The organism is Enterobacter soli, assembly GCF_964208575.1.
Classification (GTDB): Bacteria; Pseudomonadota; Gammaproteobacteria; order Enterobacterales; family Enterobacteriaceae; genus Enterobacter; species Enterobacter soli_A.
In genome coordinates, this window is the sequence record NZ_CAXOFU010000001.1 from 115,344 (window position 1) to 170,889 (window position 55,546).

Below are 55,546 nucleotides of genomic sequence, written 5' to 3' on the forward strand. Positions count from 1 at the left end.
GGTCTGTCCGGTGTTCCGGCTGCGGGTGACGAAGTGACCGTTGTTCGTGACGAGAAGAAAGCGCGTGAAGTTGCACTGTATCGTCAGGGCAAATTCCGTGAAGTTAAACTGGCTCGTCAGCAGAAATCTAAACTCGAGAACATGTTCGCCAACATGACCGAAGGCGAAGTTCACGAAGTGAACATCGTACTGAAAGCCGACGTTCAGGGTTCTGTCGAAGCGATTTCCGATTCCTTGCTGAAACTGTCTACCGACGAAGTGAAAGTGAAGATCATCGGTTCTGGCGTAGGTGGTATCACCGAAACCGACGCGACTCTGGCTGCTGCGTCCAACGCAATCCTGGTTGGCTTCAACGTTCGTGCTGACGCGTCTGCGCGTAAAGTTATCGATGCTGAAAGCCTGGATCTGCGTTACTACTCCGTCATCTATAACCTGATCGACGAAGTGAAAGCGGCAATGAGCGGTATGCTGTCTCCTGAGCTGAAACAGCAGATTATCGGTCTGGCTGAAGTACGTGACGTGTTCAAATCACCGAAATTCGGTGCGATCGCGGGCTGTATGGTTACCGAAGGGATCATCAAGCGTCACAACCCAATCCGCGTTCTGCGCGACAACGTGGTTATCTACGAAGGCGAGCTGGAATCCCTGCGCCGCTTCAAAGATGACGTTAACGAAGTCCGTAACGGTATGGAATGTGGTATCGGCGTGAAGAACTACAACGACGTTCGCGTTGGCGATATGATCGAAGTGTTCGAGATCATCGAAATTCAGCGTACCATCGCGTAATCTTCGTCGACTGAAGATTGGCTGACGTAGGCCGGGTAAGCGAAGCGCCACCCGGCAATAATTTCAAAAAGGGGCTTTAGCCCCTTTTTTGTCTGGAGAATTTATTATGGCGAAAGAATTTGGTCGCCCTCAGCGCGTAGCGCAGGAAATGCAGAAAGAGATCGCCCTCATTCTGCAACGCGAAATTAAAGACCCACGTGTGGGCATGATGACTACCGTATCTGGCGTGGAGATGTCCCGCGATCTGGCCTATGCCAAAGTGTTCGTGACCTTCCTGAACGACCAGGACGAAGACGCGGTGAAAAACGGCATTAAAGCACTGCAGGAAGCCTCTGGTTTTATCCGCTCACTGCTGGGCAAAGCTATGCGTCTGCGCATCGTGCCGGAACTGACCTTCTTCTACGACAACTCGCTGGTCGAAGGGATGCGCATGTCCAACCTGGTGACCAGCGTGGTGAAACATGACGATGAGCGTCGTGTTAACCCTGCGGACGACAGCAAGGAGGACTAATGAGTCGTCCTCGTCGTCGCGGCCGCGATGTGCATGGTGTTTTGCTGCTGGATAAACCGCAAGGGGCATCCAGCAACGACGTATTACAGAAGGTTAAGCGTATTTTTAACGCGAACCGCGCGGGCCACACTGGCGCGCTGGATCCGCTGGCAACCGGTATGCTGCCGGTCTGTCTGGGAGAAGCGACCAAGTTTTCCCAGTATCTGCTGGATTCTGATAAGCGCTATCGCGTCATCGCTAAGCTGGGTCAGCGAACTGACACCTCTGATGCCGATGGCCAGGTCGTTGAAGAACGTCCGGTAACGTTTAGCGCAGAGCAGCTTGACGCCGCGCTGGAAAGCTTCCGCGGCGACACGATGCAGATCCCGTCGATGTATTCAGCGCTGAAATATCAGGGCAAGAAACTCTACGAATATGCACGTCAGGGCATCGACGTCCCGCGCGAAGCACGCCCGATTACGGTGTATGAACTTCTCTTTATTCGCCACGAAGGTGACGAGCTGGAGCTGGAAGTGCACTGTTCGAAAGGCACCTATATTCGTACCATAATCGACGACCTGGGCGAAAAGCTGGGCTGCGGCGCGCACGTGATTTACCTGCGCCGTCTGGCCGTCAGTAAATATCCGGTTGAGCGTATGGTGACGCTTGAACATCTTCATCAGCTGGTTGAGCAAGCCGAAGAGCAGGGGATTTCTCCTGCGGATCTGCTCGATCCCCTGCTGATGCCGATGGACAGCCCGGCTGCGGATTTTCCAATCGTTAATCTGCCGTTAACCTCTTCCGTCTATTTTAAAAACGGAAACCCGGTCCGCACGACGGACGCGCCGCAAAGTGGGCTCGTTCGTGTGACCGAAGGCGATGACGGCAAATTCATCGGTATGGGCGAAATGGACGGTGAGGGCCGCGTTGCGCCGCGCCGTCTGGTGGTTGAATATCCTGCTTAACGGCTGCCTTGCGGTAAGCAAGGTAGACGAGTAGAATATCGCCGCTTAACGTCCTGCAAATTGTTTAACATTTTACAGGGCGTACATTGGATTGCTGAATTAGAGATCGGCATCCTTACATTCTTATTGTTTTGGAGTTTGAAAATGTCTCTAAGCGTTGAAGCTAAAGCTAAAATCGTTTCTGAGTTTGGTCGTGGTACTAACGACAGCGGTTCTACCGAAGTTCAGGTTGCACTGCTGACTGCACAGATTAACCACCTGCAGGGTCACTTTGCAGAGCACAAAAAAGATCACCACAGCCGTCGTGGTCTGCTGCGCATGGTTTCTCAGCGTCGTAAACTGCTCGACTACCTGAAACGTAAAGATGTTGCACGCTACACCTCGCTGATCGAGCGTCTGGGTCTGCGTCGCTAAGTCTTGCGAGTTTCAGAAAAGGGGGCCTGATGGCCCCTTTTTTCAACCAAACGGCAGCAATTCACTGGAAACTATTGTATTGTTGCTATAAATGATCTTCATTGCAGAGGTTCGCGCGGCTAATGAGAGGCTTCACCCAGGGGGGTGTCGGTTGTCATTAGTCGCGAGGATGCGAAGAAGATCGGGTTAAATCGTCAGCACACCGGTGGTGTGCTGTCATACATTAAGAAAGGACAGAATTTTGCTGAATCCGATCGTTCGTAAATTCCAGTATGGTCAACACACCGTCACGCTGGAAACCGGCATGATGGCGCGTCAGGCTACTGCTGCCGTTATGGTAAGCATGGATGACACCGCGGTATTCGTTACCGTTGTTGGCCAGAAAAAAGCAAAACCAGGTCAGGACTTCTTCCCTCTGACCGTAAACTACCAGGAGCGTACCTACGCTGCCGGTAAAATCCCTGGTGGTTTCTTCCGTCGTGAAGGCCGCCCAAGCGAAGGCGAGACCCTGATTGCGCGTCTGATTGACCGCCCGGTTCGTCCGCTGTTCCCTGAAGGCTTCGTTAACGAAGTTCAGGTTATCGCGACCGTTGTTTCCGTTAACCCACAGGTTAACCCGGACATCGTTGCGATGATCGGCGCATCTGCTGCGCTGTCCTTGTCTGGTATTCCATTCAATGGCCCAATTGGTGCCGCACGCGTGGGTTACATCAACGACCAGTACGTTCTGAACCCAACTCAGGAAGAGCTGAAAGAAAGCAAGCTGGACCTGGTGGTTGCAGGTACTGAAGCTGCGGTTCTGATGGTTGAATCCGAAGCTGAACTGCTGAGCGAAGATCAGATGCTGGGCGCTGTGGTATTCGGCCACGACCAGCAGCAGATTGTTATCCAGAACATCAACGATCTGGTTAAAGAAGCCGGCAAACCACGCTGGGACTGGCAGCCTGAAGCCGTGAACGACGCGCTGAATGCACGCGTTGCTGCACTGGCTGAATCTCGTCTGAGCGATGCTTACCGTATCACTGACAAACAGGAGCGTTATGCTCAGGTTGACGTGATCAAGTCTGAAACTATCGCGGCGCTGGTTGCAGAAGACGAAACCCTGGACGCTAACGAACTGGGTGAAATCCTGCACGCAATCGAGAAAAACGTTGTTCGTAGCCGCGTACTGGCTGGCGAACCGCGCATCGACGGTCGTGAAAAAGACATGATCCGCGGTCTGGACGTGCGCACTGGCGTTCTGCCACGTACCCACGGTTCTGCACTGTTTACCCGTGGCGAAACTCAGGCGCTGGTGACGGCAACTCTGGGTACTGCCCGTGATGCACAGATCATCGACGAGCTGATGGGCGAGCGCACTGACAGCTTCCTGTTCCACTATAACTTCCCTCCGTACTCCGTAGGTGAAACCGGTATGGTTGGCTCGCCTAAGCGTCGTGAAATTGGTCACGGTCGTCTGGCGAAGCGCGGCGTGCTGGCAGTTATGCCGGAAGCTGATAAGTTCCCGTACACCGTTCGTGTGGTTTCTGAAATCACCGAATCCAACGGTTCTTCTTCCATGGCTTCCGTGTGTGGCGCATCTCTGGCGCTGATGGATGCAGGCGTGCCAATCAAAGCCGCCGTTGCGGGTATCGCAATGGGTCTGGTGAAAGAAGGCGACAACTTTGTTGTTCTGTCTGACATTCTGGGCGACGAAGACCACCTGGGCGATATGGACTTCAAAGTAGCGGGTTCCCGCGACGGTATCTCTGCACTGCAGATGGATATCAAAATTGAAGGTATCACCAAAGAGATCATGCAGGTTGCTCTGAACCAGGCTAAAGGTGCTCGTCTGCACATCCTGGGCGTGATGGAACAGGCGATTAACGCGCCACGTGGCGACATTTCTCAGTTCGCTCCACGTATCCACACCATCAAGATCAATCCAGATAAGATCAAAGATGTTATCGGTAAGGGCGGTTCCGTTATCCGTGCACTGACCGAAGAGACTGGCACCACCATCGAAATCGAAGATGATGGTACCGTTAAGATTGCTGCAACCGATGGCGAGAAAGCGAAATTCGCTATCCGTCGTATCGAAGAAATCACCGCAGAAATCGAAGTGGGCCGTATCTACGCAGGTAAAGTGACCCGTATCGTTGACTTTGGCGCGTTCGTTGCCATCGGTGGCGGTAAAGAAGGTCTGGTACACATCTCTCAGATCGCTGACAAGCGCGTTGAGAAAGTGACCGATTACCTGCAAATGGGTCAGGAAGTTCCGGTTAAAGTTCTGGAAGTTGACCGCCAGGGCCGTATCCGTCTGAGCATCAAAGAAGCAACCGAGCAGTCTCAGCCAGCTGCCGCGCCGGAAGCTCCGGCCGCAGAACAGCAGGGCGAGTAAGTTGCCATTTGCCCTCCGCCTTGGCGGAGGGCCTATTATCAGGCAGGACGCCTTGTTAAGCCGCCGGGGGACAGGACGTTCATCCAATAGTTGTCTTCGGGAGTGGGAAATGAAGCCTTTTTTGCGCTGGTGTTTCGTTGCGACAGCTTTAACGCTGGCAGGATGCAGCAACTCTGCCTGGCGTAAGAGCGAAGTCCTCGCAGTGCCATTGCAACCGACTTTGCAGCAGGAAGTGATTCTGGCACGCATGGAACAAATTCTTGCCAGTCGGGCTTTAACCGATGACGAACGCGCACAGCTTTTATATGAGCGCGGAGTGTTGTATGATAGTCTCGGTCTGAGGGCATTAGCGCGAAATGATTTCTCACAAGCGCTGGCTATCCGACCTGATATGCCTGAAGTATTCAATTACTTAGGCATTTATTTAACGCAGGCAGGCAATTTTGATGCTGCCTATGAAGCGTTTGATTCTGTACTTGAGCTTGATCCAACTTACAACTACGCGCACTTGAATCGCGGTATCGCATTGTATTACGGCGGTCGTGACAAGTTAGCGCAAGATGATCTGCTGGCGTTTTATCAAGACGATCCTAATGATCCTTTCCGTAGCCTGTGGCTTTACATCGTTGAGCAGAAGCTCGATGCGAAGCAGGCAAAAGAGGCGTTAAAGCAACGCTTCGACAAGTCGGACAAGGAGCAATGGGGATGGAATATTGTCGAGTTCTACCTGGGTAACATTAGCGAAGCAACGCTGATGGACAGACTCAAGGCAGACGCAACGGATAACACCTCGCTCGCTGAGCATCTCAGTGAAACCAACTTCTATTTAGGTAAGTACTACCTAAGTCTGGGGGATAAGGACAGCGCTACGGCACTGTTCAAATTAGCGGTTGCTAACAACGTACACAATTTCGTTGAGCACCGTTATGCATTGTTGGAATTATCGCTCTTGGGCCAGGAGCAAGACGACCTGGCAGAATCGGACCAGCAATAGCTGACGACATAAACATCAGCCCGTAATCTTTTGATTGCCATCACCTTAACTGGTGAGGGCGTTGTTGTTCGTCAATACACCTACTTTGAGCCGGTTCACACTTTTCAATGAAAATTGCTAATCATTTTCACGATGAGCTAAGTAGACTGGCCGCCATTAATATCGAGGCACTTGTACTACATGGCTGAATTCGAAACCACTTTTGCAGATCTGGGCCTGAAGGCTCCTATCCTTGAAGCCCTTAACGATCTGGGTTACGAAAAACCATCTCCGATCCAGGCAGAGTGTATCCCACATCTGCTCTCTGGTCGTGACGTGCTGGGCATGGCCCAGACTGGTAGCGGTAAAACTGCGGCGTTCTCGCTGCCGCTGCTGAACAACATCGATCCGGACCTGCGTGCACCGCAGATCCTCGTCCTGGCTCCAACCCGTGAACTGGCTGTTCAGGTTGCTGAAGCAATGACGGAATTCTCTAAACATATGCGCGGCGTAAACGTGGTAGCCCTGTACGGCGGCCAGCGTTATGACGTGCAGTTACGCGCCCTGCGCCAGGGCCCACAGATTGTTGTCGGTACGCCGGGCCGTCTGCTGGATCACCTGAAGCGCGGTACTCTGGATCTCTCTAAGCTGAGCGGTCTGGTACTGGATGAAGCAGATGAAATGCTGCGTATGGGCTTCATCGAAGACGTCGAAACCATTATGGCGCAGATCCCGGAAGGTCATCAGACCGCTCTGTTCTCTGCAACCATGCCAGAAGCTATCCGTCGCATTACCCGTCGCTTCATGAAAGAGCCGCAGGAAGTGCGCATTCAGTCCAGCGTAACGACTCGCCCGGACATCAGCCAGAGCTACTGGTCTGTTTACGGTATGCGTAAAAACGAAGCGCTGGTGCGTTTCCTGGAAGCAGAAGATTTTGATGCGGCGATTATCTTCGTTCGTACCAAAAACGCGACCCTGGAAGTGGCAGAAGCCCTGGAGCGTAGCGGCTACAACAGCGCAGCGCTGAACGGCGACATGAACCAGGCGCTGCGTGAGCAGACGCTGGAACGTCTGAAAGACGGTCGTCTGGATATCCTGATTGCAACCGACGTGGCAGCACGTGGTCTGGACGTTGAGCGCATCAGCCTGGTTGTGAACTACGACATCCCTATGGATTCCGAGTCTTACGTTCACCGTATCGGTCGTACCGGTCGTGCGGGTCGTGCTGGCCGTGCGCTGCTGTTCGTTGAGAACCGCGAGCGTCGTCTGCTGCGTAACATTGAACGCACCATGAAGCTGACCATTCCAGAAGCCGATCTGCCAAACGCAGAGCTGCTGGGCAAACGCCGTCTGGAAAAATTCGCCGCGAAAGTACAGCAGCAGCTGGAAAGCAGCGATCTGGATCAGTACCGTGCGCTGCTGTCGCAGATCCAGCCTGTCGCTGAAGGCGAAGAGCTGGATATGGAAACCCTGGCTGCCGCACTGCTGAAAATGGCTCAGGGCGAACGTTCTCTGATCGTTCCACCAGATGCGCCAATGCGTCCTAAGCGTGAATTCCGTGACCGTGATGACCGCTTCGAACGTCGCGATCGTAACGACCGTGGCCCGCGTGGCGACCGTCCAGAGCGTGGTGGTGAAGACCGTCCACGTCGTGAGCGTCGTGACGCTGGCGAAATGGAACTGTACCGCATTGAAGTGGGCCGTGATGACGGCGTTGAAGTTCGTCACATCGTTGGCGCGATCGCTAACGAAGGCGACATCAGCAGCCGCTACATCGGTAACATCAAGCTGTTCGGTTCTCACTCTACTATCGAGCTGCCAAAAGGTATGCCGGGCGAAGTACTGCAGCACTTTACTCGTACCCGCATCCTGAACAAGCCGATGAACATGCAGCTGCTGGGTGATGCACAGCCGCGCGAGCGCAGCGAACGTCGCGGTGGCGATCGTCCAGCGGGCGAACGTCGTAGCTTCGGTGGCGGCGAGCGTCGTGAAGGCGGTCGTGGTCCTCGTCGTGAAGGCGGCGCACCGGGTGCAGGTCGCTTCAGCGGTGAACGTCGTGAAAGCCGTGGCCCACGTCGCGAAGAAGGCGCAAGCCGTCGTCGTTTCGGTGACGCGTAACCCATACGCTTACTGACGTAAAGTAAAATATACAGCCCCGATACTCGCTATCGGGGCTTTTTTTATTCCTTTTGTACTCTTGTACTGGTACAGTGCTGCACACTATAGTGCGGTACAAAATTTTTGACTGGAGACATGGCTGTATGGCGACACTTACCACCACACAAACGTCACCCTCGCTGCTCGGCGGCGTGGTGATCATCGGCGGAACCATTATTGGCGCGGGGATGTTCTCTCTGCCGGTGGTCATGTCCGGTGCGTGGTTCTTCTGGTCGCTGGCGGCGCTGGTCTTCACCTGGTTCTGTATGCTGCACTCCGGGCTGATGATCCTTGAAGCTAACCTGAACTACCGCATCGGCTCGAGCTTCGACACCATCACCAAAGACCTGCTCGGAAAGGGCTGGAACCTGGTGAACGGGCTGTCCATCGCCTTTGTGCTCTACATCCTGACCTACGCGTACATTTCCGCGAGCGGTTCGATTCTGCACCACACCTTCTCGGAGATGTCCCTGAACGTGCCCGCGCGACTGGCGGGGCTGTGCTTCGCCCTTGGCGTGGCGTTTATCGTCTGGATGAGTACCAAAGCGGTGAGCCGCATGACGGCGATTGTGCTGGGCGCGAAGGTCATTACCTTCTTCCTGACCTTCGGCAGCCTGCTCGGGCACGTCACGCCCGCCACGCTGTTTAACGTCGCCGAAGTGAATACGTCCTACACGCCGTACCTGCTGATGACGCTGCCGTTCTGTCTGGCGTCGTTTGGCTATCACGGCAACGTGCCGAGCCTGATGAAGTACTACGGCAAAGATCCGCGCACCATCGTTAAATGCCTGGTTTACGGCACGCTGCTGGCGCTGGGGCTGTATGTGATTTGGCTGCTGGGGACGATGGGCAACATCCCGCGTCCGGAATTTATCGGCATTGCGCAGAAGGGCGGCAACATTGACGTGCTGGTGCAGGCGCTGAGCGGCGTACTGAACAGCCGCAGCCTGGATCTGCTGCTGGTGGTGTTCTCTAACTTTGCCGTGGCGAGCTCTTTCCTCGGCGTGACCCTTGGCCTGTTCGATTATCTGGCGGATCTGTTTGGCTTTGATGACTCTGCGATGGGACGTTTCAAAACCGCGCTGCTGACCTTCCTGCCACCGATTGTGGGCGGTTTGCTGTGGCCGAACGGTTTCCTGTACGCCATCGGCTATGCGGGGCTGGCGGCAACCATCTGGGCTGCGATTGTTCCGGCGCTGCTGGCGCGTAAATCACGTAAACGCTTCGGCAGCCCGAAATTCCGCGTCTGGGGCGGAAAGCCGATGATTGCGCTGATTCTGGTATTCGGCGTGGGTAACGCGTTGGTCCACGTGCTGTCGAGCTTTAATCTGCTGCCTGTTTATCAGTAGAACGTGCGGTCTGATACCCTCACCCCGACCCTCTCCCACAGGGAGAGGGAGAAAAGAATGTAGGCCCGGTCAGCGAAGCGCCACCGGGCAAAAAGGCTACCCCACCAGCTCCTCTTTCACCTGCATCGCCAAATCAAACGAATGCAGGCGCGCCTGATGGTCGAAAATCTGGCCGTTAACCATGATCTCGTCCGCCTGAGTTTCGCGCAGTATTGCGTCCAGACCGTGACGCACCTTCGCTTTATCCCCCACCAGCGACATGCTCAGCGCCTGCTGCACGCCGTACTGCTCGGAGGCCGACCACAGCTGGTGCATGTTCTCCACCGGCGGCGGAAGCTGGCCCGTTTCGCCGCGGCGCAGCTTGACGAAGGCCTGCTGCATTGAGGTAAACAGGAATTCCGCGTCGCGGTTGCTGTCGGCGGCAATGATGTTGATACACACCATCGCGTAGGGTTTTTCCAGACGCTCGGACGGTTTGAAGTGGGTGCGATAAAGATGCAGCGCCTGATGCAGCATGTCCGGGGCGAAGTGCGAGGCAAACGCGAACGGCAGGCCGAGCTGCGCCGCCAGCTGGGCGCTGTAGAGGCTGGAGCCGAGCAGCCACACCGGGATCTTCTCGCCGTAGCCCGGCACCGGGCGAACGTGCGGGTTCGGATCGCGGGCGTCAAACCAGTCCACCAGCTCCGCCACGTCGCGCGGGAAGTTATCGATATCGCCGCTCATGTGGCGACGCAGGGCGCGCATGGTTGGCTGGTCGCTGCCCGGGGCGCGGCCCAGGCCTAAATCGATACGGCCAGGATAAAGGGTGTTCAGCGTGCCGAACTGCTCGGCGATCACCAGCGGGGCGTGATTTGGCAGCATGACGCCGCCGGAACCGAGGCGCAGCGTGGTGGTATTCGCGGCCAGATAGCCAATCAGCACCGACGTGGCGGCGCTGGCGATGCCCACCATGTTGTGATGCTCAGCCAGCCAGTAGCGCTGATAGCCGCGCGTTTCGGCAAGACGAGCGAGATCGAGTGAGTGGGAAAAGGCTTCTCGTGCCGAGGAGCCCTGCGGGATCGGCGCCAGATCCAGCACCGAAAACGGAATGGTTTTATCAGACATAACAGCTCACTTTGTCGACGGTGAATCTTTAATACTGCATTAAAAATTAATAACCGGTGTTAACAAAGTGAGCCTTTTTTACGCCTGCAGCTCCAGCCCGGCCAGCCGCTTCCAGTAGCCGTTACAGTCGCTGTTTGCCGTTAACGGCAGCGGTGACGCGCCGTTTTCATTGGCGCGGAAGGCATCCAGCATCGCGAAGACCCCGGTATCCAGCGGCGACAGGCGCACCATATCCACCAGACCGTGCATGGACGCCAGCTCGTTGCCGAGGTTGTAAACGTAGCCGCTCATGGTCTGAATGCCGTTGAGGACGAACACCTGCTGGTTTTCCTGAGACAGCATGCTGCGGCCGTTAGGGTATTTAATGCAGCAGGTCTCGCAGTCGTCTTTTGGACGATCTTCCGAGCGCGCGGTAAAGCAGCGTGCGGAGTAAGCCAGCGGCAGATGCCCGTAGCTCAGCACCTCCACTTCAAACTGATTGCGAATGCCCAGCTCGTCGCACTGGTTGAGCAGGTTTGCCAGCCAGTCGCGGGAAAGCTCAACCGGCATACACCAGCGCGTCATGCCCTGCTTCAGCAGCAGGCGGAGGGTGACGGCGTTGTAGCAGTTCAGCGCATGTCCGGCGACGAACGGCAGCTTGCGCTCTGCGCACAGGTTCACCACGCCGAGGTCGCTCGCTTCCAGCAGAAAATCGCCGTTGTCCACGTAGCGCTTCAGCTCGTTGAGCTCTGATGACGCCTGTACCAGCGCGAGGGTCGAGAGCACCACCTGCTTGCCGCTGCCGGCCAAGCTTTTCGCCATGTCCAGCCAGTCGCCCGCTTTGGTTGCCCGGCGTTTGCTGCACACCGCTTCGCCGAGATAAATCACATCGGCGCTGCTGGCGGCTGCCTGCTGATAAAAATCTTCCAGCGTCTCTTTTGGCCAGTAGTACAGCACCGGCCCTAATGAATATTTCATGGTCTTCTCACTGCCATTTACGGTGATACGCGCCAAGCGTGGTTTGCGTGCCTTCGGACATCGCACCCAGCGCGTCCATCCAGGCCGGCTGCGGCGCATAGTTTTGCGGGTCTGCCATGCAGCGGTCGATGGCCTGACGCCAGACTTTCGCGACCTGGCTGACGTAAGCCGGGCTGCGCTGGCGGCCTTCGATTTTCACGGACGCGATGTTGGCGGCCAGCAGCTCGGGCAGCAGCTCCAGGGTGTTGAGGCTGGTCGGCTCCTCCAGAGCGTGGTAGCGCTCGCCGTCCACCAGGTAGCGGCCTTTGCACAGGGTTGGGTAACCCGCGTTTTCGCCGTCCTGATAGCGGTCGATCAGCACCTCGTTCAGGCGCGACTCCAGCCCCTGCGGCGTCTGCTGCCAGCGCACAAAGCGGGCAGGGGAGCAGGCGCCCACGGTGTTAGGGGATTCTCCGGTCAGATAGGACGAGAGATAGCAGCGCCCTTCCGCCATGATGCACAGGCTGCCGAAGGCAAAAACTTCCAGCGGAACTGGCGTGACGCGGGCGAGTTGCTTAACCTGATGAATAGACAGCACGCGCGGCAGCACCACGCGGGCGACGTCAAAGTGACGATGGTAAAAGCGCACGGCTTCTTCATTGGTGGCCGATGCCTGAACAGAGACGTGACGCTCAATATGCGGATAGCGTTCTGCGGCATACTCAAGCATCGCCAGGTCGGCCAGGATCAGCGCATCGGCACCCAGCTGGGCCGCCATGTCTACCGCGCGCTGCCAGCGGGCGTAGCCGTCAGGATGGGCGAAGGTATTGATGGCAATATGCAGCTTGCGGCGGTGCTGGTGGACGAAGTTAACCGCTTCCTGAAGCTTTTTCTCCGTAAAGTTAAGGCCAGCAAAATGGCGGGCGTTGGTATCATCTTTAAGCCCGATGTAGACCGCATCGGCACCGTTTTCGATGGCCGCCTTAAGCGCCGGAAGGTTACCGGCAGGGCAGAGCAGCTCCATAATTTATCCTGATCATGTCGATCGCAGCGATCGCAAAATTGTTAACGAGCTGGGATTTTAATTAACCCATACGCGACAATTTTTGATTTAAGGCAGCTAATGGCGTATTGATGGCACCAATAATGGCCGACGCCGGAGGCCGGTTTGTTGATTTACGCCGCTATGTTCCTCTCCGGATATGGCAAAATAACAGGACTTTAGATATCAGGGAGTAAAGCTCGTGCTGGATAAACTGCGTTCACGACTCGTACAATTTGGCCCATCAATGTTGAGCGTGCCGGTCAAACTGACGCCCTTCGCACTCAAGCGCCAGGTGCTGGAGCAAGTGCTGAGCTGGCAATTCCGCCAGGCGTTACAGGAAGGTGAGCTGGAGTTTCTGGAAGGCCGCTGGCTGAGCATCGAAGTCCGTGATATCGGGCTGCGCTGGTTTACCTCGGTAGAGAACGACCAGCTGATCGTTCGCGATTCCGCCGAGGCGGACGTGAGCTTTAGCGCCGATGCCAGCGATCTGCTGATGATCGCCGCACGCAAGCAAGATCCTGATACGCTCTTCTTCCAGCGCCGTCTGGTTATCGAAGGGGATACGGAGCTTGGCCTGTACGTGAAAAATTTGATGGATGCCATTGAGCTGGAGCAGATGCCAAAAGCACTGCGCGTGATCCTGCTGCAACTGGCTGATTTTGTAGAGGCCGGGCTGAAAGCTCCGCCGGACGGTAAACACACTTCAGTAGGTGAGCCATGCTGATTCGAGTTGAAATTGGGATTGATGCACCGGGTATCGATGCGTTGTTACGCCGCTCTTTTGCGAGTGATGCAGAAGCCCAGCTGGTCCACGATCTCCGTGAAGACGGCCTGATTACGCTGGGGCTGGTTGCCACCGATGATGAAGGCCAGGTTGTCGGCTACGTGGCATTCAGCCCGGTGCTGGTGCAGGGCGAAGATCTTCAGTGGGTGGGAATGGCGCCGCTGGCGGTGGACGAAAGCTACCGTGGGCAGGGGCTTGCGCGCCAGCTGGTCTATGAAGGACTGGATTCACTCAATGAGTTCGGCTATGCGGCCGTGGTGACGCTGGGCGATCCGGCGTTTTACGGTCGTCTGGGCTTTGAGCAGGCGGCGCATCACGATCTGCGCTGCCGCTGGCCGGGCACCGAGTCGGCATTCCAGCTGCACCGCCTGGCAGACGATGCCCTTAACGGCGTGACGGGTCTGGTTGAGTACCACGATCATTTCAATCGCTTTTAAGCAGGCTTTCGCGTAGCGCCTCGAACGAGCCATCCCCGGCGACGAGGCGCTCTTTCTGGCGCTTCGTCAGCTGCTTGATGCGGTACTCCAGACGGAGCGCCAGCGAGCGATCCCCCACCGGTGCCGAAAAGGCCAGCCGCAGCTCCCCTTTCCCGCGCAGGGCTTTTGCCCCTTTCCCCGTCTGATGTTCGACAAAACGCCGCGCCACATCGGTGGTGATCCCGGTGTAGAGGGTGTTATCAGCGGTGCGAACAAGATAAAGAAACCAGGACACGGTAAGCAGATTCAGTATGTTAAGGTGAACGCACCTTAGCACGAGAGAGAAGAAAAATGGAAACTCTGACCGCCATTAACCGCTGGCTGGCAAAGCAGCACGTTGTCACCTGGTGCGTGTATGACGAAGGTGAAATGTGGTGCGCGAATGCGTTCTATTATTACGATCCTGAGCGGGTGGCGTTCTACGTTTTAAGCGAAGACAAAACGCGCCATGCGCAGATGACCGGCCAGCAGGCGAAAGTGGCGGGCACGGTTAACGGCCAGCCGAAAACGGTGGCGTTGATTCGGGGCGTGCAGTTTAAGGGCGAGATCCGCCGTCTGGAAGGGGAAGAGAGCGACGAACAGCGTCAACGCTACGTTCGCCGCTTTCCGGTTGCCCTTGCGCTAAAAGCCCCGGTGTGGGAAATCCGCCTCGATGAGCTGAAATTTACCGACAACACCCTGGGCTTTGGCAAGAAGCTGCACTGGTTACGTCCCGAGCAGGCGTAGCGCTTCGCGGTTGAACGCCGGGAGATCGTCAGGCGTGCGGCTGGTGATCAGCTGATCTTTATCGTTCACCACCTCCTGATCGAAGAACTCGGCGCCGGCGTTTTTAAGATCGATAACGATCGGCTTCACGGCGGTGAGCTTACGCCCGCGCACCACTTCTGCGCTGATCAGCAGCTGCGGCCCGTGACAGATGGCGAACACCGGTTTGCCGGTGCCGACAAAGTCGCGGGTAAAGGTGACGAAGCGCTCATCCCCGCGCAGGGAATCCGGTGAATGGCCGCCGGGTAACAGCAGTGCATCGAAGTCGGACGGGCTGACGTTATCGATAGACTCATCGATGGTTACGCTGGCCTCGCCCTTGTGACCCTTCACGGTTTTACCCGCCTGCTTCTCAATGGTGATGACCTCATGTCCCGCTTTACGGAATGCCTCGGCAGGGGAGGTGAATTCTGAATCCTCAAATTCATCGGTAATCAAAACTGCGATTTTCTTGCCCATGCTTCCTCCGTTAATTGGCCTCAGACAGATTTTTCTCCGCTTGTGGTAAATACTTACCTGTAACAGACTTCTAAGTGTGGTTGACCACGCCGGGTTCGCAAACGGACAATTCTGTAAAGGGGGAAAAATGAGTCAGGTATTGATTACGGGCGCCACCGGGCTGGTGGGCGGGCATTTGCTGCGCCTGCTCATTCAGGAGCGCAAGGTGAACTACATCGCCGCCCCCACGCGTCGCCCGCTGGCCGACGTTCCCGGCGTTTTCAATCCTCACGATCCGCAGCTGACCGATGCGCTGGCGCAGGTGCAGGATCCCATTGATATCGCCTTTTGCTGTCTCGGCACCACCCGGCGAGAAGCGGGCAGTAAAGAGGCGTTTGTTCACGCCGACTACACGCTGGTGGTGGACACGGCCCTGACGGCTAAAAAGCTCGGCGCGAAGCATCTGGTGGTGGTCAGCGCGATGGGCGCCAATGCCCGCTCGCCTTTCTTCTACAACCAGGTGAAAGGCAAAATGGAGGATGCGCTGATTGCGCAGCGGTGGGAGTATCTGACGATTGTGCGCCCCTCGATGCTGCTGGGGGATCGCGACAAGCGGCGCTTTAACGAATCGATATTCGCCCCGCTGTTCAGCCTGCTGCCGGGCAACTGGAAGTCCATCGAGGCGCGGGACGTGGCGCGGGCCATGCTGAAAGAGGCGCTGGCCCCGTCGAAAGAGGGGGTTAACGTTATTCCCTCAGCGAAACTGCGTGAAATCGCCAGAGGTGAGGCGTAAACTCCTCCGGCTTATTTACTTACACTCCCCGGGGAATGGTATGACTGGTCAGTCTTCATCTCAGGCGGCTTCACCTGTCCAATGGTGGAAACCCGCGCTCTTCTTTCTTGTTGTTATCGTTGGTCTTTGGTTCGTGAAATGGCAGCCGTATTACGGCAAAGCCTTTACCGCCGCCGAAACCCACAGCATCGGTAAATCCATTCTTGCTAACGCTGATTCCAGCCCGATTCAGGCGGCGTGGGACTATGCGATGGTCTATTTCCTTGCGGTCTGGAAAGCGGCGGTGCTCGGCGTGCTGCTGGGCTCGCTGATTCAGGTGCTTATCCCGCGCCACTGGCTGGTGAAAACCCTGGGCCAGCCGCGTTTTCAGGGCACGCTGCTGGGGACGATTTTCTCTCTGCCGGGCATGATGTGCTCCTGCTGCGCCGCGCCCGTGGCGGCGGGGATGCGTCGTCAGCGCGTTTCGATGGGCGGCGCGCTGGCGTTCTGGATGGGCAACCCGCTGCTGAACCCGGCGACGCTGGTGTTTATGGGCTTTGTGCTCGGCTGGCATTTCGCGTTGATCCGCCTGGTGGCGGGGGTATTGACGGTGCTGGTGGTGGCTACGCTGGTGCAAAATCTGGTGAAGGAGAAGCCGGCTGAGCAAACCGCCGTTGAGCTGGATCTCACCGAGCCGCAGGGCAGCTTCTTTGCCCGCTGGGGGAGAGCGCTGTGGCAGCTTTTCTGGAGCACTATCCCGGTCTATATTCTGGCGGTTCTGGTGCTGGGTGCCGCCCGCGTGTGGCTGTTCCCTCACGCGGATGGCGCGATCGATAATTCCCTGATGTGGGTGATTGCGATGGCGATTGCCGGCTGCCTGTTTGTGATCCCGACTGCGGCAGAGATCCCGATTGTGCAGACCATGATGCTGGCGGGGATGGGTACGGCCCCGGCGCTGGCGCTGCTCATCACGCTGCCTGCGATCAGCCTGCCGTCGCTCATCATGTTGCGTAAGTCATTCCCGGCGAAGGCCCTGTGGCTGACGGCGGGTCTGGTGGCGCTGTGTGGGGTGATTACGGGAAGCATTGCGCTGATATAAAAAAAGCCCGGTCGCGCTGGCGCGTACCGGGCCTGTTATCAGACGTTGAGTTACTTGATGTAGGTAAACGCGGTGGTGACGTGCTTCACTCCGCTCACCCGGCTGGCGATATCCGCCGCCGCTTTCCCTTCGCGTTCAGTTACCAGACCCAGCAGGAACACTTCGCCGTTCTCGGTGGTCACTTTCACGTTAGAGGATTTCACCTGGTCTGTACCCAGCAGCTGGGAGCGAACCTTGGTGGTGATCCAGGTATCGGACGAGGCGGTTCCCAGACCAATCGGCTGGCCCTGACGCACTTCGTTGAACACTTCGGTGGTGCCTTCAACGCCCATCGCTATCTGTTTCGCGCGGGAGGCGAGATCCATATTCGGTGCCTGGCCTGCCAGCAGCACTTTGCCCTGATAAGCCGTTACGTTGATGCGGGCTTCTTTCTTGATTTGTTCGTCTTTCGACAGGGCGCTATTTACGCGCAGTTCCAGCGTTCCGTCATCAACCTGGGTGCCCACGGAGCGTGGATCGGTTGCTGCTTTTGTACCGACGGCCGCGGTGCCGACAACGGCCGCAGCAATACATCCCTGAAGAAGCAGTGCAGACATCAGGACTGCGAGGGTCGATAAAGCCTTCATTAATACTCCTTAATCATCCTGGTGAGGGAAAAGCGTGTTATCGATCAGATCGCATAAGCAATTCACCGTAAGCATGTGCATTTCCTGAATGCGCGCGCTGCGGTGAGAAGGAATGCGGATTTCCACATCCTGCGGCCCCAGCAGACCCGCCAGCTCGCCGCCGTCATAGCCCGTTAATGCCACAATTGTCATGTCGCGGGTGACCGCCGCTTCCACGGCTTTGACGATGTCGCGGCTGTTACCGCGCGTGGAGATAGCCAACAGCACATCTCCCGCGTGGCCCAGGGCACGCACTTGCTTTGCGTAAATTTCGTCATGCAGACGATCGTTAGCAATCGCTGTTAAGACCACATTATCGGTATTAAGTGCAATGGCAGGTAAACTCGGTCGCTCTGTTTCAAAACGATTGATCATGCTGGCAGCAAAATGCTGTGCGTTGGCGGCAGAGGTGCCATTACCACAACAGAGGATTTTGTTGCCGTTGAGCAGGGACTGCACCAGCGTCATTGCTGCGCGAGAAATCGCGTCCGGGAGGGCTTCCGCCGCTGCAATCTGGGTTTGAATGCTTTCTGTGAAGCAAACTTTAATTCTTTCGAGCACGTTATCCCTTTAAATCGTATTCAGGTGTCTTCGCCAAACGCGTTTTTTAACCAGTCGATGTCGTTTCCGGTGAAGGCTACCACATCGAACCGGCAATCCACAGTATCAAAGCTCCCATTATGGCGGGCAAGCCACAAGTGGGCCGTCTGTAATAATTTATGTTGTTTGGCGGGCGTCACGCTGGCGGCAGCCCCGCCAAACTGCGCTGACTGCCGAAAGCGTACTTCGACAAACACGGTCACTGGACCGTCTTTCATGATGAGATCGATTTCGCCGCCGCGTCCGCGAACGTTGGCGGCGATAAAGCGCAGTCCTTTGCCTTCAAGCCAGCGGCGCGCTTTGGCTTCCCACGCGTCGCCGGTTTGTTTGCGGCTTAACTGGCCGGGACGATCTGCCCCTGCTGGTATTTGAGCCATGATAACTTCCTGTTAATCACGCAGTCCTGAGTGGCGCTCAGATCGCCGGTATTGCCGTTGAGTTCAAAGCCTGGCACCTGACGCATCTGGGTAAAGTGGTTCGCCAGCGCCCACGCGTCCGCACCCATTGCGTACAGACGCGCCAGAGAGTAGTCGTTACGCACCGCACCAAGCGCCTGCTGCATCAGCGACGGGTTGCTGCCCGCGAGCATCGGGATTTCGCTGTACTGCAGGCCTTCCATTTCCAGACGGAAATCCGGGCCAGCGGTGCCCTGCGCGCTGCGGGAGCTGGCGTACAGCGTTGCGCCGCTCTGGCTGCCGTTACGCATGGCAATCATCGGCTTGATGAAGGCAATTTCCTGCGGAGTCGCCAGGATATAGGCTGCGTCCACTTTGCCGCCGCCGCTGATTTGCGCGTCAGTTGGCGGGGCCGGAATGGTTAAGCCGCCGATGGTGACGGCCTGCTGCTGCGGCAGGCTGGCTGCAACCGGGCTGCCGGTGAGGGAGATCCCCGCGCCGCCGTTCACACCCGCGCGAAGCTCAGAGGCGGAGCCGAATTTCTGCTGCAGAACCACGCCGCCGCCAAGCTGCTGCCACTCCTGGGCAAACGCCGTTGCCACGCGGTCGCCCAGCGAGCTGCGAGGAATAAGCAGCAGCGGCGCCTGTTTACCCTGCTCGTGAATATGACGCGCCGCGTCGCGGGCTTCGTCTTCAGGAGAGAGGGCGAAGTAGCAGATATTGGCACGATTCTGAACCTGCTCCGGCTGGTTAAGCGCCAGCACGTTCAGGGTGGTGTTGCTCTTCATTAGCTCTTCGACGTTGTTTTTCAACAGCGGGCCAACCACGAGGCTGGCACCGTCCTGCTGCACCTGCGCCAGCACCTGGTCGAGGGGCTGAGCGCTGGTGTCGTAGATTTTTAGCTCGGCGCCCGGGTTCGCTCTGGTGGTGGCGACCGCCTGCGGCTGTGCAGCGGGCTGCTGGGCAGGCTGAGCGGCCTGCGGCTGCGCGGTTGTCGCCGCGTCAGCCTGCGGTGCGGCCTGGGTTTGCGCTGGCGCGTCATTGGACTGAGCGGGCACTACAGGAACTGGCGGAGGCGTTGTTGGTGCGGTGACAGGGTTTTGCATCGTTCCCTGGGCAGGCGCCTGGGCGGTGGTCAGATCGCTGGTTTCCGCAGCGGACGGACTCACCACATCGTTGACGTTCGCCGCCTGTGCGGACTGGGCCGGTACGGCGTTGCCGACAACCGGCGTTGTGCCGTTCTTCGCGGCTTCAAACCCTTGTTGAATGGCGCGACCAAACACCGCCGCCTGGCCGTTTAACGGCAGAAGCAGGGCGATTTTGCTGGTGGAGGCCGGCTTGAAGTTCTGCACGTTGACCAGCTGCGTGGGCAGCAGTTTTGCACCCGGATTTTGCGGGTAGCGGGTCTGCCAGTCGGTGATACCGGCTTTCAGCATTTTTGGATCGCTGCGGTTGGTGAACCACATCTGCTGCAGATCCAGCCAGCCCTGCAGGACGTTTTCGTCGGCGTTGATCACCAGCGCCTGCGCCTGTTCCTGGGTCATGGAGGCGAGCGCCTGCCAGGTGGCATCGATATTTTTCTGTTTGTCGGCACCGCTGAGCAGCGGCTCCTGGGCAATCAGGGCGCGCAGCAGCTGGAGGGACGGACGGCCCTGTTCAGCCGTAATGCCGGTCTGCCAGAAGCGCGCCTGCTGGTTTTTATCCAGCGCGCTCACGTCGATCTCGCCGAGGATCTTTTTCGCGGCGGCATAATCTTTCTGCGCCACTTTCAGCTCAGCCGACAGCAGCACCTGCTCGCGACGCTGGGCATCGCTAAGTTCTTGTGGCAGCTGGTTGAACAGTTCGGCGGCCTGCTGGGTTTTCCCTTCTTTCAGCAGTGCACGAATGGCGAGTAATTGCCAGTTGGTCTTGGTATCATTTGAGCTCTGCGACATTTGTTGCAGATAAAAGCCAGAATCAGCCTGGGCTGAGCCCTGCATATGGGCAACGCTTTGATCCGGTGCCTGGGTGCCACAGCCTGCAAAGATCAGGGCTGCCAGCAGCAGAGGCACGCTGCGCGCGGCTTTTGTTCGAAGTAACGTTAACGGTACCATACTGTATCCAGTGAATTTTTTTACGCAATGCTCAATATTAAATCGGCAATACGGACTAAACAATGAAACAACACGAAACGGCGGATAATTCTCAAGGCCAGCTTTATATTGTACCTACTCCTATCGGGAATTTGTCTGATATTACCCAACGTGCGCTCACCGTATTGCAAGCTGTTGATTTAATTGCAGCGGAAGATACCCGTCACACCGGTTTACTGCTCCAGCACTTTGCGATTAACGCCCGCATGTTTGCCCTGCACGATCACAATGAGCAACAAAAAGCCGACACCCTGGTGGCGAAGCTGAAAGAGGGGCAGAACATCGCGCTGGTGTCCGATGCGGGCACGCCGCTGATTAACGATCCGGGCTACCACCTGGTGCGGACCTGTCGCGAAGCGGGGATCCGCGTGGTGCCGCTGCCGGGCCCTTGCGCGGCCATCGCGGCGCTAAGCGCTGCAGGCCTGCCGTCCGACCGTTTCTGCTATGAAGGCTTTCTGCCTGCAAAATCAAAAGGGCGTCGCGACGTGCTGAAAGCGTTAGAAGCCGAACCGCGCACGCTGATTTTCTATGAGTCCACCCACCGCCTGCTGGAAAGCCTGGAAGACATGGTCACCGTCTGGGGTGAATCCCGTTACGTGGTGCTGGCGCGCGAGCTGACCAAAACCTGGGAAACCATTCACGGCGCGCCGGTCGGCGAACTGCTGGCCTGGGTCAAAGAAGATGAAAACCGCCGTAAAGGCGAGATGGTACTCATTGTCGAAGGCCACAAAGCGGAAGACGACGCGCTGCCTGCGGATGCCCTGCGCACGCTGGCCCTGCTGCAGGCCGAGCTGCCGCTGAAGAAAGCCGCCGCGCTCGCAGCGGAGATCCACGGCGTGAAGAAGAATGCGCTGTATAAGTATGCGTTGGAGCAGCAGGGGGAGTAAAACCATGAGCCGCTACCAGCCTCCGTTTTCAATTACATCTTCGATTCTCAATCAGGTTGTTGAGATCGGCGAACTGCTGGGGCACTGGGCGGCGCATTCGGGCAGAACTTCTCCACTGCTGCGTAAAGAAAACCGTATCCGCACTATCCAGGCTTCTCTGGCCATTGAGCATAATTCGCTGACGACCGGGCAGGTCACGGCGATTATGGAAGGCAAGCGGGTGCTTGCACCTGAAAAGGATATTCAGGAGGTGCGTAACGCTATCCTTGCGTATGAGATGCTTCCTGACTGGAAGGCCTGGCGCCAGAAGGATTTATTGAGTGCGCATCGTCTGTTGATGACGGGGCTGGTGAATAACCCCGGTAAGCTAAGAACCGGGGATGTCGGGATTTATCGCGGAAGCCGGTTAGTACATATGGCTCCGCCCGCCTCTCAGATTCCACGCCTTATTGACGATCTCCTTGGCTGGCTAAAACAGACGGATCTTCATCCACTCATTGCCAGCTCCGTATTTCATTACGAATTTGAGTTTATCCATCCTTTTACTGACGGTAACGGACGCATGGGACGGCTATGGCAAACGCTCATCCTGAGCCACTGGCGCGCTGAGCTGGCCTGGCTACCCGTAGAAACGCTGATCCATTTCCAGCAGGAACGTTATTACCAGATTTTAGGTGAATGCGATCGGGTAAGTGACTGCACCGCTTTCGTTGAATTTATGCTCCATAACATGGCTGAAGCCTTGCGCGAAGGAATTGCTGTACCGACAGTAGTGTCGGAAGAAATGTCGGAAGAAATGTCGGAAAAAGAGGGCGCTATTCTTGAGCTTCTCACCGTTCAGCCTCAAATGACGGCAGCAATGTTGGCATCCATGCTGGGCGTGACGCCGCGCACCGTAGAACGCTATCTTCGCGCGCTTCAAACGAAAGGGAAACTCAGGCGCGAAGGCGCTAAAAAAGGCGGAAACTGGCAGGTCATGCGCTGACCTGCCCAGACGCTTAAACCGTCACGACCTCGGTGCCGGTTTTGCTCAGCAGCTCTTTATCCTGCTTTCCAATCCCCTCGTCCGTAATCACGCAGTCTATCTTCTCCATCGGCAGGACCTGGTTGAAGCCCCGGCGGTTGAACTTGCTCGCATCCAGTACCGCCACCACTTTGTGGGCGGCGGCTGCCATCACGCCGCTGATGGAGTAGCCTTCGTTGAAGGTGGTGATGCCGTTGGTGGCGTCGATGCCGTCGGCGCCGACGAACATCAGGTCGGCGCTGATCCCTGCAAGCGAACGTTCGGCAATGGTGCCGTGCATGGAGTGCGTTTTATGGCGTACCGTGCCGCCGCACACCACCAGCGTGATGTCTTTGTTTTCAGAGAGCGCAAAGGCGGCGGGCAGGCTGTTGGTGATCACCGTGATGTTGGACTTTTTCGCCAGCGCCTCTGCAATCAGCATGGTGGTGCTGCCGCTGTCGAGGATGACGGTCATCCCTTCTTCAATCATGGCGGCGGCGGCCTGGGCGATACGCTTTTTCGGGTCGCTTGCCAGCTGGTAGCGGTCTTCCAGCACCACTTCCTGATTATCGCTCTCCGCCAGATTACTCCCCGGCCTTGCGGCGCCGCCGTGAAAACGCGTGACCAGCCCCTTTTCTTCCAGCAGGCGCAGGTCGGTGCGGATCGTCACTTCCGAGATACCAAACAGATTCGAAAGGTCCAGCACCATCACGCTGCCCTGCGCGTTGACGAGATCAACGATTTTATTCCTTCGCTCAAATGAGTTCATTTTGATTTGCCTGATAATTAACTGTCCCTATTCTAATCGAAGGTATGCGAAAGATGTACGTTAATGTTCGAAAGTAAATGTGAGCCAGCTCAGGTTGCTGGCTCGAAGGCTCAGGGGAGGCGCAGCAGTATTTTGCCCTGCATCGGCGAGCCGTTCAGCGCCTGCACGGCTTCGGCGAAGCTTTCGCTGTTGCCGACGTGGGCGATAAGCGGCTTAAGCGCCAGTTTTTTCTCGCTCAGCAGGCGCGCAGCAGTCGCCCACTCGTCGCCCGGCCAGGGGGCGGAATAGTTCATCCAGCTGCCGAAAAGGGTCAGCTCTTTGCGCAGGATCTTGCTGAAGGTCGCGGAGGATAAATTCAGGTCGTGATGCAGCGTTCCCACCAGTGCCACCCGCGCGCGCGGCCCGGCGATATCGATGGCAAGCGACACGGTTTGCGGGGCGCCTGCGGTTTCCAGCACCAGCTGGTCAAAACGGTTTTCGCTGAGCCGGGCGGCGATCTCGTCCGCGCTCAGGTCTTTACTGTTAAACGCCTGGCTTGCCCCCAGGCTTTTCGCCAGCGCGAGCTTGTCGTCGTTGATATCAACGGCGGTCACGCTTCTGGCACCCAGCGCCAGCGCGCACTGCATTGCCAGCAGGCCGATGGTGCCCGCGCCGACAATAATCACGTTCTTCCCTTCGCAGCCGCCCGCCAGCTTAAAAGCGTGCAGCCCCACGGTGATGGGTTCGATAAAGGCGCCGTCTTCAATGGCCATCTCCGCGGGCAGGCGGAACAGGTTGGCGCGGTTAACGACGACGTATTCCGCGTTGCCGCCGTCGCTGCGCGAGCCGACAAACTGGTACTGCTTACAGAGCGAGTAAAAGCCTTTTTCACATTCCGGGCAGGAGAAGCAGGGCAGCAGCGGGACGCAGGCAACCGCGTCGCCAGCGTGAAGATCCGTTACGCCCTCGCCGCACGCCTCAACGTACCCGCTGAACTCATGGCCCAGCGTGATGGGATAGTAGTGCGCCCCGTGGGCGAAAATGCGCGGGATATCCGAACCGCATAGCCCGGAGCAGACAACGCGTACCAGCACGTCTCCGGCGGCCTGAAGATGAGGAACAGGGCGTTCTTCAACGCGCACGCTGCCCTCAGCGTGAATTACCACTGATTTCATGATTCACTCCAGAAAGAAGAAGGGGAGCAGCGCTCCCCGGGAATTAAGATGCCGTCTGGCTTTGCGGCTGAGCCGCGATTTTTTCCGCTGCGGAGAACGCGCGGGCGCGGCGCCAGGTGAGCAGCACGCCGGTGGCGTAAATCGCGCCAATCACGATGAATCCCACCACGTTTTGCCAGGTAAAGAGCTGAATCAACAGCCACGTGACCGGCGAACCGCCCTGGTCCATCGAGGCCACCAGTCCACCCGCCTTCAGCGCCCCGGCGTTCTGGGCAAGCTGGGTGTGCAGGCCGATGGTCTGGGTGGCGATCCACAGGGTGATCCCCATGATGATCACCCCGGAGATGAGCGTGCGGAACAGGTTGCCCTGATGCACCGCCACCGCCATCGCCACGAAGAAGCCGATGGTGGCCAGGTCGCCGAACGGCAGCACCTGGTTGCCCGGCACCAGCACCGCGATGAGAATGGTCAGCGGGATGAAGATCAGGCTTGCCGAGACCACCGAGGTGTGGCCGAGCAGCAGCGCCGGATCCAGACCGATCAGAAACTCTTGTCCGCCAAACTTCGCCTGCAGGCGTTTGCGGGCGTGCTTCGCAATCGGCGTCAGGCCGTCCATGATCGGTTTGATGACCCGCGGCATCAGCAGCATGACGGCGGCGGTTTTGACCGCCAGCTGGAGGACGCTTTTCGCGTCATAGCCCGCCAGCATCCCGATAACCAGCCCCATCACAAAGCCCACGGTGACCGGCTCGCCGAACGGCCCGAAGCGCTTTTGCACGTCATCCGCGCTGAAGTGAATGCGCTTCAGCCCCGGAATTTTTTCGATAAGGGTATCCACCAGCACCGCAATCGGGCCGAGGTAGGCCGACGAGCCGTGCGGAATGGCGATCCCCTCAAGCCCGAAGAAGTCCCGCGTATCTTTGGCAAACCAGTCGCCCAGCTTGTAGACAAAGGCCGCGTGAACCACCACGCCCAGAATGCCTAGCCAGTAAGAGCCGGTCGCCAGGTGCAGCATGGCCCCGGTGAAGGTCATGTGCCAGATGTTCCAGATATCCACGTTGACCACGCGCGTCATTCGGGTGACGAGCATCACCACGTTCACGCCAATCGCCACCGGGATCGCCACCAGCGCGATCTGCGACGCCCAGGTCATCGGCGATGAGCCCGGCCAGCCGACGTCCACCACGTGCAGGTTAATCTGGAACTGTTCCGCCATCGCTTTCGCCGCCGGGCCGATGGAGTCGAGCATCAGGCCGATTACCAGCCCGATCCCCACGAAGCCAATCCCGATGTGCAGGCCGGATTTAAAGCAATCGCCCAGCTTCATCCCCAGCAGCTTCGAGAAGATGATGATGACGATGGGCAGCATTACGGTGGGCCCCAGGTCGAGGATGTACCGCATGATTTCGGTAAACATGGTCTTACCCCTCGAGGATAGTCAGGATTTTTTGCTGCAACGCGTCGATACCCACGCCCGAAACGAACGGCATGCCGTGTACGACGGGGATATCACCAAAGCTGCGGTCCACTTTCGCCGTGGTGCAGATAAGGTCTGCGCCGTCCATGTAGGTTTCGATTTCGGTCACGCGGCACTGCACCAGATCCAGCTGGATATTGTGGGCGTCGCACAGCTCTTTGATCTCTTCTGCTGCCATCGTTGAGGTTGCGACGGCGCCGCCGCAGGCAACAATAATCTTACGTTTCATAGGGTACTCCTTTTTATTATCAGTATGTTATGACGCCTGAGCGCAGGAGGCAGGCTCAAGGATCGTGTCCCGGAAACCGCTGGCAAGATCCTCTGCCGGCAGCGCCAGCAGCCTGTCCAGGGTGTGCGGGTTTTGCAGCTCACTAAAAAGACGGCGCAGCAGCTTCATTTGCGCCGCCGGGTTTTCAACAATCAACGCGATAATGAGCGAAACGGCGACCTCTCCATCATCATCTGCCTGCTGAAAATTCACCGGTTTGTCCGGGCGAATCAGGTAAATCGCGGGGCTTTTCGCATGCACCGCTTCACAGTGCGGAATGGCTACCGCATGGCGTTCAAGCGCGATACCGGTGGGATAGCTTCTCTCTCTTTCCAGCAGGGCCGCGGGATAGGTGGCGTGAACCACCCCTTTCGCCACCATCTCTTCACCAATGTGCGCCAGTACCTGCTGGCAGGTTTCGAACTCAATTCCGGTACGGACAAAAACGTGACTCATACACTCTCCGGGCTTCAGACGTTGTCAGGGGCGCAGCCAAAACGGTAGGCGCGTAATACATCCTGTATTTTGTCGAGGATGAGATTTTGCGGTGTTGCGGCGATCTCATTCATCGACAAACGTTCGAACTGAACGGGCATAAACTGGCTGATTAGCCCCAGCGGCAGGGAAAGCGCGCCTAAGTTGGTGAGCAGTTTTTCCACGCTCTGACGAATGCGCGGGTGCGGCCAGTAGTAGCGAATGCGGTCAGAGAGGCTGAAGTGAATATCCACCATCGCCTGGCTCCAGGTCGGGCGATAGTACTTCTTCCAGTACTCCGGCTCGTTGAGCATCACTTCGTCGATCACCTCAAGCACGCGGCTGCGCTGCTCCGGGGCGACCAGCTCGTTTTCCATTTGCGCCAGGGCGAAGATGGCTTCGCGCAGAGCGAAGGTCAGCGCCGGGCCGACTTTCAGAATGGCGAAGTGGTCGCGCACCAGCGCGCGGTAGGCCTGACGGGTCTGATAGTCCGTGGAGTGGGCTTCGTAGACCATTGGCGTCTGGCGGATCCAGCCGGAGAGCGCCTCCGCCGCGTGGGGCTGATAGTGAATAATCTGCGTGTGGTCGAACTCCACGCCGGGCTGCACCACAATGGCAATTACGCGCGTCATGGCCTCGTCCAGCCCCAGTTCGCTAAAGGCCGCGCGGTGCGTTTCCAGCGTGCGGGCGGCGTCCTCCACGCGGGTCACGTGTACGCTGTCAATGCTGCTGGCTTCTCCGCCGGGGACCGGAACTTCTGTCCCGATCACGTAGGTCAGGGCCGCTTTTTGCGCTTCGCTGGCCACCGCTTCGGCTGCCTGGCACAGTCGCGCCGCGCGCCGGGCAACGACGACCGGATCGAGCGGCACCGGATCGTCTGCGCAGGACATCGACGCGTCGAGGTGGATCTTGCTAAAGCCCGCGCTGACGTAGGCTTCAATCAGCTCCACGGATTTTGCCATCGCCGCTTCTGCGGGTTCGTTCTGCCAGCAGTTTGGCCCCAGATGGTCTCCGCCGAGGATCAGGCGCTCTGTCGGGAACCCGACGTCTTTGGCGATGTTCAGCACAAAATCGCGGAAGTCGGCCGGCTTCATCCCGGTGTAGCCGCCAAACTGATTGACCTGGTTAGAGGTGGCCTCAATCAGCACTTTATTGCGGGTGTGCAGATCGAAACGCAGTGCGGCTTCGATGACCAGCGGGTGCGCCGAACAGACTGAACAGATCCCGAGATGCTCTCCCGCCTTGTGGCGGGCAATAATATCTTTCACGTAATCCTCCGGTTAATAGCTGAATACTGTCGGGCTGCGCGGGGCTCAGAGCTTCCCTTCGCAGCCGCAATCGGTAATGACCTTGCGCACCACCTCTTTCATCGCCGCTTTCGCTGGCACCATGTAATGGCGCGGGTCGCTGGCGTCCGGGTGGGTAGATAAGTAGTTTTTCAGGGCGTCAGAGAAGGCGATTTTGAGCTCCGTGGCGACGTTGACCTTGCAGATCCCAAGCGCGATCGCCCGGCGAATATCCGCCGTCGACAGGCCGGATGCCCCGTGCAGAACCAGCGGGATATCCACGTTGCTGCGGATCTCCGCCAGGCGTTCAAAATCGAGCTTTGGCGTGGCGGTATACAGGCCGTGGGCGGTGCCGATAGCCACGGCCAGCGAGTCGATCCCCGTGCGCGCCACAAACTCCCGCGCCTGCTGCGGATGGGTGTACAGCGCGTCTTTGCTGTCGACGACGAGGTCATCTTCCTGCCCGCCAAGCCGGCCCAGCTCCGCCTCCACGCTGACGTCGTAGCGATGGCAGTAGTCGGTGACTTTTTTGACCAGCGCGACGTTCTCGGCAAACGGAAGGTGCGAGCCGTCGATCATCGCCGACCGAATGCCGGCCTGAACCTTCTGCGCGATGTCGTCGAACGCCTCGTGATGATCGAGGTGAATGGCCAGCGGCTGGTTCCAGGTTTTCGCCAGATCGCCTGCGATCGCCACCACGTTGCCGATCCCGGCGTAGCTGAATGTTCCCGGCGTGCCGGCGACGATCAGCGGGGAGCGCATTTCAGAGGAGGTTTCGACCACCACCTGCAGCGTTTCGAGATTGTGAATGTTGAATGCCGGAACGGCGTAACCTTCTCGCTGTGCCTTTTGCAGCATCGCTTTGGTTGAGATGACGTACATCTTTCCTCCGAAACCTTTCGTTTTGTTTATGCGAAAGAAGATATAGGGTTTCGGAATGTTTTTATGTGATTCACTTCTTAAAAATGAAAGAAGCGAAAGTGAAAGGAAGTATGCGAAAGAAACGAAAGCAAAAAAAAAGCATGGCCGGAGCCATGCTAAAGGAGGTTTACTTCAGGATCAGGTCACCGGTGCCGGGTTAAACACCGCCAGCTGGTTGTGCAGCCCCCACTGGTCAGAGAAGGTTTTCTTGCGCCCGCTCGCCACGTCGAGAATGAAGTGGAACAGCTTCCAGCCCACGTCCTCAATGCTCTCTTCCCCGGTGGCGATGGTGCCTGCGTTGATGTCCATTAAGTCGTACCAGCTGTTTGCCAGCTCGGTACGGGTCGCCATCTTAATGACCGGCACCGCCATCAGGCCGTAAGGCGTGCCGCGCCCGGTGGTAAACACCTGCACGGTGATCCCCGACGCCACCTGCTGCGTGCCGCACACGAAGTCGCTGGCGGGGGTCGCGGCGTAGATCAGGCCGCGTTTGGTCGGGCGCTGCCCCGGCGAAAGCACTTCGACAATCGCGCTCTGGCCGGATTTGGCAATTGAACCGAGGGCTTTTTCCACCACGTTCGCCAGGCCGCCTTTTTTGTTGCCCGGAGAAGGGTTGGCGCTGCGGTCGGTTTTGCCCATGTCGAGATAGTTATCGTACCAGGCCATCTCCTCCAGCAGGCGTTTGCCCACTTCTTCGTTGACGGCGCGCGGGGTGAGCAGGTGGATAGCGTCACGCACTTCGGTCACTTCCGAGAACATCACCGTGGCGCCGCAGCGCACGAACAGGTCGGACGCATAGCCGACCGCCGGGTTGGCCGTGACGCCGGAGAACGCATCGCTGCCGCCGCACTGCGTTCCGACCACCAGATCGGACGCCGGGCAGGTTTCGCGCTGTCGCTGGTTCAGTTTTTCCAGATGGCGCTCGGCCACCTGGAGAATGTCGTCCACCATCGACTTAAAGCCGACGTGGTGCTCATCCTGCAAACGCACGATGCTGGCGTCGTCCACCGCAATGGCCTGCACGTCTTCGGTGCCCTGCAGCAGGCGTTCCGGCTGGAGCTTTTCACAGCCCAGGCCGATGACCATCACTTCGCCGCCGAAGTTCGGGTTCAGGGCGATGTTGTGGATGGTGCGAATCGGCACCACGGCCGCAGGCGCGTTGATCGCCACGCCGCAGCCGTAAAGGTGGTTCAGGCCGACCACGCCGTCGACGTTCGGGTATTTTGGCAGCAGATCGCGCTCGATGATTTTCACCACGTAATCCACCACGCCCGCCACGCAGTGCACGCTGGTGGTAATGCCGAGCAGGTTTTTGGTGCCCACGCTCCCGTCCGCGTTGCGGTAGCCTTCAAAGGTATAGCCCTCCAGCGGCGGGAGTGGTTCCGGCACGCGGGTTGCCAGCGGCAGGGTGTTCAGCGGCGGAGCCTTCGGCAGCTCGACCAGCGACTCGTCAATCCAGCTGCCCTGCGCAATAGCGCGAACCGCGTAGCCGATGACTTCGCCATAGCGGACGATTTCACCGTGCGCGGGAATATCCACCAGCGCCACTTTATGGCCCTGCGGAATATGCTCAATCAGTTCAAGCCCGTCCGGGAATCGGGTTCCTGCTTTTAAACCGTTGTCGTTAACAATAATCGCCACATTATCTGTGTCGTGGACTTTTATATAGAACGCCGTCGGCGACGCTTGTCGAATTTCAATGTCGGCCATTGTTCAGAATTCTCCAGCAAAGTGTCAGATATTAAATGCAGCCAGTCTGGTGTTTATTTTCTTATTAACGAAATAAAGACGCGGCTTTCGTAAATAAAGAATGTCAGGAGTTTCAGTATAAAAATGTGACGGCGATCACTCTGCGATATCAGAGTAGACGCCTGCTGGCGGGTATTGCCTGATTCTGTGCATCAGCGCCCAGAGCTTTGTGCATATGCTCAAAATATTATTCATTTGCGGCGTGATAATTGAGCGTTAAGCCAATGTGCAGTCACAGGGTGGCGATTATACTGATTCACGATTTCATTGCGTCTGGTTAATTACCTGATATTACCTGCTATCGATAAATAATCAGGAATACTCCTTCTTAAAATAATAAAAATAAAACCAGCGATGTGCCTGAGGAAATAAACATGATACTGGATACCGTTGTAGAATCTAAAAAGGGAATGCCAACCCGATATTTAATTCTGCTGATTATATTTATTGTGACGGCGGTGAACTACGCCGACCGCGCCACGCTGTCGATTGCCGGAACAGAGGTGGCGAAAGAGCTTCAGCTGAGCGCCGTGTCGATGGGCTACATCTTCTCCGCCTTCGGCTGGGCCTACCTGCTGATGCAGATCCCCGGCGGCTGGCTGCTGGATAAGTTCGGTTCGAAAAAGGTCTACTCCTGGAGCCTGTTCTTCTGGTCGCTGTTTACCTTCTTGCAGGGCTTTGTGGATCTCTTCCCGCTGGCGTGGGCTGGTATCTCCATGTTCTTTATGCGCTTTATGCTCGGCTTCTCGGAAGCGCCTTCGTTCCCGGCCAACGCCCGTATCGTCGCGGCCTGGTTCCCGACCAAAGAGCGCGGCACGGCTTCGGCTATTTTTAACTCTGCGCAGTACTTCTCCCTCGCGATTTTCTCGCCGCTGCTCGGCTGGCTGACCTTCGCCTGGGGCTGGGAGCATGTGTTCACCGTCATGGGCGTGATTGGCTTTATCCTGACCGCGATGTGGGTGAAGTTCATCCATAACCCGACCGACCATCCGCGCATGTCCGAGCAGGAGCTGAAGTTCATCTCCGAGGGCGGGGCGGTGGTGGATATGGATCATAAAAAGCCAGGCTCTGACGCCGCGAAAGGCCCTAAGCTCCATTACATCAAACAGTTATTGACCAACCGCATGATGCTGGGCGTATTTTTTGGTCAATACTTTATCAACACCATCACCTGGTTCTTCCTCACCTGGTTCCCGATTTATCTGGTGCAGGAAAAAGGCATGTCGATCCTCAAGGTGGGGCTGGTGGCGTCTATCCCGGCGCTGTGCGGTTTTGCCGGCGGCGTGCTGGGCGGGGTGTTCTCGGACTACCTGATTAAGCAGGGCAGGTCGATCACCCTGGCGCGTAAGCTGCCGATTGTGGTCGGTATGCTGCTGGCCTCCACGATTATTCTGTGCAACTACACCAATAACACCGCGCTGGTAGTGGCCCTGATGGCGCTGGCCTTCTTCGGCAAAGGGTTCGGTGCGCTGGGCTGGCCGGTGATTTCCGACACCGCGCCAAAAGAGATTGTGGGCCTGTGCGGCGGCGTGTTTAACGTCTTTGGTAACGTGGCGTCCATCGTGACTCCGCTGGTAATTGGTTATCTGGTCAGTGAACTGCATTCGTTCAACGCGGCACTGGTATTCGTTGGCTGTTCAGCGTTGATGGCGATGGTCTGCTACCTGTTCGTGGTAGGCGACATCAAACGTATGGAATTGCAGAAATAAGCAAAGGTATAAGCGATGAGTAACGATATCTTCCCGAACAAATTTAAGGCGGCCCTCGCGGCGCACCAGATTCAGATTGGCTGCTGGTCAGCGCTGGCAAGCCCCATCAGCACCGAAGTGCTGGGCCTGGCCGGTTTCGACTGGCTGGTGCTGGACGGCGAACATGCGCCGAACGACATCAGCACCTTTATTCCGCAGCTGATGGCGCTGAAAGGCAGCCACAGCGCGCCGGTGGTGCGCGTGCCGACCAACGAGCCGGTGATTATCAAGCGCCTGCTGGATATCGGTTTCTATAACTTCCTGATCCCGTTTGTGGAAACCGAAGAAGAAGCGGTGCAGGCCGTGGCCTCTACCCGCTATCCGCCGGAAGGCATTCGCGGCGTGTCGGTTTCCCACCGCGCCAACATGTTCGGCACCGTGCCGGACTACTTCGCGCAGTCGAACAAAAACATCACCATCCTGGTGCAGATCGAGAGCCAGCAGGGCGTGGACAACGTTGACGCCATCGCCGCCACCGAGGGTGTCGACGGTATCTTCGTTGGGCCGAGCGATCTGGCCGCCGCTTTTGGGCATCTGGGCAACGCCAGCCACCCTGACGTCCAGCGCGCGATTCAGCATATTTTCGCCCGTGCCAAAGCGCACGGAAAACCGTGCGGCATCCTGGCGCCGGTCGAGGCCGACGCGCGCCGCTATCTGGAGTGGGGCGCCACCTTCGTTGCCGTCGGCAGCGACCTCGGCGTGTTCCGCTCTGCCACGCAAAAGCTGGCTGATTCCTTTAAGAAATAACCACCCCTGAGAGAAAGAGAGACATTATGACGATGAAAGTTGGTTTTATTGGCCTGGGCATCATGGGTAAACCAATGAGTAAAAACCTCATTAAAGCAGGTTACTCGCTGGTGGTTGCAGACCGTAACCCGGAAGCCATTGCCGAGGTGATTGCCGCAGGCGCAGAAACTGCCGCCACGCCAAAGGCGATTGCCGAGCAGTGCGACGTGATCATCACCATGCTGCCAAACTCCCCGCACGTGAAAGAGGTCGCGCTGGGCGAGAACGGCATTATCGAAGGCGCGAAGCCTGGCCTGGTGGTGATTGATATGAGCTCAATCGCCCCGCTGGCGAGCCGCGAAATCAGCGAAGCGCTGAAGGCCAAAGGCGTGGAGATGCTCGATGCCCCGGTGAGCGGCGGCGAGCCAAAAGCCATCGACGGCACCCTGTCCGTGATGGTGGGCGGCGACAAGGCAATCTTCGACAGCTATTACGATCTGCTGAAAGCGATGGCGGGCTCCGTGGTGCATACCGGTGAAATCGGCGCGGGCAACGTCACCAAGCTGGCAAACCAGGTAATCGTGGCGCTGAACATTGCCGCAATGTCCGAAGCCCTGACCCTGGCGACCAAGGCGGGCGTTGATCCGGACCTGGTGTATCAGGCGATCCGCGGCGGCCTGGCGGGCAGCACCGTGCTGGACGCGAAAGCGCCGATGGTGATGGATCGTAACTTCAAGCCCGGCTTCCGTATTGACCTGCACATTAAAGATCTGGCGAACGCGCTGGACACCTCTCACGGCGTGGGCGCACAGCTGCCGCTGACCGCGGCGGTGATGGAGATGATGCAGGCGCTGCGCGCCGATGGTCTGGGAACCGCCGACCACAGCGCGATTGCGTGCTACTACGAAAAACTGGCGAAGGTGGAAATCTCTCGCTAATGACGGCGCGCCCGGTCGCGCGACGCGAACCGGGCGCACGGTCCAGGCCGGAATGCAGTAACAGGCTACAACTATGAAAATCGTAATCGCTCCAGACTCTTATAAAGAAAGCCTTTCTGCCTCCGAGGTAGCTCAGGCGATAGAAAAAGGATTTCGGGAAATCTTCCCCGATGCACTTTATGTTTCTGTTCCTGTTGCCGACGGCGGAGAGGGTACGGTCGAAGCGATGATTGCCGCCACCCAGGGCGCGGAGCACCATGCCGTTGTCACCGGGCCGCTGGGTGAAAAGGTCAACGCCTGCTGGGGGATGTCCGGCGATGGCAAAACGGCCTTTATTGAAATGGCGGCGGCGAGCGGTCTGGCGCTGGTGCCACCCGCACAGCGCAATCCTCTGATGACTACCTCCCGCGGCACCGGGGAGCTTATCCTCAGCGCGCTGGACAAGGGCGCGCGCAATATCATCATCGGCATTGGCGGCAGCTCAACCAACGACGGCGGCGCCGGAATGGTGCAGGCGCTGGGCGCGAAGCTCAGCGATGCCAACGGCACGGAGATCGGCTTTGGCGGCGGCAGCCTGATGGCGCTCAACAGCATTGACGTGTCGGGCCTCGATCCGCGTCTGAAAGAGTGCACTATCCGCGTGGCCTGCGACGTGACCAACCCGCTGGTGGGAGAGAAGGGCGCATCGCGCATCTTTGGCCCGCAGAAGGGGGCAAACGAGGGGATGATCCTCGAGCTGGACGCCAACCTTAGCCACTATGCGGACATGATTAAAAAGTCCCTGCGCATCGACGTGAAGAACGTGCCGGGTGCGGGCGCCGCGGGCGGCATGGGCGCGGCGCTGATGGCGTTTCTCGGTGCGGAGCTTAAGAGCGGCATTGAGATTGTCACCCAGGCGCTTAACCTGGAAGAGCATATTCACGACTGTACCTGGGTGGTGACGGGCGAAGGGCGGCTCGACAGCCAGAGCGTCCACGGCAAGGTGCCGGTTGGCGTGGCGAACGTTGCCAAAAAGTACCACAAGCCGGTGATCGGTATCGCCGGGAGCCTGACCAAAGACGTGGGCGTGGTGCATCAGTACGGCATCGACGCGGTCTTCAGCGTGCTCAACAGCATCGGCTCGCTGGAAGAGGCGTTTCGCGGCGCGTTCGACAATATTTACCGCTCGTCGCGCAACATCGCGGCGACGTTGCAGATAGGGATGCGCACCCAAGGGTGACAGCGGGGCCTAAACCCTCTATACTGCGCGCCGAAGCTGACCAGACAGTCGCCGCTTCGTCGTTGTCCTCCTTAGGGGGAGACAGGCGGAGGGGAGGAAAGTCCGGGCTCCATAGGGCAGGGTGCCAGGTAACGCCTGGGGGGGAAACCCACGACCAGTGCAACAGAGAGCAAACCGCCGATGGCCCGCGTAAGCGGGATCAGGTAAGGGTGAAAGGGTGCGGTAAGAGCGCACCGCGCGGCTGGTAACAGTCCGTGGCACGGTAAACTCCACCCGGAGCAAGGCCAAATAGGGGTTCACATGGTACGGCCCGTACTGAACCCGGGTAGGCTGCTTGAGCCAGTGAGCGATTGCTGGCCTAGATGAATGACTGTCCACGACAGAACCCGGCTTATCGGTCAGCTTCAACTTCTTCTAAAACAATACGTTGGTGTGTCTCGGGGTTGACATGAGATACACCAACGGTTGTACTATCCTTCCGATCGCTGATAAATCTCCGTACTATTTCATCCTTAAAACAGAACCTTGATCGTCACGTTTTATCAGCGTCCAGCAGACACGCTCCGGTGAGTCGTTAATCCCTGTCAGATAAGGCAGCATTTGCCCTTGCACGGCAGAGAAATATTTCATTTCCGTACCGGTAAATACTGACCATTCACCGGAGTGAGGACTTAGTTCTCCTGACCAGGCGCTGACATATTCTTTCTCATGGGTAATGTAATCTTTTTCCCGCTCCGGCCAGCTATAGAGTTCCTCTGGCGTTCCCTTAGGAAAAAAACCTTCTGGTGGCACATCCAGATATTCACCTTCCACACGGCGGATTAATGTCCAGCCTGTTTCAACCCAGCGGGATTCGTCCCAGTTATAATCACGTTCACCTGTATTTTTATTCACCCATTCACTGCGTCTGGCTCCCTGCCGTGAAACAACAGGTCTGTTACTGTGCCTATCAGGATAAAGAAGCTGTGCCGGAGCATATTCGATATCCGGCAGGTAAATCCCGGTGACTACAGGTTTTTCTCCTTTTTCCACCCGGATGCTCTTATCCAGTGCATAGCGTGGAATGCGTTTGGGCAGACTTTCAAGTGTGTAATGACTATTTGGACCAAGGTAGGTAAGTTTACCTTCTTGCCATTTCCCACTTACTGTTAGTGTGAGCTTTTTATCCAGATCCGCTGCCAGACTGTCAATTTTCCAGATGCGTTTTTTTTCCTCATCGGTCATCCAGCCATCCCAGAACTCACTGATACCCCGGCGGAAATCACTCATGGTATGACCGATCCTGAATGCTTCCGGGTCGTTATGAGTGCGGAGAATATAAGCATTAATGTACCGGTCACGGGATGGACGTATATTCGGCAACACGCGGCTCCCCCAGACGACATCCCCCTGTTGCCAGGATGGCTCGCTGCGTATACGAACGGGTAACTCTTTCTGCAAACGGGCGTAGGCCGCCTCGTGGGCGTCAATATACCCAATGATGGCATCGCGGGTGGCGGCAAAGTGCTGCGGGGAGCTGAACAGCTCCAGTAGGTAACATTCAAGAGGGTGAAGTATTGCCATGTTATTTTTCCTGTTACTCGTACCAATTGTTTGTCAGTGAGGGGAGACCGGTATACGGCGAAATTGGGTCACTCGGTACATCTTGCTCTCCCCATCCTGTCGCCATTCGCGGGCTGGTAAACTCTTTTTTAAGCTGGGTGGGATCCAGGACAATTTGCACTCCACCGCCCTCCAGAGAATATGCTGGCTCAGTCTTATTAATCTGCGTACCAGCACGCCCTTCCCAGACCTTCAAAGGCTCACCTTTGGGAACGGTGTAGGTGATATATTCACCATTTTCATTCCAGCTTTTCCAGACTGCAAAGTCACGCCGCCAGTCGCTCTTTGACTTCAGCTTCAAAAATTCTTCTTCACGCATCCAGCAGATGTTGTTATCACTCGAGCTGGCATCAACAACCCGGTATAGTTTTGTCCCCGGTGGAATTTCAACCGGATTCATAGTTGCATCAAAAGTGTCATATTTCCCTTTCAAAGCACGATTCATTGAATCATTACTAACATCTGGCCAGCCCTTTTTAATATCATCTTGATAAGATGCTTTTAATTCATCTAGTGCTGGATAGTTATCTTTAGCATCCTTATCAACCCAGCCAGGCTTGTCTCTTTTAAATAACTCAATCTCATCAGTTTCACGATTCATCCCTTTAATGTGGTGAGTATGATAGTTCGAACCCATGAAAGCACGATAGGAATTATCCCCTTCAATGTGTAAACGATTTGCAAGCTGCTCCAGGGCTTCATTCAGCGGTCCCAGGCTTTTTCCAAGCCCATCATTTGCCATTTTTTTAAGATCGGCAAGCTCCTGAAGAATATTATCTATCGGCTGTCGGATGGAATCTGGCCCCCAACTTTTTGCAGTATCCAGAAGGTTTTCCGTAGCTAAAGTGAGTTTATCAAGCTGTTTAATTAACTGTTTGACATTGACTAGCTTCATCGCTGCACGTAGTTCTTTCTCCAGGAACTCGTACGCGTTACTGATTTTCAGAAAATGCATGGTCTGCTGTACAGCCGGAATATCCAAATATTTGTTAAGCTGTGTTATACCATCATTGATACCAGCGGAAATCATATTCTGTAAATTGGCTTTGGAGATACACCAGGAACTTATCCTTCTGAAAACCAATTTTAGACAGCCTTTTGCCAGCGATCCAAGGATCGGGAAGATCCCTATCAGGGTTAATGCCAAGGAAACCCATAGCCAAGTATTATTGCTGTCTTCTTTAATTTTCCTACAGTTGGCAACAAGATCTCGAATATCACAAATTTGATCCACCAAGGGAATCATTGAAATGATAGTACCCGTTACGACTTGTCCCGTAGTTTGGTTATCGTTAAAGTCACCCTGAATGGTCTCCCAAATCCATTGGCCTGCCGCTTCCATTTTGCGGCTGGCACCTGAAAACCATCCATCTGGCGCTGGCTGGTAAAAAGCCAGTGCATTCTGAAGATCCTTGTTCATGTAATCTTCCTTTTTAACCAGAAAATGAATGAAAAACGACCTAATAAGGTCTGATTATTGAGTTTTTTTATGACAATACCTCATGTAACGGGTGAGCAATTTTTTCTCCATCTTATTACTGCTATCAATAATACAGTTATTTTTAATGAGATAAATAAACTGTTGAATAATTATATAACACAAATAGGTTGTAAATGTTGCAATTGAGTCGCTAAATTACACTGTATTGATTCTGATAAATGAACTGCTGAATGTTTATCCTAAGCATACAAGTTTGTTTTTATAGTTTATTTAAAATATTCACTATTTGTAATGAATGCTCTATTTTTCAGAAAAAATTTAGGGCATAACTCTGATTTTGATAGAGTTAACTGGTATAGATCTGTTCGAAGTATGACTACCTGATTTAGCATTTTGCTCTGGTTGATGGCAGGGAGCTGGCTTTCTTTGCCAAGGGAGAGTCATCTGATGGGTCTCAAAATACATCAATTCTCAAATTTGCGACACTAAGCACATTTCACTATTTTCATCTCTAATGCCTGCACGCCTGCGCCATGTATGATCTAAATCACAAAATTTAACGCTATAAAAATGTGATTTTTCAGTGTTGTTAGTTTGTTGCAGATGTTAATGTGGTGATGCCTGATGCTTTCTCGTTTGCTAAAGAGATATTGAATATCAAAACATTTACAACGTGAATATGTGATATGTCTCACCCTTTCCGTCTGGCGTTAAAAAATATTATTGGCTTATTTGATAATTCACAAAAATCGTTTAACGGAATAATGTCGGTTTATTAACCATTAATTGCCTGAAAGATAGTCTTAATTGATATTTTTAATGCGCAGAAAATTGCCTGGGTTATCGCCATAAAATAAAGTTATTACCGCCATTTTTGTTGATCGATATCAGCCAAAAGGCGTTTGGTTATTAATTTAACTTGTTGTATTTGATGTATTTTATTGTGGCTTTGCAGGGTGTGATTAAGGCGTGAAAAGATAAATTGTGAGTAACAGCACATACCCCCTTAAACAATATTGGGTAGAATTCGCCCCGTCATAGGGAAATAAGCGCAGAATATTATGAACACTATTATTCTACCGAAAACACAGCACCTCGTGGTATTTCAGGAAGTCATTAAAAGTGGCTCCATAGGTTCTGCTGCAAGACAACTGGGCCTGACGCAACCCGCCGTCAGCAAAATCATCAGCGATATCGAGTCCTACTTTGGCGTTGAGGTGATGGTGCGCAAAAATACCGGCGTAAAGCTGACCGCCGCCGGTCAGGTGCTGCTCTCCTACGCGGAGTCGATCACCCGCGAGATGAAAAACATGGTGAGCGAAATCAACAGCCTCAGCTTTAGCACCGTCATGGACGTCTCCTTTGGCTACCCGTCGTTGATTGGCTTTACCTTCCTCTCTGAGATGATCAAAAAATTCAAGGAAGTGTTCCCAAAGGCGCGTGTCTCTATGTATGAAGCGCAGCTCTCCTCCTTCCTGCCCGCCATTCGCGATGGTCGGCTGGATTTCGCCATCGGCACGCTGAGCGATGAAATGCTGCTGCAGGATCTGCACGTCGAGCCGCTGTTTGAATCCGAGTTTGTGCTGGTGGCCAGCAAATCACGAACGTGCACCGGCTCGACTACACTGGCATCGCTCACGCACGAGCAGTGGGTGATGCCGCAAACCGATATGGGCTACTACAAAGAACTTCTGACCACCCTGCAAGACAACCACATCAGCATTGAAAACATCGTCCAGACCGATTCCGTCGTTACCATTTATAACCTTGTCCTCAATGCCGATTATTTGACCGTTATTCCCCGCGATATGATTGCCCCGTTCGGCTCTGACCAGTTTATTGTATTGCCGGTGGAGGATGAATTACCGGTGGCGCGTTACGCTGCCGTCTGGTCAAAAAATTACAGTATTAAAAAATCAGCCTCAGTATTAGTGGAGCTGGCGAAACAGTACTCTGCCATGAATAGTAAAAAACGACGATAGTGCATTAACAGCGATTTAAAACACCCGGAGCTTATTTTAAATAAGCTTTGATACCCTGACTTTGCCTGAAGAAACTGAATTATTATAACGAGGATATTATGCACATTACCTACGACCTCCCGGTAACCATCGACGATATTCAGGACGCCAGAAAACGCCTGGCAGGTAAAATATATAAAACCGGCATGCCGCGCTCGAATTATCTCAGCGAACGCTGTAAGGGTGAGATATACCTGAAGTTTGAAAATATGCAGCGCACCGGCTCGTTTAAAATCCGCGGCGCCTTTAATAAATTAGCCTCCCTGACCGATGCCGAAAAACGCAAAGGGGTGGTGGCCTGCTCGGCGGGAAACCACGCGCAGGGCGTGTCGCTCTCCTGCGCCATGCTGGGTATCGACGGCAAAGTGGTGATGCCAATGGGCGCGCCGAAATCCAAAGTGGCGGCAACCCGCGATTACTCGGCGGAAGTGGTGCTGCACGGCGAGAACTTCAACGACACCATCGCCAAAGTGAGCGAAATCGTCGAGATGGAAGGGCGCATTTTTATCCCGCCTTATGACGACGCGAAGGTGATTGCCGGGCAGGGAACCATCGGCCTGGAAATTCTCGAAGATTTATACGACGTGGATAACGTGATTGTGCCTATCGGCGGCGGCGGGTTAATTGCGGGCATCGCCACGGCCATTAAATCCATCAACCCGACCATTAATATTATCGGCGTGCAGTCCGAAAACGTGCACGGCATGGCCGCCTCTTTTTACGCCGATGAAATAATGACCCACCGCGTTACCGGAACGTTGGCCGACGGCTGCGACGTTTCCCGCCCGGGTAATTTAACCTTCGAAATTGTTCGTGAATTAGTCGATGACATTGTGCTGGTCAGCGAAGACGATATTCGCAACAGCATGGTTGCCCTTATTCAGCGCAATAAAGTGGTCACTGAAGGCGCGGGCGCGCTGGCGTGCGCGGCGTTATTAAGCGGCAAGCTCGACAATTATATTCAGGGGCGCAAAACCGTCAGCATTATTTCCGGCGGCAATATCGATCTGTCCCGCGTTTCCCAAATCACCGGCTTCGTTGACGCATAAGAGGAAGACCTATGAGCAACACAGAAAGCATTATCGTCGGCCAGAGCAAAACGTCGACCTGGCGTAAGTCAGATACCACCTGGACGCTCGGGCTGTTTGGCACCGCCATCGGCGCAGGCGTGCTGTTCTTCCCTATTCGCGCAGGCTTCGGGGGCTTAATCCCTATCCTGCTGATGCTGCTTCTCGCCTTCCCGATTGCGTTTTACTGCCACCGGGCGCTGGCGCGGCTGTGCCTGTCCGGGAGCAACGTCTCCGGCAACATCACCGAAACGGTGGAGGAGCACTTCGGCAAAACCGGCGGGGTGGTGATTACGTTCCTCTACTTCTTTGCCATCTGTCCGCTGCTGTGGATTTACGGCGTCACCATTACCAACACCTTTATGACCTTCTGGGAAAACCAGCTCCAGCTTCCGGCGCTGAACCGCGGCTTCGTGGCGCTATTCCTGCTGCTGCTGATGGCCTTCGTGATCTGGTTCGGTAAAGACCTGATGGTGAAGGTGATGAGCTTCCTGGTGTTCCCGTTTATCGCCAGCCTGGTGCTGATCTCGCTATCGCTGATCCCGTACTGGAACTCTGCGGTCATCGACCAGGTTAACCTGAGCGATATCGCCTTTACCGGTCACGACGGCATTCTGGTGACGGTATGGCTGGGGATCTCCATCATGGTCTTCTCCTTCAACTTCTCGCCGATTGTCTCGTCGTTCGTGGTGTCGAAACGCGAAGAGTACGAGCCGGAATTCGGCAAAGCCTTCACCGAGCAGAAATGTTCCAAAATCATCGGTCGCGCCAGCATGCTGATGGTGGCGGTGGTGATGTTCTTCGCCTTTAGCTGCCTGTTCACGCTCTCTCCGCAGAACATGGCGGAAGCCAAAGCGCAGAACATTCCGGTGCTCTCTTACCTGGCAAACCACTTCGCGTCGATGTCGGGAAGCAAATCCACCTTCGCCACGGTGCTGGAATACGGCGCGTCGATTATCGCGCTGGTGGCGATCTTCAAATCCTTCTTCGGCCACTACCTCGGCACGCTGGAAGGGCTGAACGGCCTGATCCTCAAGTTCGGCTATAAGGGCGACAAGAAGAAAGTCTCGGTGGGCAAACTGAACACCATCAGCATGATTTTCATCATGGGCTCCACCTGGGTGGTGGCCTACGCCAACCCGAACATTCTCGACCTTATTGAAGCGATGGGCGCGCCAATTATTGCCTCTCTGCTGTGCCTGCTGCCGATGTACGCCATCCGCAAAACCCCGGCGCTGGCGAAGTACAAAGGCAAGCCGGAGAACATTTTTGTCACCCTGGTCGGGCTGCTGACCATTCTGAACATCGTTTACAAACTGTTTTAACCCAAGGCTCAGGATGAGCGGAGTAACACCATGATTGAGTTTCCGGTTGTACTGGTTATTAACTGCGGATCTTCATCCGTTAAGTTCTCGGTACTCGACGCCGGCACCTGCGATGCCCTGGTCACGGGCATCGCGGACGGCATTAACACTGAAAAGGCCTTTATCGCCGTGAACGGGGGTGAGCCGGTCAGACTGGCTCATCACGACTACGAAGGGGCGCTGGCCGCCATCGCCCTGGAGCTGGAGAAACGCAACCTGATGAGCAGCGTGGCCCTGATCGGCCACCGCATCGCGCACGGCGGCGACCTGTTCAGCGAGTCAACCCCGATCACCGACGAGGTCATCGCCCAGATCCGCCAGGTCTCGCCGCTCGCCCCGCTGCATAACTACGCCAACCTCAGCGGCGTGGAAGCGGCAGAGCGGCTGTTCCCCGGCGTGCAGCAGGTGGCGGTTTTCGACACCAGCTTCCACCAGACCCTGCCGCCATCGGCCTATCTCTACGGGCTGCCGTACCGCTATTTCGAGGAGCTTGGCGTGCGTCGCTATGGTTTTCACGGCACCTCGCACCGCTATGTGTCCGCCCAGGCGCATCAGCTGCTTTCGCTATCTCCCGACGACAGCGGGCTGGTCATTGCGCACCTCGGTAACGGGGCGTCCATCTGCGCGGTGCGTAACGGCAAAAGCGTGGATACCTCCATGGGCATGACGCCGCTGGAAGGGCTGATGATGGGCACCCGCTGCGGCGATGTCGATTTTGGCGCGATGGCGTGGATTGCCCGCCAGACGGGGCAGTCGTTCGACGACCTTGAGCGGGTGGTGAACAAAGAGTCGGGGCTGCTGGGGATCTCCGGGCTGTCTGCCGATCTCCGCACCCTGGAGAAGGCCTGGCACGAGGGGCACGAGCGCGCGACGCTGGCGATCCAGACCTTCGTCCACCGGATTGCGCGGCATATCGCCGGGCACGCCGCGTCGCTGCATCGCCTCGACGGCGTGGTGTTCACCGGCGGCATCGGTGAAAACTCAGCGCTTATCCGCGCCCTTGTTGCGGAACACCTGAAGGTCTTCGGCATCGCGCTGGACGAGCACAAAAACGCCCTGCCGGGCAGCGCGGGCGAGCGCGTGATTTCGACCGACTGCTCCCGCGCGGCCTGCGCGGTGATCCCGACCAACGAAGAAAAAATGATTGCGCTGGACGCCCTCCGTCTTGGGAAGGTAACTCCGGCTGCGGCTTACGCCTGATAGAGCGAGAGTGAAATGAAAGTCACAATGGATACGAACGTTGCCCCCTACAGCGACGCATGGGCCGGGTTTCGCGGTGAAGCGTGGAAAGACAGCATCAACGTGCGCGATTTTATTCAGCATAACTATACCCCTTACGACGGCGATGAAGCTTTCCTCGCGCAGGCGACGCCAGCAACGACGGCGCTGTGGCAGAAGGTGATGGTCGGCATTCGTCAGGAGAATGCCACCCACGCGCCGGTGGATTTCGACACCAACGTTGCCACCACCATTACCGCCCACGGGCCGGGGTATATCGACGAAGAGCTGGAAACGATCGTCGGGTTGCAAACCGATAAACCGCTCAAGCGCGCGCTGCATCCCTACGGCGGGATCAACATGATCCGCAGCTCGTTCGAGGCCTACGGCCGCGAGATGGATCCGCAGTTTGAGTACCTGTTCACCGACCTGCGCAAAACCCACAACCAGGGCGTGTTCGACGTCTACTCTCCGGAGATGATGCGCTGCCGTAAATCCGGCGTGCTGACCGGCCTGCCGGACGGCTACGGGCGCGGGCGCATCATCGGCGACTACCGCCGCGTGGCGCTGTACGGCATCAGCTATCTGGTGCGCGAGCGCGAGCTGCAGTTTGCCGATCTGCAGGGCAGGCTGGAGCGCGGCGAGGATCTGGAGGCGACGATCCGCCTGCGCGAAGAGCTGGCCGAGCATAAACGCGCGCTGCTGCAAATCCAGCAGATGGCGGCGAACTACGGCTTTGATATTTCACGGCCGGCGATCACCGCCCGGGAAGCGGTGCAGTGGCTCTACTTTGCCTATCTGGCGGCGGTGAAATCGCAAAACGGCGGGGCGATGTCCCTGGGGCGCACGGCGACGTTCCTCGACATTTATCTTGAGCGCGACATGCAGGCCGGACGTCTGAACGAGGTGCAGGCGCAGGAGCTGATCGACCACTTCATCATGAAGATCCGCATGGTGCGCTTCCTGCGCACGCCGGAGTTCGACACGCTCTTCTCCGGCGATCCTATCTGGGCCACGGAAGTGATCGGCGGGATGGGGCTGGATGGCCGCACGCTGGTGACGAAGAACAGCTTCCGCTATCTGCATACCCTGCACACCATGGGGCCCGCGCCGGAGCCGAACCTGACGATCCTCTGGTCAGATCAACTGCCGATCGCCTTCAAAAAATACGCCGCGCAGGTGTCGATCGTGACCTCCTCGCTGCAGTACGAGAACGACGATCTGATGCGCGCCGACTTCAACAGCGACGACTACGCCATTGCCTGCTGCGTCAGCCCGATGGTGATCGGCAAGCAGATGCAGTTCTTTGGCGCGCGCGCCAACCTGGCGAAAACGCTGCTGTACGCGATCAACGGCGGCGTGGATGAGAAGCTGAAAATCCAGGTCGGGCCAAAAGCCGAGCCGCTGCTGGACGACGTGCTGAAGTACGACACCGTGATGGCGAGCCTCGATCACTTTATGGACTGGCTGGCGGTGCAGTACATCAGCGCGCTGAATCTCATCCACTATATGCACGATAAATACAGCTACGAAGCCTCGCTGATGGCGCTGCACGACCGGGACGTATACCGCACGATGGCCTGCGGCATTGCCGGGCTGTCGGTGGCGGCAGATTCCCTGTCGGCCATTAAGTACGCCACCGTGAAGCCGGTGCGCGACCACAACGGGCTGGCGGTCGATTTTGTGATTGAAGGGGAGTACCCGCAGTATGGCAACAACGACGACCGCGTGGACAGCATTGCCTGTGACCTGGTTGAGCGCTTTATGAAGAAAATTCAGGCGCTGCCGACCTACCGCAACGCGGTGCCCACCCAGTCGATCCTCACGATCACGTCCAACGTGGTGTACGGCGAGAAGACCGGGAACACGCCGGACGGACGCCGGGGCGGTACGCCGTTCGCACCGGGCGCAAACCCGATGCACGGGCGCGACAGGAAAGGGGCGGTGGCGTCGTTAACCTCGGTTGCCAAGCTGCCGTTCACCTACGCGAAGGACGGGATTTCCTACACCTTCTCCATCGTGCCGCAGGCGCTGGGCAAAGATGAAAGCGTGCGCAAAACCAACCTCGTGGGGCTGCTGGACGGCTACTTCCACCATGAGGCGTCCATCGAGGGCGGCCAGCATCTGAACGTCAACGTCATGAACCGGGAGATGCTGCTCGACGCCATCGCGCATCCTGAGAACTATCCGAACCTGACGATCCGCGTGTCGGGCTATGCGGTGCGCTTTAATGCGCTGACGCGGGAGCAGCAGCAGGACGTCATTTCGCGCACCTTCACGCAGGCGATGTAGTAAAAGCGAGCCGTAACGCCCCCTCGGAGAAGGGGGCTTTTTTTTGCCCGCTGAACCTACAAAATTGTTTATATAATTATTCACACATATTCATCCGCTCTTGAAAAACAATGCTCCTGCTTTTCCCTATAACAAAATGTAAGGACAGTAAGATGATGAAAATGACCCGTATTGCTTTGGCTGCCGCGTCGCTGGCGGTGTGCAGTTTTGCCGCCCAGGCGGCAAACGTTGAGGCTGCACCTTCTCCTTCTCAGGATCCGCTGGTACAGCACCTGAAGCTCAGCAGCGATCAGGTGAAGAAGATCGAGGATCTGCACCAGAAGCTGGAAGACAACGTCAGCACGATCCCGATGACCGGGGTGAAGGATGGCGCGCTGATTGAGATGTTCCAGGACAATAAATGGAACGAAAGCACGGTGAAAAGCCAGCTCGCGGCGTTTAGCAAAATTGAGGAACAGGCGCGTTACTACCGCGTGAAATACTACTTCGATGTGAGTCAGGTGCTGACGCCGGAACAGCGTAAGCAGATTAAGACGGACATGGCCAACGCGCTGGCCAACTGATGTTACGCCCGCGCGGGTGCGCGGGCATTTCATTACACCGGTAAATCAATCAACAACGCACGCAGCGGCGTGTCGGCAACCAGCGTGATATTCGCTTCATCGCGAATAAATGCCCCGTCACCGCAGGTCAACGCCTCTTTCTCTTCCGAGTGCGTCACCGCATGTACCGTACCGTGAATCGACTGCAGATAGGCGCGCGGGCCGTGAAGCTGGAAGCTCGCCTGCTCACCTTTTTTCAGCTCGATATGGTGCAGCCACACCTGCTGGCGCAGCTGCAGGCTGCCGTTACTGCCGTCGGGGGTGGCAATCAGCTGCTGCTTTTCGCCCGTTAAATCAACCTTTTGCACCAGCGGATTTTCCCGCTCCGGGCAGGCATCCAGCCACAGCTGCATACGGGTCAGCGTCTTATCTTTGCTGAGGTTATGCTCGCTGTAGCTCATGCCGGGCTGCGTTGAAATCAACAACGCTTCGCCAGCCTTCGCCTGGACATGATTGCCCTCGCTGTCGCGGTATTCTGCCTCGCCTTCCAGGATCAGGTTCAAAATATCGACTTTCGGATACGCACGCGGCTGGAAGGACGCCCCCGGGGCGAGCACTTCCTGGTTTAACACGCGCAATGAAGCGTAACCGAGGAGTTTTGGGTCAAAGTAGTGTCCAAAGGAGAAGGTGTAGCGGGCCTGCAGCCAACCGAAATCGGCTTGTCCGCACTGTTTAGCTGTTCTTGTCGTAATCATAAACTTGACCTCTCTTTACACTAAAACAATGGTAAAGGTATGGACGCTTCATTGTTAGCCAGATATTCTGCCGGGTATGTTCAAATTTCCTGAATGAGAACGAGATGGCTAAAGAGAGAGCATTGACGCTTGAGGCGCTTCGCGTCATGGACGCGATTGACAGGCGTGGCAGCTTTGCCGCTGCGGCAGATGAACTGGGGCGCGTTCCGTCTGCGCTCAGCTATACCATGCAGAAGCTTGAGGAAGAGCTGGACGTGGTGTTATTCGATCGTTCCGGTCATAGAACAAAATTCACCAACGTTGGCCGAATGCTGCTGGAGCGCGGCCGCGTGCTGCTGGAAGCCGCCGATAAATTAACCACCGATGCCGAAGCGCTGGCGCGCGGTTGGGAAACACACCTGACGCTGGTGACCGAAGCGCTGGTGCCAACCCAGGCGCTGTTCCCGCTGGTGGACAGGCTGGCGGAAAAAGCTAACACGCAGCTTTCCATTATTACCGAAGTGCTGGCGGGGGCGTGGGAACGTCTGGAAACGGGCAGGGCGGATATCGTGATTGCGCCGGACATGCACTTCCGTTCGTCGTCTGAAATCAACTCCCGCAAGCTCTACAGCGTGATGAACGTTTACGTGGCTGCGCCGGATCACCCGATCCACCAGGAGCCGGAGCCGCTGTCCGAAGTCACGCGCGTGAAGTACCGCGGCGTGGCGGTGGCGGATACCGCCCGCGAGCGCCCGGTGCTAACGGTACAGCTGCTGGACAAACAGCCGCGCCTGACGGTGACGTCGCTGGAAGATAAGCGCCAGGCGCTGCTGGCGGGTCTTGGCATGGCGACCATGCCCTATCCGTTCGTGGAAAAAGATATCGCCGAAGGGCGCCTGCGGGTGGTCAGCCCGGAGTACACCAGCGAGGTGGATATCATCATGGCGTGGCGGCGCGACAGCATGGGCGAGGCAAAGTCGTGGTGCCTGCGCGAAATACCCAAGCTCTTTGCCCACTACAATAAATAAAGAAGCAGGCCCGGTAAGCGTACCGGGCTTTTTTTATGCGTTGCGCTTAGGGTCCGGGCCAAAGCGGTTGTCGCCCGGCGTCCCGTCACTGCACATAAAGACCAGAAGTACCAGCGAGCCGACAAGCGGGATAAGACCCAGCAAAAGCCACCATGCTGAACGTTCAGTGTCGTGTAATCGACGGAATGTTACCGCCACGGTGGGGAGCATCACCAGCAGGCTATAAATCGTAAAAAGGATCCCACCTGCAAATTCCCCCAGACCTAACATTAAATCAGCAAATATAAACACGATGCTGATGATGGAGCTCACCAGAGTGAACATCCAATACTCTTTGCGGCGGGCACGGCCAGCGAACACAACGTAGTTGCGCAATACCTCAAAATACCAGTTCATTTTTCCTTGCCTTAATAATCAGTCAGTCACTTGTTCCTAAGTGAGCGCCGCAAGGATAGAGGGAAAGAGTGCACTAAAAAAAGGGTTTTAAAGGACGTGCGGGCTATTTGACCGGAATCGGACATCGCTGCTCGGGGCAGGTGTGCAGCGGGTAGGCCCGGTAAGCGTAAGCGCCACCGGGCTTATGTTTATGCGTTGCGCTTAGGATCCGGCCCAAAGCGGTTATCGCCCGGCGTCCCGTTCTGACAGTTAAAGATCAGGATCACGATCCAGCCGACAATCGGGATCAACAGCAGCAGCAGCCACCAGGCTGAACGATCGGTGTCGTGCAGGCGGCGGAACTGTACGGCCCAGGAAGGCAGCATAATGAAGATGCCGTAAATCGTCGTGAGAACGCCTTCTCCTCCGGCACGTTCCCAGCCAAGAATTTTGTCCACAATACTCAACACCAGAGCCAGGATGAAGTTCACCAGAACGAACATCCAGTACTCTTTGCGGCGGGCACGTCCGCCGAATCCGATGTAGTTGCGCAGTACGTTTAAATACCAGTCCATTTTCCTTGCCTCAATTATCAGTCAATCACTTGTTTTTTAAGCGATCGAGATAAGGATAGATGGAGTTGGAGAAATAAAAAAGGGCATCAATGGATGCCCTGAATATTTATCTGAATCGCTCGTCGCGGCCGTGCGGCTCATCCAGATCCTGCCACGGGCCAATGGAGATAATGCCCGTCGGGTTGATGGTTTTATGGCTGCGGTAATAGTGGGTGCGGATATGGTCAAAATCGACCGTTTCCGCAATGCCCGGCATCTGATAGATATCGCGCAGGAAGCCGTACAGGTTCAGGTAATCGCTGATGCGGTGCTTGTCGCACTTGAAGTGGGTGACGTACACCGGATCGAAACGCACCAGCGTCGTCCACAGGCGAATATCCGCTTCCGTCAGGCGATCGCCCGTCAGGTAGCGGTGCTGGCCGAGGATCTGCTCCAGACGTTCCAGGGATTCAAACACCTTCCCGACCGCTTCGTCATAGGCTTCCTGGCTGGTGGCGAAACCGGCTTTGTAGACGCCGTTATTCACGTTGTCATAGATCCAGCTGTTCAGCTCATCAATCTTGTCGCGCAGCTCTACCGGGTAATAATCGCCGGCGCGCGCGCCGTGGGCGTCAAACGCTGTGTTGAACATACGGATGATCTCCGCAGATTCATTGCTGACGATGGTCTGGTTTTTCTTGTCCCACAGAACGGGCACGGTCACGCGCCCGGTGTAGTGCGGGTCGGCGCGCAGATAGAGCTGATACAGGAACTCATGATGATAAAGATCGTCGCCGGTGGCGGCGGGGAAATCGCTGTCGAACGTCCAGCCATTTTCCAGCATCAGGGGGTTAACCACCGAAACAGGCAGCAGCGACTCCAGGCCTTTGAGCTTACGCATAATCAGCGTGCGGTGCGCCCACGGGCAGGCGAGTGAAACATAGAGATGATAACGATCCTTCTCGGCGGCGAAACCGCCTTCGCCGCCAGGGCCCGGCGCGCCGTCGGCGGTCAGCCAGTTGCGGAAGGCCGAAACAGAGCGCTTGAAGCGGCCTCCGGTGGATTTTGTGTCATACCAGACATCCTGCCAGACGCCGTCTACGAGTTGTCCCATCTTTTCCTCCTCCGTCAGATAGCAAAAGCGAGGAGATATCTCCTCGCTTTTTTACATCAGTATAGCGTGCTTACCACTTCTTATTCAGAACGCGGTCGATGCTGTATGCGCCAGGACCGGTGATAGCCAACAGCAGGAAACCGCCGGCAATGGTCAGGTTTTTCATGAACATCAGGGAGTTCACGCCTTCCGCAAAGTTGCTGTGGAAGATGAACGCCGTCAGCAGCGTAAAGCCTGCGGTGAACAGCGCGGTAGTACGGGTCAGGAAGCCGAACAGCACTGCCAGACCGCCGCCGAACTCAAGCAGAATGGTCAGCGGCAGCAGGAACCCCGGCACGCCCATGGCTTCCATATATTGCTGTGTACCCGCATATCCGGTGATTTTGCCCCAACCTGCGGTGATAAACAGAATTGGCATCAGAATGCGCGCTACCAGTACACCAACATCTTCTAATTTTTTCATTTTACTCTCCAGGAAACCACACGGGCGGCTGATCTTTATTTGTCTGTAAATTCGGATACATATCGCGAACTTGCTTTCGATGGAGAGAATCATAAACGTGACGAATGGCAAATGTTAGCAAGGAAAACTGTCAATCTTTATCAAAGATATTGAGTAATAGAAGCAGGTAGGGAGGGCATCTTATGTTCGCACATTGTCATCCCTTCGCCCTTTTTGGGGGGAGGGTGAGGGGAACAAAAACAAAAAACGGTAACCAGGGTTACCGTTTTGCATTTATCACCGCAGCTGCTGCTGGCGCAGCGTGGCTTTGAACAGACGCCAGGCGCTCCAGGCGCCGAACCCGCGGCGTGCCCAGCGAACGAGCTTGCTCGGATGGCGAACGCCCCACACAGCCATTACGCTACTGCCCACCAGCGCCCATGAACGCAGGCTCAGAAAGGTATTCCAGCCTCTGTCGAATGAACGCGTTGACTCAACCCAGTCACGGCGGCAGGCGGACAGATCCAGACGTTCCTGCTGGATCTGGCTCAGCAGGCGCGCTTTGCGCTTAATGAGTTCGGCTTTGCTGCTCACGGCTTGTCATCCTCCAGCAGAGAGCGGTCGTTGGCCAGTTCCTGGCGCGTGTGGCGCAGGAAGGTGGATTGACGCGCTTTGCGTAGCGTCCACAGCCCACCAATCAGCGCGCCCAACAGCAGCACAACGGTGGTGGCGATCATTGCGTTAAGACGATACTGAGGATCGATAGCCCAGATGATTAACACCATCAGGCTCATCAGCCCGAACGCCGCGAAGAGCATGGTAAGCCCGAGCATCAGCAGCATCTGGAAGAGATTGGCTTTCTCCTCTTCCAGTTCAACGACCGCAAGGCGGACGCGCGTTTCGGCGATGCTGACCAGCGTAGTCAAAATACGCTGGCCAATGCCGAGGACGTTATTAGCAGGCCCTTGTGCGTGGCGAGGATCTTCCATAATCAACGACGCGTAAGCAGAACACCCAGCACCACGCCCACGGCGGCACCGATACCGACGCCCGTCCACGGGTTATCGCGAACATATTCGTCTGCACGGGCTGCGGCTTCACGCGTTTGTTTCGCCAGCGCATCGCCGGTTTCACCCAGGCGGTAACGGCTCTCTTTCAGCGCTTTCTCGGCTTTGCTGCGCAGCTTGCTGACTTCTTCTTTTGATTTATCAGCAGAAGTATTCAGCACTTCTTCCAGGGTATCCGCCAGGGATTTCAACTCAGCGCGCAGGTTTTCTGACGTAGTATCTTTTGACATGATTCTCTCCTGTGAGACTTCCGTTAACTCAATAATCGCGTGATTCCAGCGCCTTCAGTTCTTCTTGCGCTTCCTTTAACTTCTTCTCGCGTTTGGCAATTTTTTCCGCATCTCCTTTCTCTTTTGCTTCCTGCAGGTCTTGACGGCGTTCAGCTATCTCGTCCTTTTGTTCCGCAATTTTCTTCTTGTGGTCGGCGCGCAGTTCGGCGTCCGAACAGTTAGCTTTCACTTCGCTCAGCGCTTTTTTCAGACCGTTGATGCGGTGCTGATTGTTATGCTTTTCGGCATAGCTGATTTCGCGCTGAATATCGTTCTCCTTCTCCTGACACAGAGAAGTAGCAAAAGAAGCGGAGCTTAAAGATAAAAGGGCCAGAGCCAGAGCGATGCGGTATTTCATTATTGGAACCTTCCATTGTTACAGCACGTCCGGAGGAGTGTGCTGATGTCCAAAGTTATGCGGAGAACATATGTCTGATCCTCCGCGTACTTAATAATAGTAAGTAAACGGGGTATTCACCAAAGTGAGTGAAAAGATTCGGATTCCTGGAAGTTATCCGAATCGGTGCGATGTATCGCGCAGAAGTGACAACCAGGCCGCAGGCTGACTGTCGTCTTCCTGCTGAGCGATGATGTATCCGCGCGGCAGAGTTCTGTCGAGCACGGCTTTGGCTGCAGCACTTTGCGCGCTTGAGTCAAATTTTATCAGTAAAACATCATCTTGTGGGGTAATGCTTTTAAAACGAATGCCGTTTGCGTCCAGGTGATGCCAGATGGAGAAGCCGTCAGGCACGCTGGCACCCTGATTCACAGAGCGGATTGCCAGCGTCGATTCCTGGTGCTGAAGCGCATTCCATACCAGAAGCATGGCGCTGAACATAACCAGCACAACCAATGCGTAGGAAAAACGCCGCAGGGAAGACGGTGAGATTTCCATCGTTAACCCTTGGCCCCGTATTTTTTCTTCCACAGGACAAACAGCGACCCTACCAGGCCAAACACCAGCAGAACGACCGGCAGCAGCATCAGGCAGGACATCAGCTGGTCTTCATATTTCATAAAGACCGGGGTTTTGCCGAGCGCATAGCCCAGGGTCGTCAGGATCAGAACCCACAGCAGGCCGCTCATCCAGTTAAAGAACTGGAAGCGAGCGCTGCTCAGCCCGGAAAGCCCGGCGATGGTCGGCAGCAGAGTACGCACGAACGCGATAAAGCGGCCAATCAGCAGCGCAGACAGCCCGTGCTTGTGGAACAGGTGATGCGCGCGCTGGTGATAGTGCGCCGGAAGATGTGAAAGCCAGTTTTGCACGATGCGCGTATTGCCAAGCCATCGCCCCTGGATATAGCTCACCCAGCAGCCAAGGCTGGCGGCGATGGTGAGTAACAAGACGGTCTGCGGGAAGGCCATGGCCCCTTTAGCGCAAAGCACACCAACCAGAACCAGCAGGCTGTCGCCAGGCAAGAAAGCGGCAGGCAGTAATCCGTTTTCAAGAAACAGGATCATAAATAAAACGAAATAGAGCATACCAATCATGGATGGATTGGCCAGCGTTTCGAAGTCCTGAGCCCATAAGGCATGCAGTAGTTGGGTCAAAAGTTCCATTCAGTGTTCCTGGAAATCGGTTAACGTCACGCCTGTTATCCGGGAAAAACAGCACGGCGACAGTTTTATAATTTCATTATGGTCGCTCGCGGACACGTTGTGGTGGCCAGAACTGTTCCCTGTTAAATGGCTGGTTGGCAAGCACTAACTTACAAAAAAGCAAAGTGAATCCAATTGTAACAAAGCCCAAGGTTCTGCGTCATAGAATTTGCATGGGGCGGAATGATTTTGGCTTAAGGACTGGAGGGGAGCGAGAGGATTTACACAGGCTGACACTATATATGTTTTGCTTACCCACTCGTGCCGGAAGGCGCAGCGGCGCGCCTGCCAGCAGAAAGGGAAACTATTTTGCGAGACTGGATGCGGTATCGAGATGAACGACGGGATTATCCGCAAAAAGATAGCGGTCGGCGTTGAATTCGAAGTCGTCGCTGGTTTCGTTGAACAGCATCTGCTTGGTGTTTTCAAGGTGCTGCCACATCGCCAGTTTGGCGGCGTGCGGATCTTTGCGAATCAGCGCTTTAAGAATCTGGTCATGATCGTCACACCAGTTGTCCACGGTGCGAGAATCGATGTGATCGTGCAGTTTTTTCCAGTACGGGTTATGAACGCGCTGAGTCCACATTTTTTCAACGATTGCCGCCAGCGCAGTATTCTGGGTCGCGAGCGCAACCTGAACGTGGAACTGCAAATCCCACTCTGAATCGCGGAAACATTTTTCCTTACGCGCATTCTCCTGGATTTCCATCAGCTTCATGATGTCCTGCTTGGTCACCTGGGTAGCGGCGAATTCGGCAATGTTGCTTTCAATAAGCTGACGAGCCTGGAGCAGTTCGAACGGGCCGTAGCTGGCGAATTCGAGGCTTTCGTCCGGCGCCGGGGAGTGTTTTGCCTGGCTGGAAATCACGTGGATGCCGGAACCTTTGCGAACCTCAACGTAGCCTTCCACTTCCAGCATGATGATGGCTTCGCGCACCACGGTGCGGCTGACGCTTTTTTCATCTGCGATGAAGCGCTCGGCGGGAAGTTTGTCACCGACAAGATAGACACCCTGCTCGATGCGATCTTTCAGCTCGGCAGCAAGTTGCTGATATAAACGGCGTGATTCGGTGATTTCCATATGCGCTCCAGGCAGGGTACGACGGAATATTTGTTATACCACTTTTGCGAGCCAGTCTCCAGATTTCGCCATCAAAAAAGCCGCCCGGAGGCGGCTTCTGAGGTCAACAGATTGACGCTAACTTTGGGTCGCCGGTCCCCCAAGGGACTCTTTCTGTAGCTCATCTGCGGACTTGCTTTTCAGCACCGTCCAGATAACCACCGCACCCAGCAGGTCGAAGATAGCCAGTACCGCGAACAGCGGACTGAAGCCGATGGTGTCCGCCAGCGCACCCACGACCAGGGCGAACATGGTACTTGCGGTCCAGGCGGCCATACCGGTCAGGCCGTTGGCGGTTGCCACTTCGTTACGACCGAAGACGTCAGAAGAGAGGGTAATCAGCGCGCCAGACA

The 55,546-nt window shown here is 56.2% G+C and carries 59 protein-coding genes and 1 other RNA gene (2 of these 60 only partly in view); 28 read left to right on the forward strand and 32 right to left on the reverse strand.

Features of this window, described 5'->3' with window-relative positions:
• The 9 genes from infB to mtr all read left to right on the forward strand — a co-directional run.
• Window positions 1-786, forward strand: the final stretch of a protein-coding gene (gene infB, locus AB6V08_RS00545) for a translation initiation factor IF-2 (RefSeq protein ID WP_368540712.1). It extends 1,902 nt beyond the left edge of the window; only the last 786 of its 2,688 coding nucleotides appear in the window; the start codon falls outside the window, past its left edge; the stop codon is at window positions 784-786.
• A gap of 106 nt (window positions 787-892) precedes the next feature.
• A complete protein-coding gene (gene rbfA / locus AB6V08_RS00550) occupies window positions 893-1,297 on the forward strand; it encodes a 30S ribosome-binding factor RbfA (RefSeq protein WP_003861793.1) in 405 nt (134 codons plus the stop codon).
• Window positions 1,297-2,241 carry a tRNA pseudouridine(55) synthase TruB gene (truB, locus tag AB6V08_RS00555; RefSeq protein ID WP_368540713.1) on the forward strand — a complete coding sequence of 315 codons (945 nt, stop codon included), beginning with the start codon at window positions 1,297-1,299 and terminating at the stop codon, window positions 2,239-2,241. The genes rbfA and truB overlap by 1 nt, the downstream gene beginning before the upstream one ends.
• Window positions 2,242-2,385: 144 nt before the next feature.
• Window positions 2,386-2,655 carry a 30S ribosomal protein S15 gene (rpsO, locus tag AB6V08_RS00560; RefSeq protein WP_002434239.1) on the forward strand — a complete coding sequence of 90 codons (270 nt, stop codon included), beginning with the start codon at window positions 2,386-2,388 and terminating at the stop codon, window positions 2,653-2,655.
• Between the two features lie 241 nt (window positions 2,656-2,896).
• Window positions 2,897-5,035: a polyribonucleotide nucleotidyltransferase gene (pnp, locus tag AB6V08_RS00565; RefSeq protein WP_368540714.1), complete on the forward strand. Its 2,139-nt coding sequence runs from the start codon at window positions 2,897-2,899 to the stop codon at window positions 5,033-5,035.
• A gap of 109 nt (window positions 5,036-5,144) precedes the next feature.
• Window positions 5,145-6,029: a lipoprotein NlpI gene (gene nlpI / locus AB6V08_RS00570; RefSeq protein ID WP_368540715.1), complete on the forward strand. Its 885-nt coding sequence runs from the start codon at window positions 5,145-5,147 to the stop codon at window positions 6,027-6,029.
• A 107-nt stretch (window positions 6,030-6,136) separates the two neighbouring features.
• The gene (yrbN, locus tag AB6V08_RS00575; RefSeq protein ID WP_097397692.1) at window positions 6,137-6,217 is read left to right on the forward strand and encodes a protein YrbN; all 81 of its coding nucleotides are present in this window, start codon (window positions 6,137-6,139) and stop codon (window positions 6,215-6,217) included.
• Complete coding sequence (locus AB6V08_RS00580; RefSeq protein WP_368540716.1) at window positions 6,210-8,126, forward strand: DEAD/DEAH family ATP-dependent RNA helicase; 1,917 nt, start codon at window positions 6,210-6,212, stop codon at window positions 8,124-8,126. The genes yrbN and AB6V08_RS00580 overlap by 8 nt, the downstream gene beginning before the upstream one ends.
• A gap of 143 nt (window positions 8,127-8,269) precedes the next feature.
• Window positions 8,270-9,514 carry a tryptophan permease gene (gene mtr / locus AB6V08_RS00585; RefSeq protein WP_028014544.1) on the forward strand — a complete coding sequence of 415 codons (1,245 nt, stop codon included), beginning with the start codon at window positions 8,270-8,272 and terminating at the stop codon, window positions 9,512-9,514.
• A gap of 96 nt (window positions 9,515-9,610) precedes the next feature.
• Here mtr and AB6V08_RS00590 read toward each other — a convergent pair whose 3' ends face one another.
• The 3 genes from AB6V08_RS00590 to ubiU all read right to left on the reverse strand — a co-directional run bounded on the left by AB6V08_RS00590 (window position 9,611) and on the right by ubiU (window position 12,578).
• Window positions 9,611-10,618, reverse strand: coding sequence for a luciferase-like monooxygenase (locus AB6V08_RS00590; RefSeq protein ID WP_368540718.1), 1,008 nt, complete (start codon window positions 10,616-10,618; stop codon window positions 9,611-9,613).
• A gap of 78 nt (window positions 10,619-10,696) precedes the next feature.
• Window positions 10,697-11,575 (reverse strand): U32 family peptidase, encoded by an 879-nt coding sequence (locus AB6V08_RS00595; protein WP_368540719.1) that lies wholly within the window; start codon window positions 11,573-11,575, stop codon window positions 10,697-10,699.
• 7 nt (window positions 11,576-11,582) lie between these two features.
• A complete protein-coding gene (gene ubiU, locus AB6V08_RS00600; RefSeq protein WP_368540720.1) occupies window positions 11,583-12,578 on the reverse strand; it encodes a ubiquinone anaerobic biosynthesis protein UbiU in 996 nt (331 codons plus the stop codon).
• Between the two features lie 220 nt (window positions 12,579-12,798).
• Here ubiU and ubiT point away from each other — a divergent pair, with 220 nt between their 5' ends.
• Together ubiT and AB6V08_RS00610 are read left to right on the forward strand one after the other, a co-directional pair.
• A complete protein-coding gene (gene ubiT, locus AB6V08_RS00605; protein ID WP_368540721.1) occupies window positions 12,799-13,323 on the forward strand; it encodes a ubiquinone anaerobic biosynthesis accessory factor UbiT in 525 nt (174 codons plus the stop codon).
• Complete coding sequence (locus AB6V08_RS00610; protein WP_368540723.1) at window positions 13,317-13,820, forward strand: GNAT family N-acetyltransferase; 504 nt, start codon at window positions 13,317-13,319, stop codon at window positions 13,818-13,820. Before ubiT ends, AB6V08_RS00610 begins: the two co-directional genes overlap by 7 nt.
• Here AB6V08_RS00610 and AB6V08_RS00615 read toward each other — a convergent pair.
• On the reverse strand, window positions 13,807-14,136 hold the full coding sequence (locus AB6V08_RS00615; protein WP_368540724.1) for a GIY-YIG nuclease family protein: 330 nt from the start codon (window positions 14,134-14,136) through the stop codon (window positions 13,807-13,809). The genes AB6V08_RS00610 and AB6V08_RS00615 overlap by 14 nt on opposite strands.
• A gap of 14 nt (window positions 14,137-14,150) precedes the next feature.
• Here AB6V08_RS00615 and AB6V08_RS00620 point away from each other — a divergent pair, with 14 nt between their 5' ends.
• Window positions 14,151-14,585: a YhbP family protein gene (locus tag AB6V08_RS00620; RefSeq protein WP_368540726.1), complete on the forward strand. Its 435-nt coding sequence runs from the start codon at window positions 14,151-14,153 to the stop codon at window positions 14,583-14,585.
• Here the strand turns inward: AB6V08_RS00620 and AB6V08_RS00625 are convergent.
• On the reverse strand, window positions 14,565-15,083 hold the full coding sequence (locus AB6V08_RS00625) for a type 1 glutamine amidotransferase domain-containing protein (protein WP_368540727.1): 519 nt from the start codon (window positions 15,081-15,083) through the stop codon (window positions 14,565-14,567). The two genes, AB6V08_RS00620 and AB6V08_RS00625, sit on opposite strands and share 21 nt — an antisense overlap.
• Window positions 15,084-15,210: 127 nt before the next feature.
• Between AB6V08_RS00625 and AB6V08_RS00630 the strand changes: the two genes are divergently transcribed.
• Together AB6V08_RS00630 and AB6V08_RS00635 are read left to right on the forward strand one after the other, a co-directional pair.
• Window positions 15,211-15,855 (forward strand): NAD(P)H-binding protein, encoded by a 645-nt coding sequence (locus tag AB6V08_RS00630; RefSeq protein WP_368540728.1) that lies wholly within the window; start codon window positions 15,211-15,213, stop codon window positions 15,853-15,855.
• 40 nt (window positions 15,856-15,895) lie between these two features.
• Window positions 15,896-16,933 carry a permease gene (locus tag AB6V08_RS00635; RefSeq protein ID WP_368540729.1) on the forward strand — a complete coding sequence of 346 codons (1,038 nt, stop codon included), beginning with the start codon at window positions 15,896-15,898 and terminating at the stop codon, window positions 16,931-16,933.
• Between the two features lie 50 nt (window positions 16,934-16,983).
• On the opposite strand, the gene dolP is transcribed toward AB6V08_RS00635, so the two are convergent.
• The 4 genes from dolP to AB6V08_RS00655 are packed head-to-tail and all read right to left on the reverse strand — an operon-like array spanning window position 16,984 to window position 20,686.
• Entirely contained in the window at window positions 16,984-17,559 is a 576-nt protein-coding gene (gene dolP / locus AB6V08_RS00640; protein ID WP_368540730.1) for a division/outer membrane stress-associated lipid-binding lipoprotein, read from the reverse strand.
• A gap of 9 nt (window positions 17,560-17,568) precedes the next feature.
• A complete protein-coding gene (gene diaA, locus AB6V08_RS00645; protein ID WP_003861754.1) occupies window positions 17,569-18,159 on the reverse strand; it encodes a DnaA initiator-associating protein DiaA in 591 nt (196 codons plus the stop codon).
• A gap of 20 nt (window positions 18,160-18,179) precedes the next feature.
• On the reverse strand, window positions 18,180-18,575 hold the full coding sequence (locus AB6V08_RS00650; RefSeq protein ID WP_368540731.1) for a YraN family protein: 396 nt from the start codon (window positions 18,573-18,575) through the stop codon (window positions 18,180-18,182).
• A complete protein-coding gene (locus AB6V08_RS00655) occupies window positions 18,533-20,686 on the reverse strand; it encodes a penicillin-binding protein activator (RefSeq protein ID WP_368540733.1) in 2,154 nt (717 codons plus the stop codon). The genes AB6V08_RS00650 and AB6V08_RS00655 overlap by 43 nt, the downstream gene beginning before the upstream one ends.
• A gap of 62 nt (window positions 20,687-20,748) precedes the next feature.
• Between AB6V08_RS00655 and rsmI the strand changes: the two genes are divergently transcribed.
• Complete coding sequence (gene rsmI / locus AB6V08_RS00660) at window positions 20,749-21,612, forward strand: 16S rRNA (cytidine(1402)-2'-O)-methyltransferase (RefSeq protein ID WP_368540734.1); 864 nt, start codon at window positions 20,749-20,751, stop codon at window positions 21,610-21,612.
• Between the two features lie 4 nt (window positions 21,613-21,616).
• A complete protein-coding gene (locus AB6V08_RS00665) occupies window positions 21,617-22,597 on the forward strand; it encodes a Fic family protein (protein ID WP_368540735.1) in 981 nt (326 codons plus the stop codon).
• A gap of 13 nt (window positions 22,598-22,610) precedes the next feature.
• Here AB6V08_RS00665 and AB6V08_RS00670 read toward each other — a convergent pair whose 3' ends face one another.
• The 8 genes from AB6V08_RS00670 to garD all read right to left on the reverse strand — a co-directional run bounded on the left by AB6V08_RS00670 (window position 22,611) and on the right by garD (window position 30,674).
• The gene (locus AB6V08_RS00670) at window positions 22,611-23,384 is read right to left on the reverse strand and encodes a DeoR/GlpR family DNA-binding transcription regulator (protein WP_368540737.1); all 774 of its coding nucleotides are present in this window, start codon (window positions 23,382-23,384) and stop codon (window positions 22,611-22,613) included.
• 110 nt (window positions 23,385-23,494) lie between these two features.
• Window positions 23,495-24,538, reverse strand: coding sequence for a galactitol-1-phosphate 5-dehydrogenase (gene gatD, locus AB6V08_RS00675; RefSeq protein ID WP_368540738.1), 1,044 nt, complete (start codon window positions 24,536-24,538; stop codon window positions 23,495-23,497).
• Window positions 24,539-24,581: 43 nt separating this feature from the next.
• Entirely contained in the window at window positions 24,582-25,955 is a 1,374-nt protein-coding gene (locus AB6V08_RS00680) for a galactitol-specific PTS transporter subunit IIC (RefSeq protein WP_368540739.1), read from the reverse strand.
• A 4-nt stretch (window positions 25,956-25,959) separates the two neighbouring features.
• Complete coding sequence (gatB, locus tag AB6V08_RS00685; protein WP_368540740.1) at window positions 25,960-26,244, reverse strand: PTS galactitol transporter subunit IIB; 285 nt, start codon at window positions 26,242-26,244, stop codon at window positions 25,960-25,962.
• Between the two features lie 27 nt (window positions 26,245-26,271).
• Entirely contained in the window at window positions 26,272-26,739 is a 468-nt protein-coding gene (gatA, locus tag AB6V08_RS00690) for a PTS galactitol transporter subunit IIA (RefSeq protein WP_368540741.1), read from the reverse strand.
• A 14-nt stretch (window positions 26,740-26,753) separates the two neighbouring features.
• Window positions 26,754-28,025, reverse strand: coding sequence for a tagatose-bisphosphate aldolase subunit GatZ (gatZ, locus tag AB6V08_RS00695; RefSeq protein WP_368540742.1), 1,272 nt, complete (start codon window positions 28,023-28,025; stop codon window positions 26,754-26,756).
• A gap of 45 nt (window positions 28,026-28,070) precedes the next feature.
• Window positions 28,071-28,925, reverse strand: coding sequence for a tagatose bisphosphate family class II aldolase (locus AB6V08_RS00700; protein ID WP_368540743.1), 855 nt, complete (start codon window positions 28,923-28,925; stop codon window positions 28,071-28,073).
• A 177-nt stretch (window positions 28,926-29,102) separates the two neighbouring features.
• Window positions 29,103-30,674, reverse strand: coding sequence for a galactarate dehydratase (garD, locus tag AB6V08_RS00705; RefSeq protein WP_368540744.1), 1,572 nt, complete (start codon window positions 30,672-30,674; stop codon window positions 29,103-29,105).
• A 413-nt stretch (window positions 30,675-31,087) separates the two neighbouring features.
• Here garD and garP point away from each other — a divergent pair, with 413 nt between their 5' ends.
• The 5 genes from garP to rnpB all read left to right on the forward strand — a co-directional run bounded on the left by garP (window position 31,088) and on the right by rnpB (window position 35,754).
• Window positions 31,088-32,422 carry a galactarate/glucarate/glycerate transporter GarP gene (garP, locus tag AB6V08_RS00710; RefSeq protein WP_368540746.1) on the forward strand — a complete coding sequence of 445 codons (1,335 nt, stop codon included), beginning with the start codon at window positions 31,088-31,090 and terminating at the stop codon, window positions 32,420-32,422.
• Window positions 32,423-32,437: 15 nt separating this feature from the next.
• The gene (gene garL / locus AB6V08_RS00715; protein ID WP_368540747.1) at window positions 32,438-33,208 is read left to right on the forward strand and encodes a 2-dehydro-3-deoxyglucarate aldolase; all 771 of its coding nucleotides are present in this window, start codon (window positions 32,438-32,440) and stop codon (window positions 33,206-33,208) included.
• Window positions 33,209-33,231: 23 nt separating this feature from the next.
• Entirely contained in the window at window positions 33,232-34,125 is an 894-nt protein-coding gene (gene garR, locus AB6V08_RS00720; protein ID WP_368540969.1) for a 2-hydroxy-3-oxopropionate reductase, read from the forward strand.
• Between the two features lie 73 nt (window positions 34,126-34,198).
• Entirely contained in the window at window positions 34,199-35,344 is a 1,146-nt protein-coding gene (garK, locus tag AB6V08_RS00725) for a glycerate 2-kinase (protein ID WP_368540748.1), read from the forward strand.
• A 32-nt stretch (window positions 35,345-35,376) separates the two neighbouring features.
• Window positions 35,377-35,754, forward strand: an RNA gene (gene rnpB, locus AB6V08_RS00730) — RNase P RNA component class A.
• Window positions 35,755-35,845: 91 nt separating this feature from the next.
• Here rnpB and AB6V08_RS00735 read toward each other — a convergent pair.
• On the reverse strand, window positions 35,846-36,907 hold the full coding sequence (locus tag AB6V08_RS00735; RefSeq protein ID WP_368540750.1) for a type VI secretion protein ImpA: 1,062 nt from the start codon (window positions 36,905-36,907) through the stop codon (window positions 35,846-35,848).
• A gap of 13 nt (window positions 36,908-36,920) precedes the next feature.
• Window positions 36,921-38,366, reverse strand: a complete 1,446-nt coding sequence (locus AB6V08_RS00740) for a hypothetical protein (RefSeq protein WP_368540751.1) — start codon at window positions 38,364-38,366, stop codon at window positions 36,921-36,923.
• Window positions 38,367-39,448: 1,082 nt separating this feature from the next.
• Here AB6V08_RS00740 and tdcA point away from each other — a divergent pair.
• The 6 genes from tdcA (at window position 39,449) to AB6V08_RS00770 (ending at window position 46,912) form a co-directional block, all read left to right on the forward strand.
• Window positions 39,449-40,369, forward strand: coding sequence for a transcriptional regulator TdcA (gene tdcA, locus AB6V08_RS00745; protein WP_368540752.1), 921 nt, complete (start codon window positions 39,449-39,451; stop codon window positions 40,367-40,369).
• 98 nt (window positions 40,370-40,467) lie between these two features.
• On the forward strand, window positions 40,468-41,457 hold the full coding sequence (gene tdcB / locus AB6V08_RS00750) for a bifunctional threonine ammonia-lyase/L-serine ammonia-lyase TdcB (protein ID WP_368540753.1): 990 nt from the start codon (window positions 40,468-40,470) through the stop codon (window positions 41,455-41,457).
• Between the two features lie 11 nt (window positions 41,458-41,468).
• Window positions 41,469-42,800: a threonine/serine transporter TdcC gene (gene tdcC, locus AB6V08_RS00755; protein WP_368540754.1), complete on the forward strand. Its 1,332-nt coding sequence runs from the start codon at window positions 41,469-41,471 to the stop codon at window positions 42,798-42,800.
• Between the two features lie 30 nt (window positions 42,801-42,830).
• Entirely contained in the window at window positions 42,831-44,039 is a 1,209-nt protein-coding gene (tdcD, locus tag AB6V08_RS00760; protein WP_368540756.1) for a propionate kinase, read from the forward strand.
• Window positions 44,040-44,054: 15 nt separating this feature from the next.
• A complete protein-coding gene (pflB, locus tag AB6V08_RS00765; protein ID WP_368540758.1) occupies window positions 44,055-46,349 on the forward strand; it encodes a formate C-acetyltransferase in 2,295 nt (764 codons plus the stop codon).
• A gap of 152 nt (window positions 46,350-46,501) precedes the next feature.
• Window positions 46,502-46,912 carry a Spy/CpxP family protein refolding chaperone gene (locus tag AB6V08_RS00770; RefSeq protein WP_368540759.1) on the forward strand — a complete coding sequence of 137 codons (411 nt, stop codon included), beginning with the start codon at window positions 46,502-46,504 and terminating at the stop codon, window positions 46,910-46,912.
• 32 nt (window positions 46,913-46,944) lie between these two features.
• Here AB6V08_RS00770 and AB6V08_RS00775 read toward each other — a convergent pair whose 3' ends face one another.
• On the reverse strand, window positions 46,945-47,646 hold the full coding sequence (locus AB6V08_RS00775) for a pirin family protein (RefSeq protein ID WP_368540760.1): 702 nt from the start codon (window positions 47,644-47,646) through the stop codon (window positions 46,945-46,947).
• A gap of 104 nt (window positions 47,647-47,750) precedes the next feature.
• Between AB6V08_RS00775 and AB6V08_RS00780 the strand changes: the two genes are divergently transcribed.
• Window positions 47,751-48,653, forward strand: a complete 903-nt coding sequence (locus tag AB6V08_RS00780) for a LysR family transcriptional regulator (protein ID WP_368540761.1) — start codon at window positions 47,751-47,753, stop codon at window positions 48,651-48,653.
• A 33-nt stretch (window positions 48,654-48,686) separates the two neighbouring features.
• On the opposite strand, the gene AB6V08_RS00785 is transcribed toward AB6V08_RS00780, so the two are convergent.
• The 12 genes from AB6V08_RS00785 to AB6V08_RS00840 all read right to left on the reverse strand — a co-directional run.
• Window positions 48,687-49,049 (reverse strand): DUF805 domain-containing protein, encoded by a 363-nt coding sequence (locus tag AB6V08_RS00785; protein ID WP_368540763.1) that lies wholly within the window; start codon window positions 49,047-49,049, stop codon window positions 48,687-48,689.
• Between the two features lie 188 nt (window positions 49,050-49,237).
• Entirely contained in the window at window positions 49,238-49,603 is a 366-nt protein-coding gene (locus tag AB6V08_RS00790) for a DUF805 domain-containing protein (RefSeq protein ID WP_368540764.1), read from the reverse strand.
• Window positions 49,604-49,709: 106 nt separating this feature from the next.
• On the reverse strand, window positions 49,710-50,696 hold the full coding sequence (locus tag AB6V08_RS00795; protein WP_368540765.1) for a glutathione S-transferase family protein: 987 nt from the start codon (window positions 50,694-50,696) through the stop codon (window positions 49,710-49,712).
• A gap of 70 nt (window positions 50,697-50,766) precedes the next feature.
• Window positions 50,767-51,159, reverse strand: coding sequence for a DoxX family protein (locus AB6V08_RS00800; protein ID WP_234673160.1), 393 nt, complete (start codon window positions 51,157-51,159; stop codon window positions 50,767-50,769).
• A 276-nt stretch (window positions 51,160-51,435) separates the two neighbouring features.
• Window positions 51,436-51,732, reverse strand: coding sequence for a YqjK-like family protein (locus AB6V08_RS00805; RefSeq protein ID WP_368540766.1), 297 nt, complete (start codon window positions 51,730-51,732; stop codon window positions 51,436-51,438).
• Window positions 51,729-52,127, reverse strand: coding sequence for a phage holin family protein (locus AB6V08_RS00810; RefSeq protein WP_368540768.1), 399 nt, complete (start codon window positions 52,125-52,127; stop codon window positions 51,729-51,731). The genes AB6V08_RS00805 and AB6V08_RS00810 overlap by 4 nt, the downstream gene beginning before the upstream one ends.
• 2 nt (window positions 52,128-52,129) lie before the next feature.
• The gene (locus tag AB6V08_RS00815) at window positions 52,130-52,435 is read right to left on the reverse strand and encodes a YqjD family protein (protein WP_368540769.1); all 306 of its coding nucleotides are present in this window, start codon (window positions 52,433-52,435) and stop codon (window positions 52,130-52,132) included.
• A 28-nt stretch (window positions 52,436-52,463) separates the two neighbouring features.
• Window positions 52,464-52,832, reverse strand: coding sequence for a DUF1090 domain-containing protein (locus AB6V08_RS00820; protein WP_368540770.1), 369 nt, complete (start codon window positions 52,830-52,832; stop codon window positions 52,464-52,466).
• Window positions 52,833-52,985: 153 nt separating this feature from the next.
• A complete protein-coding gene (mzrA, locus tag AB6V08_RS00825) occupies window positions 52,986-53,369 on the reverse strand; it encodes an EnvZ/OmpR regulon moderator MzrA (protein WP_368540772.1) in 384 nt (127 codons plus the stop codon).
• Window positions 53,370-53,371: 2 nt separating this feature from the next.
• On the reverse strand, window positions 53,372-54,034 hold the full coding sequence (gene yqjA, locus AB6V08_RS00830) for a DedA family general envelope maintenance protein YqjA (protein ID WP_368540774.1): 663 nt from the start codon (window positions 54,032-54,034) through the stop codon (window positions 53,372-53,374).
• A gap of 343 nt (window positions 54,035-54,377) precedes the next feature.
• Entirely contained in the window at window positions 54,378-55,154 is a 777-nt protein-coding gene (gene exuR / locus AB6V08_RS00835) for a transcriptional regulator ExuR (protein ID WP_368540775.1), read from the reverse strand.
• 117 nt (window positions 55,155-55,271) lie between these two features.
• A protein-coding gene (locus AB6V08_RS00840; RefSeq protein ID WP_368540776.1) for an MFS transporter crosses the window boundary here: on the reverse strand, window positions 55,272-55,546 show its final stretch. 1,024 nt of this gene lie beyond the right edge of the window; the window shows 275 of its 1,299 coding nt (coding positions 1,025-1,299); its start codon lies beyond the right edge, outside the window; the stop codon is at window positions 55,272-55,274.

Bases quoted from the DNA above. Each gene is read 5' to 3' on its own strand.
- rbfA (WP_003861793.1), top strand. From the start codon at position 893: ATGGCGAAAGAATTTGGTCGCCCTCAGCGCGTAGCGCAGGAAATGCAG.
- truB (WP_368540713.1), top strand. From the start codon at position 1,297: ATGAGTCGTCCTCGTCGTCGCGGCCGCGATGTGCATGGTGTTTTGCTG.
- rpsO (WP_002434239.1), top strand. From the start codon at position 2,386: ATGTCTCTAAGCGTTGAAGCTAAAGCTAAAATCGTTTCTGAGTTTGGT.
- nlpI (WP_368540715.1), top strand. From the start codon at position 5,145: ATGAAGCCTTTTTTGCGCTGGTGTTTCGTTGCGACAGCTTTAACGCTG.
- yrbN (WP_097397692.1), top strand. From the start codon at position 6,137: ATGAAAATTGCTAATCATTTTCACGATGAGCTAAGTAGACTGGCCGCC.
- AB6V08_RS00580 (WP_368540716.1), top strand. From the start codon at position 6,210: ATGGCTGAATTCGAAACCACTTTTGCAGATCTGGGCCTGAAGGCTCCT.
- mtr (WP_028014544.1), top strand. From the start codon at position 8,270: ATGGCGACACTTACCACCACACAAACGTCACCCTCGCTGCTCGGCGGC.
- AB6V08_RS00590 (WP_368540718.1), bottom strand. From the start codon at position 10,618: ATGTCTGATAAAACCATTCCGTTTTCGGTGCTGGATCTGGCGCCGATC.
- AB6V08_RS00595 (WP_368540719.1), bottom strand. From the start codon at position 11,575: ATGAAATATTCATTAGGGCCGGTGCTGTACTACTGGCCAAAAGAGACG.
- ubiU (WP_368540720.1), bottom strand. From the start codon at position 12,578: ATGGAGCTGCTCTGCCCTGCCGGTAACCTTCCGGCGCTTAAGGCGGCC.
- AB6V08_RS00610 (WP_368540723.1), top strand. From the start codon at position 13,317: ATGCTGATTCGAGTTGAAATTGGGATTGATGCACCGGGTATCGATGCG.
- AB6V08_RS00620 (WP_368540726.1), top strand. From the start codon at position 14,151: ATGGAAACTCTGACCGCCATTAACCGCTGGCTGGCAAAGCAGCACGTT.
- AB6V08_RS00625 (WP_368540727.1), bottom strand. From the start codon at position 15,083: ATGGGCAAGAAAATCGCAGTTTTGATTACCGATGAATTTGAGGATTCA.
- AB6V08_RS00630 (WP_368540728.1), top strand. From the start codon at position 15,211: ATGAGTCAGGTATTGATTACGGGCGCCACCGGGCTGGTGGGCGGGCAT.
- AB6V08_RS00635 (WP_368540729.1), top strand. From the start codon at position 15,896: ATGACTGGTCAGTCTTCATCTCAGGCGGCTTCACCTGTCCAATGGTGG.
- dolP (WP_368540730.1), bottom strand. From the start codon at position 17,559: ATGAAGGCTTTATCGACCCTCGCAGTCCTGATGTCTGCACTGCTTCTT.
- AB6V08_RS00650 (WP_368540731.1), bottom strand. From the start codon at position 18,575: ATGGCTCAAATACCAGCAGGGGCAGATCGTCCCGGCCAGTTAAGCCGC.
- AB6V08_RS00655 (WP_368540733.1), bottom strand. From the start codon at position 20,686: ATGGTACCGTTAACGTTACTTCGAACAAAAGCCGCGCGCAGCGTGCCT.
- rsmI (WP_368540734.1), top strand. From the start codon at position 20,749: ATGAAACAACACGAAACGGCGGATAATTCTCAAGGCCAGCTTTATATT.
- AB6V08_RS00665 (WP_368540735.1), top strand. From the start codon at position 21,617: ATGAGCCGCTACCAGCCTCCGTTTTCAATTACATCTTCGATTCTCAAT.
- AB6V08_RS00670 (WP_368540737.1), bottom strand. From the start codon at position 23,384: ATGAACTCATTTGAGCGAAGGAATAAAATCGTTGATCTCGTCAACGCG.
- gatD (WP_368540738.1), bottom strand. From the start codon at position 24,538: ATGAAATCAGTGGTAATTCACGCTGAGGGCAGCGTGCGCGTTGAAGAA.
- AB6V08_RS00680 (WP_368540739.1), bottom strand. From the start codon at position 25,955: ATGTTTACCGAAATCATGCGGTACATCCTCGACCTGGGGCCCACCGTA.
- gatB (WP_368540740.1), bottom strand. From the start codon at position 26,244: ATGAAACGTAAGATTATTGTTGCCTGCGGCGGCGCCGTCGCAACCTCA.
- gatA (WP_368540741.1), bottom strand. From the start codon at position 26,739: ATGAGTCACGTTTTTGTCCGTACCGGAATTGAGTTCGAAACCTGCCAG.
- AB6V08_RS00700 (WP_368540743.1), bottom strand. From the start codon at position 28,925: ATGTACGTCATCTCAACCAAAGCGATGCTGCAAAAGGCACAGCGAGAA.
- garD (WP_368540744.1), bottom strand. From the start codon at position 30,674: ATGGCCGACATTGAAATTCGACAAGCGTCGCCGACGGCGTTCTATATA.
- garP (WP_368540746.1), top strand. From the start codon at position 31,088: ATGATACTGGATACCGTTGTAGAATCTAAAAAGGGAATGCCAACCCGA.
- garL (WP_368540747.1), top strand. From the start codon at position 32,438: ATGAGTAACGATATCTTCCCGAACAAATTTAAGGCGGCCCTCGCGGCG.
- garK (WP_368540748.1), top strand. From the start codon at position 34,199: ATGAAAATCGTAATCGCTCCAGACTCTTATAAAGAAAGCCTTTCTGCC.
- AB6V08_RS00735 (WP_368540750.1), bottom strand. From the start codon at position 36,907: ATGGCAATACTTCACCCTCTTGAATGTTACCTACTGGAGCTGTTCAGC.
- AB6V08_RS00740 (WP_368540751.1), bottom strand. From the start codon at position 38,366: ATGAACAAGGATCTTCAGAATGCACTGGCTTTTTACCAGCCAGCGCCA.
- tdcA (WP_368540752.1), top strand. From the start codon at position 39,449: ATGAACACTATTATTCTACCGAAAACACAGCACCTCGTGGTATTTCAG.
- tdcB (WP_368540753.1), top strand. From the start codon at position 40,468: ATGCACATTACCTACGACCTCCCGGTAACCATCGACGATATTCAGGAC.
- tdcC (WP_368540754.1), top strand. From the start codon at position 41,469: ATGAGCAACACAGAAAGCATTATCGTCGGCCAGAGCAAAACGTCGACC.
- tdcD (WP_368540756.1), top strand. From the start codon at position 42,831: ATGATTGAGTTTCCGGTTGTACTGGTTATTAACTGCGGATCTTCATCC.
- pflB (WP_368540758.1), top strand. From the start codon at position 44,055: ATGAAAGTCACAATGGATACGAACGTTGCCCCCTACAGCGACGCATGG.
- AB6V08_RS00770 (WP_368540759.1), top strand. From the start codon at position 46,502: ATGATGAAAATGACCCGTATTGCTTTGGCTGCCGCGTCGCTGGCGGTG.
- AB6V08_RS00775 (WP_368540760.1), bottom strand. From the start codon at position 47,646: ATGATTACGACAAGAACAGCTAAACAGTGCGGACAAGCCGATTTCGGT.
- AB6V08_RS00780 (WP_368540761.1), top strand. From the start codon at position 47,751: ATGGCTAAAGAGAGAGCATTGACGCTTGAGGCGCTTCGCGTCATGGAC.
- AB6V08_RS00785 (WP_368540763.1), bottom strand. From the start codon at position 49,049: ATGAACTGGTATTTTGAGGTATTGCGCAACTACGTTGTGTTCGCTGGC.
- AB6V08_RS00790 (WP_368540764.1), bottom strand. From the start codon at position 49,603: ATGGACTGGTATTTAAACGTACTGCGCAACTACATCGGATTCGGCGGA.
- AB6V08_RS00795 (WP_368540765.1), bottom strand. From the start codon at position 50,696: ATGGGACAACTCGTAGACGGCGTCTGGCAGGATGTCTGGTATGACACA.
- AB6V08_RS00800 (WP_234673160.1), bottom strand. From the start codon at position 51,159: ATGAAAAAATTAGAAGATGTTGGTGTACTGGTAGCGCGCATTCTGATG.
- AB6V08_RS00810 (WP_368540768.1), bottom strand. From the start codon at position 52,127: ATGGAAGATCCTCGCCACGCACAAGGGCCTGCTAATAACGTCCTCGGC.
- AB6V08_RS00815 (WP_368540769.1), bottom strand. From the start codon at position 52,435: ATGTCAAAAGATACTACGTCAGAAAACCTGCGCGCTGAGTTGAAATCC.
- AB6V08_RS00820 (WP_368540770.1), bottom strand. From the start codon at position 52,832: ATGAAATACCGCATCGCTCTGGCTCTGGCCCTTTTATCTTTAAGCTCC.
- mzrA (WP_368540772.1), bottom strand. From the start codon at position 53,369: ATGGAAATCTCACCGTCTTCCCTGCGGCGTTTTTCCTACGCATTGGTT.
- yqjA (WP_368540774.1), bottom strand. From the start codon at position 54,034: ATGGAACTTTTGACCCAACTACTGCATGCCTTATGGGCTCAGGACTTC.
- exuR (WP_368540775.1), bottom strand. From the start codon at position 55,154: ATGGAAATCACCGAATCACGCCGTTTATATCAGCAACTTGCTGCCGAG.